This is a genomic window from Sulfitobacter sp. TMED3 (genome assembly GCF_002167505.1).
Taxonomy (GTDB): Bacteria; Pseudomonadota; Alphaproteobacteria; order Rhodobacterales; family Rhodobacteraceae; genus Sulfitobacter; species Sulfitobacter pontiacus.
Genome location: NZ_NHBI01000017.1, coordinates 56,691 through 114,361, shown reverse-complemented (window position 1 = coordinate 114,361; position 57,671 = coordinate 56,691). Strand labels below are relative to the sequence as shown.

Below are 57,671 nucleotides of genomic sequence, written 5' to 3'. Positions count from 1 at the left end.
CCGCCCTTATACGGGGCGGCGCATGGACCGGAACCGGCCGGAATTACTTGGCCGGTTTGGNGCCCTTGGCCGCAAAGGGTGCCTTGATGTCAGACACGCTGCTTGGCATCGGCTTGGCAGGCCGTGCGTCTGCTTTGGCCTTTTTCTTCTTGTTGGCGAGCTTATCACCCATTGTTCTGAACCTTTGTTCAAAGACGAAGGGCGGCGACATGCCGTCCCTATCCGCGATGCTGCGCCCCTTTGCGCGATTGATCTGATCCAAATTCGACGCGGTNGGTCATATTCGACANGNGCTGNGCGAANTTCTGTGCGCTANCGGAAANNGGCCGAAACGCGCTTGTAAATTTTGACACCGCGCGCGGGGAAGCGGCTGTAAATTTTATTGCCGGATGGCCGCGATATAGGCGCAAGCTCTTGCTCTTTCCTGCAGCCGTGGCCTACCAAATGGTATTCGCGTTCACGGGAGGGAGCCGCATATGGGATATCACGACATTTACAAAAGCTGTCAGGACAACCCTGAAGCCTACTGGCTAGAGCAGTCCAAAGCCATCGATTGGGAGGAANNGCCCCGTCAGGCGTTGTTCGACAAGGGCAATGATCTGTACGAATGGTTCGCCGACGCCAAAGTAAATGCGTGCTATAATGCCGTTGACCGCCATGTGGAAAACGGCCGTGCCGATCAGGTGGCGATCATCCATGACAGCCCGATCACCGGCACCCAGACCAAGATCACCTTTGCCGAGCTGCAAACCCGCGTCGCCGCTGTCGCCGGTGCGCTACAGGCCAATGGCGTGGGCAAAGGCGACCGCGTGATCATCTATATGCCGATGGTNCCCGAAGCGCTTGAGGCGATGCTCGCCTGNGCNCGGATCGGGGCGGTACATTCGGTCGTGTTCGGCGGCTTTGCCTCGAACGANCTNGCCGTGCGGATCAACGACTGCACCCCCAAAGCGATCATCGCCGCATCCTGCGGGTTGGAACCNGCACGCGTCGTGGCCTATAAGCCGCTGCTTGACGGGGCCATTGAACAGGCCGACCANAAACCCGATTTCTGCCTGATCCTGCAACGCGAACAGGCCCCCTGCGATCTGACACCGGGGCGCGATCTGGATTGGCACGNGGCGCAAAAAGGCACCACCCCCGCGCCCTGCGTCGCGGTGGAGGGNAACCACCCCGCCTANATTCTTTACACCTCGGGCACGACCGGCGCGCCCAAGGGCGTGGTGCGCCAAACCGCGGGGCATNTGGTGGCGCTGAACTGGACGATGAAGAACATCTACAACGTCGATCCGGGCGATGTCTTCTGGGCNGCCTCCGATGTGGGCTGGGTCGTGGGGCACAGCTATATCTGCTATGGCCCGCTGGTGCATGGCAACACCACCGTCGTGTTCGAAGGCAAGCCCGTGGGCACACCCGATGCGGGCACCTTCTGGCGCGTCATTTCCGAACACAATGTCCGCAGTTTCTTTACCGCCCCCACCGCGATCCGCGCCGTCAAACGCGAAGATCCCAGGGGCGAGGAGATTGGCAAATACGATATTTCCTGCCTGCGCGCGCTGTATCTCGCGGGCGAGCGCGCCGACCCAGACACCGTGATCTGGGCGCAGGAAAAGCTGGGCATACCCGTCTATGACCATTGGTGGCAGACCGAAACCGGCTATACCATCGTCGGCAACCCCGCCGGACTAGAGGCGCTGCCGGTCAAGGTCGGCTCCCCCACGGTGCCGATGCCGGGCTATGACGTGCAAATCCTGAACGAGGCGGGCGAGCCGCAACCCGCTGGTACTTTGGGGTCTATCGCGATCAAACTGCCCCTGCCNCCCGGCACGCTGCCCACCCTGTGGAATGCCGAAGATCGCTTCCGCAAAAGTTACCTCACGACCTATCCCGGATACTACGAAACGGGGGATGCGGGCAGGATCGACGAGGATGGATATCTTTATATCATGGCGCGCACCGATGACGTGATCAACGTCGCNGGTCACCGCTTNTCCACCGGCGCGATGGANGAGGTTCTGGCCGGCCACCCCGATGTGGCTGAATGTGCCGTGATCGGCGTCANCGATCCGCTGAAGGGNCAAGCCCCGATGGGGTTTGTGTGCCTGTCCAAAGGGGTCGANCGCCCCCATGCCGAGATTGCAGCCGAATGTCAGCAACGGGTGCGTGACCAGATCGGGCCAGTGGCAGCCTATAAGATGACGCTGGTGGTGGATCGNTTGCCCAAGACGCGTTCAGGNAAGATCCTGCGGGCGACGATGGTCAAACTGGCNGATGCAGAGCCGTTCAAACTGCCCGCCACGATCGACGATCCGGCCATTCTGGACGAGATAAAGTCGGCGCTGCAAACCATCGGCTACGCCAAGGACAGCTGATAGATCCGGNACCCCAGAANGCGAAAAAGGCGGCTGTAACAGCCGCCTTTTCTATTCAATATCTAGGCCAGTTAGTGTTTGGCCACGAAGCTGTCTACCTGACGCTCCGCCTCGTCTTTGGCAACGCCGTAGCGCGCCTGAATCTTGCCGACCAGCTGATCGCGTTCGCCGGCGGCTTCTGTCAGGTCATCGTCGGTCAGATCACCCCATTCTTCTTTGACCTTACCGGTCATCTGGCTCCAGTTACCTTTGATTGTATCCCAATTCATGTCAGGTCTCCTTTTGCTANAATTCCAAACGATGAAAGCACCTGAANGGCCTCTCATGCGTCTCGGAATATCAACGCGCCAAAGGCACCGCGGTTCCGTCTGAAACGCGGATTAGTTGAACTGCTCGCTGATCAGCCGTTCTTCCAGACCGTGGCCCGGATCGAACAGGATACGGTGCTTGATCAACGGGTCCGAGGTGATCTCGACCGCNACGACATCGCGGTAGGAATTCCCGTCGGCGTCGGCCATCACAGGNCGTTTGGCGGGCTCCAGCACATCAAAGCGCACGGTCACCGTTTTCGGCAGCAANGCCCCGCGCCAGCGCCGTGGCCGAAACGCCGCCATCGCNGTCAGGGCCAGCACATCCGCGCCAATCGGCAGGATCGGGCCGTGCGCGGAGTAATTATAGGCNGTGGACCCGGCAGGCGTCGCCACCAGTGCNCCNTCGCAGACCAGCTCNTCCATCCGCACGCGCCCGTCNACGCTGATCCGCAGCTTGGCGGCCTGCGGNCCNTCGCGCAGCAAGGCGACCTCGTTCAAGGCCAGCGCCTTGGAGGTCTCGCCATTCGCNTGNGTGGCGACCATCACCAGCGGGTTGATCACCGCCTCTTCTGCTGCGCGCAGACGATCCACCAGATCCTCTTCGGCATAGGCGTTCATCAAGAACCCGATGGTGCCGCGGTTCATGCCATAGACCGGNGTCGACAGCTCTTGCGAGTCGTGCAGCGCCTGCAGCATGAACCCGTCCCCCCCGAGGGCGACGATAACCTCTGCCTCCTCNCGCGTGACATTGCCGTATCGTGCGCTCAGCGCCGTCAACGCATCCTGTGCAACATCAGAGCGGCTGGCGATAAAAGCGATCTTCATGGGCGGATGTTTCCAATGAGGGATATTCACAGTCAAAAGAACCACATATCGCGCCGACCTACCAGCTTTGCCGCATATGACGGTGCGACCGGCGCATTACGACCTTCACCCCCGTGCCGGATTAAGCTAGATAGCCCGCAACCCGCACACGTAGTCAAAGGAACCACGCCCATGTCCGGTTTTTTCACCACCCCCCTGTCCGAAGCCGATCCCGAAATCTTCGGGTCCATCACAGACGAGCTGGGTCGCCAGCGTAACGAGATCGAACTGATCGCCTCCGAAAACATCGTGTCTGCGGCTGTCATGGCGGCGCAGGGGTCGGTGATGACCAACAAATACGCCGAAGGCTACCCGGGCCGCCGCTATTATGGCGGGTGTGATTTTGTCGATGTGGCGGAAAACCTGGCGATTGAACGCGCGTGCAAATTGTTCAANTGCGACTTCGCCAACGTGCAGCCGAATTCGGGCAGCCAAGCCAACCAGGGCGTGTTCACCGCGCTGCTGCAACCCGGTGACACCATTCTGGGCATGAGCCTCGACGCGGGCGGCCACCTGACCCACGGGGCCAAGCCGAACCAATCCGGCAAATGGTTCAACGCCATCCAGTATGGCGTGCGCAAACAAGACAACCAACTTGACTATGACCAGGTCGAAGCGCTCGCGAAGGAACACCAGCCCAAGCTGATCATCGCCGGTGGCTCCGCCATCCCGCGCCAGATCGACTTCAAGCGGATGCGCGAGATTGCCGATATGGTCGGTGCCTACCTGCAGGTGGACATGGCCCATTTTGCCGGTCTGGTCGCTGCGGGCGAACACCCCTCCCCCTTCCCCCATGCGCATGTGGCGACAACCACCACACATAAAACCCTGCGCGGTCCGCGCGGCGGCATGATCCTGACCAACGACGAAGCGCTGGCGAAAAAGTTCAACTCGGCCATATTCCCCGGTATTCAGGGTGGCCCGCTGATGCATGTGATCGCGGCCAAGGCCGTGGCCTTTGGTGAAGCGCTCAAGCCCGAGTTCAAGACCTACATCCAACAGGTCATCAAGAACGCCCAAGCACTCAGCGACCAGCTGATCAAAGGCGGGCTCGACACGATCACCCATGGCACCGACACCCACCTGCTGCTGGTCGACCTGCGCCCCAAAGGCGTCAAAGGGAACGACACCGAAAAAGCACTGGGCCGCGCGCATATCACCTGCAACAAGAACGGTGTGCCGTTTGACCCTGAAAAGCCCATGGTCACCTCCGGCATCCGTTTGGGCTCGCCGGCGGCAACAACACGCGGGTTTGGTGAGGATGAATTCCGTCAGATCGCCGACTGGATCATCGAGGTTGTCGACGGGCTGGCCGCCAATGGGGCCGATGGCAACGCCGAGGTCGAAGCCAAGGTCAAAGCCGAAGTCGAAGCGCTCTGCGCCCGCTTCCCGATCTATCCCAACCTCTGAAGCCCCAACCTCTAAAGCAATGCGCCCCGGGCCCTTCCAAATGGATTAAATCCCGGGGGGCCCGCAAGGGCGGGGCAGCGCCCCAAACCACGCCTCGAAACAAAGCCCCGCTTGCAGCTCCGCAGCGGGGCTTTTGCGTCTTCAAAGGTAACAGCTTCGCCCGTCAGACGTAGCCGCGCCACCACAGAAATGTGATGAACGCCACCGCAACACAAATCAGGTTGAACGCCACACTTGCCGCAAGACCAAGCCAGCGGTCCTTGCGCCGTTCGGCCACGTCGATTCCGGCAAGATGCTCCATCACGCGGTCATAGGCGGTCTGCACCGTCGCCCCCTCGAGCCTGCGTGCCATCTTGGGGTTGCGCGCCATAAAAGCCGCCTGCGCAAAGACCTTGCCCTCACGCCGCACCCGCGCGGGCAGACGTCGCCCTGCGCGCGCCAGCGCATGAGAGACATCGCGCCCCTGCACACCCAGCTTTGCCTGCAAGCCGCGCTGCATTTCACGTGCCTTGGTCTCTAGGTCTTTTTGATCCAGCATGTTTCAACCCTAAACGGTCTGGCACATCGGCTGCAATGGCCCTACATCTTGGGCATGTTGAATTACACTGAATATGGCACCAAAGGCGACGCCCCTGCCCTGCTGATCGTGCATGGTCTTTTCGGGTCAGGCCGCAATTGGGGCGTGATCGCCAAACGGATGTCCGACCAGCGCCGCGTGGTGACCGTCGACATGCGCAACCACGGGGACAGCCCGCGCGCGCAGACGCAAAGCTACCCCGAGATGGCCGCCGATCTGGCAGAGGTCATCACCCATCTTGGCGCGCCAATGGACGTCTGCGGGCATTCGATGGGCGGTAAGGCGGCCATGATGCTGGCACTGAACCATCCCGAACTCGTGAACCGTCTGGTGGTCGCCGATATCGCTCCTGTCGCTTATGGCCACAGCCAGCAAGAATTTATCGATGCGATGCGCACGGTCGATCTGGGCACGCTCACCCGCCGCTCCGACGCCTCTGACCAATTGGCGGCTGCGGGGGTCGAGCCCGCATTGCAAAGCTTTTTCACCCAGTCGCTGGATGTGCCCAACAAGACGTGGAAGCTGAACCTTGATGTGCTTGAGGCAGAGATGTCCAAGATCGTCGGCTGGCCCGATGGGGTCGATGGACAATACGAGGGGGAGGTGCTGTTCCTGTCCGGCGGCAACTCCACCTATGTCAAACCCGAAGACCGCCCCGTGATCAAGGCGCTGTTCCCGCAAGCGCGCTTTGCCAAGCTACCGGATACAGGCCATTGGCTTCACGCTGAAAAGCCGCGCGACTTCGAGGCGTCTTTGCGGGCCTTCCTGACGCTCGGGTAAGGCAAAGCGGCACCGCATCGGGCGGTGCTGCGCCCCTGCCACATGGGTGTTGCCTGAAAACACGCCCCATATCCCGACATGCCCCCTTGCACCTCTCCCCCCAAGGCCTATAACGCGGAGAATTTGCAAACATCCGGGGGCCTGAGCCATGCCAAAAAGAACCGATATCCAGTCGATCATGATCATTGGAGCGGGGCCCATTGTCATCGGTCAGGCGTGCGAGTTCGACTACTCCGGCGCGCAGGCCTGTAAGGCCCTGAAAGAGGAAGGCTACCGCGTCATCCTCGTGAACTCCAACCCTGCGACGATCATGACCGATCCGGGGCTGGCGGATGCCACCTACATCGAACCCATCACCCCTGAAATCGTCGCCAAGATCATCGAGAAAGAACGCCCCGACGCGCTGCTGCCAACGATGGGCGGTCAGACCGGGCTGAACACCTCGCTCGCGCTCGAAGAGATGGGCGTGCTCGAGAAATTCAACGTCGAGATGATCGGCGCGAAACGCGAAGCCATTGAAATGGCAGAGGATCGCAAGCTCTTCCGCGAGGCGATGGACCGTTTGGGCATCGAAAACCCCAAGGCGACCATCGTCACCGCGCCCGTTGCCGCCAGCGGTAAGAAAGACCTTGCGGCAGGCGTGCAGCTTGCGCTCGACGCGCTGGAATATGTCGGCCTGCCCGCGATCATCCGCCCTGCCTTCACCATGGGCGGCACCGGCGGCGGCGTGGCTTACAACCGCGACGATTACGAATTCTACTGCCGCTCGGGAATGGACGCGTCGCCGATGGGGCAGATCCTGATTGATGAGAGCCTGCTTGGCTGGAAAGAATACGAGATGGAAGTGGTGCGCGACACCGCTGACAACGCGATCATCGTCTGCTCGATCGAGAACGTCGACCCGATGGGCGTGCACACAGGCGATTCGATCACCGTGGCCCCTGCCCTGACGCTGACCGACAAAGAATACCAGATCATGCGTAACCACTCGATCGCCGTGCTGCGCGAAATCGGCGTGGAAACAGGCGGATCGAACGTGCAGTGGGCCGTGAACCCCGAAGATGGCCGCATGGTCGTGATCGAGATGAACCCCCGTGTATCGCGCTCCTCTGCGTTGGCGTCCAAGGCGACGGGTTTCCCGATTGCCAAGATCGCGGCCAAGCTGGCGGTGGGCTTTACCCTAGACGAGCTGGACAACGACATCACCGGCGTGACCCCTGCGTCCTTCGAGCCGACAATCGATTATGTCGTCACCAAGATCCCGAAATTCGCGTTCGAGAAATTTCCCGGCTCCGAACCCTATCTGACGACCGCGATGAAGTCTGTCGGCGAAGCGATGGCGATTGGCCGCACGATCCACGAGTCGCTGCAAAAAGCGCTGGCGTCGATGGAATCCGGGCTGACAGGCTTTGACGAAATCGACATCCCCGGTCTGGACAGTGACCTGACCGCCGACGCACCACAGAACGAAGCCGCGCTGATTGCCGCGATCAGCAAGCAAACCCCCGACCGGATGCGCACCATTGCTCAGGCGATGCGTCACGGCATGTCCGACGTGGATATCCACGGTGTGACCATGTTCGACCCGTGGTTCCTTGCCCGCATCCGCGAGATCGTCGACGCCGAGGCGCAAGTCCGCAAAGACGGGCTGCCGCTGACCGAAGACGGGATGCGCAAGCTCAAGATGATGGGCTTTACCGACGCGCGCCTTGGCACGCTGACCGGTCGCGACGAAGACAACGTGCGCCGCGCGCGTCTGAACCTTGGCGTCAAGGCCGTGTTCAAACGGATCGACACCTGCGCCGCCGAATTCGAAGCGCAAACGCCCTACATGTATTCTACCTACGAGGCCCCCGCCTTTGACGAGGTTGAATGCGAAGCCCGCCCCAGCGACCGTCAGAAAGTCGTCATTCTGGGCGGCGGCCCGAACCGGATCGGCCAAGGGATCGAGTTCGACTATTGCTGCTGTCACGCCTGCTATGCGCTGACCGACGCGGGCTACGAGACGATCATGGTCAACTGTAACCCCGAAACCGTCTCGACCGACTATGACACCTCGGACCGGTTGTATTTCGAACCCGTCACCTTTGAACACGTGATGGAAATCCTGCGGGTCGAACAGGAAAACGGCACGCTGCACGGCGTCATCGTGCAGTTCGGCGGCCAGACACCGCTGAAGATCGCGCAGGCGCTGCAAGAGGCGGGCATCCCGATCCTTGGCACCACGCCCGACATGATCGACCTTGCCGAAGACCGCGAACGGTTCCAGCAGCTTGTGCAATCGCTGGGCCTGAAGCAGCCACATAACGGTATCGCCCACTCCGACGCCGAAGCGCTTGAGATCGCAGCAGACATCGGCTTTCCGCTGGTGATCCGCCCGTCTTACGTTCTGGGCGGCCGCGCGATGGAGATCGTGCGCGATCAGGCCAGCCTCGAACGCTATATCCGCGACGCGGTGGTCGTATCGGGCAAAAGCCCCGTGCTGCTGGATCACTACCTCTCGGGCGCGGTAGAGCTGGACGTAGACGCGCTGTCAGACGGCACGGATGTCCACGTTGCAGGCATCATGCAGCACATCGAAGAGGCCGGCGTTCATTCGGGCGACAGCGCCTGTTCGTTGCCCCCCTATTCGCTGAGCCGCGACATCATTGCCGAGGTCGAAAAACAGACCAAGGCGCTGGCGCTGGCGTTGAACGTTGTGGGCCTGATGAACATCCAGTTCGCGGTCAAGGACGGCGAGATCTACCTGATCGAAGTCAACCCCCGCGCCTCGCGCACCGTGCCCTTTGTCGCCAAAGCGACGGACAGCGCGATTGCGTCAATCGCTGCGCGGATCATGGCGGGCGAAAAGCTGTCGGCCTTCCCGCAGCGCGCACCCTACCGTGACGATGCCGCCTATGACGACGTGCTGCCTTTGGGTGATCCAATGACACTGGCGGACCCGAACATGCCTTGGTTCTCGGTCAAGGAAGCCGTGCTGCCCTTCGCCCGCTTCCCCGGCGTCGACACGCTGCTTGGGCCGGAAATGCGGTCAACGGGCGAGGTTATGGGCTGGGACCGCGACTTCCCCCGTGCCTTCCTCAAGGCGCAGATGGGCGCGGGCAACCCGCTGCCGCGCAACGGCTGTGTGTTCTTCTCGATCAAGGATATGGACAAGTCGGATGACATGCTGACCGCCGCGCGTATCCTGCTTGAGCAAGGGTTCACCCTGCGCGCCACCCGTGGCACCGCCGCCTGGCTGACAGAGCATGACATCGCCTGCGAGATCGTGAACAAGGTCTACGAGGGTCGCCCGAACATCACCGACATGATGAAGGACGAAGCGATCCAACTGGTGATGAACACCACCGAAGGCGCGCAGGCGGTCGAGGACAGCAAATCCATCCGCTCTATCGCGCTGTATGACAAGATCCCGTATTTCACCACGGCCGCCGGTGCCTATGCCGCAGCGCTGGCCATCAAGGCACAAGCCGAAGACGAGATCGGCGTTAAATCGCTTCAGGGCTAACCTGCCCTTTCTGACCTGCGCCGCGTCTTTGATGCGTGGCGCAGGTCTTTCCCCTTTCCTCCCCCTCTCATTGTCCGTCGCCCTTGCATGCCAGCCCCCGCTGGACTTGACCCCGCAGCCGTTTCTTGGCCTACTCGGACAACGCTGAAAAAGGTTTCCCCATGTACACCCCCGCCATTACTGGTAGCGGCATCTTTACGCCGGAACAGGTCATCACCAACGCCGAGCTGGTCAAGGCGTTCAACGCCTATGCCGATCTGTACAATGCCGAACACGCCGCCGAGATCGACGCCGGAGAGTTGCCCGCCAAGGAACACTCGTCAGAGGAGTTCATCGTCAAGGCGTCGGGAATCGAACAGCGCTATGTCATGGATAAGACGGGCATTCTGGATCCCAAGGTGATGCACCCCCTGCTGCGCCAACGGTCCGACGACGAACCCGGTCTGATGGCCGAGATGGCGCTGGATGCGGCGCAAAAGGCGTTGCAGGCGGCGGGGAAAACCGCGGCTGATGTTGATGCCGTCATCTGCGCGGCGTCGAACCTTGAACGCGCCTATCCGGCGGTGGCGATCGAAATCCAGCAGTTGCTGGATATCAACGGCTTTGCCTTCGATATGAACGTCGCCTGTTCGTCCGCGACCTTCGGCATCCAAGCGGCGGCGGATATGATCCGCTCCGGCTCGATCCGCTCGGCGCTGGTGGTCTGCCCCGAGATATGCTCGGCCCATCTGGAATGGCGTGACCGTGACTGCCACTTTATCTTTGGGGACGTGGCCACCGCCGTGCTGATCGAACGCGCCGAAGACGCAGCCGGTGCCTATTTCGAGATCAAATCGACCCGTTGCGCGACCGAGTTCTCGAACAACATCCGCAACAACAATGGCTTTTTGCGCCGGTCCCGCCCCGATGGCGTAGCAGACCGCCGCGACATGCAGTTCATGCAGAACGGGCGCAAGGTGTTCAAGGAAGTGCTGCCGATGGTTGCCGAACACATCGCGGGCCACATGGCTGACGAAGGCGTTGAGGCCGCTGATCTAAAGCGTCTGTGGCTGCATCAGGCGAATAAATCGATGAATGACTTCATCGGTCGCAAAGTGCTGGGTCGCGCGCCCGAAGCGGGCGAGCAGCCCAATATCCTGCAAGACTACGCCAACACCTCCTCTGCCGGGTCGATCATCGCGTTCTCAAAATACTCCGACGATCTGACCGATGGGGACACCGGGCTGATCTGTTCTTTCGGGGCCGGATATTCCGTGGGGTCTGTGCTGGTGCAGCGCCACGGCTAAGCCCGGCGGCACAGAGCCACCTCAACACCTGTGACATGTGGGGCGCGGTCTGCGACAGACGCGCCCCCGCTGCCCTCCCCCCACCTTGAACGCCAAGGTCGCCTGACGCTAAAGAGGGCCATGGCAAAGCTTTACTTTCATTATTCGACCATGAACGCGGGCAAATCGACCGTGCTTCTGCAGGCGGCTCATAACTATGTCGAACGCGGCATGGTCCCCTATCTGATGACCGCGAAATTCGACCACCGCGCCGGACACGGGCGGATCGCATCGCGTATCGGGATCGGGCACGAGGCCGACACCTTCGAGACGGACGAAGACCTTTTGGCGAAGATCGAAAAGCGTTTGGCTGAAGGCCCTTGCGCCTGCATCTTCATCGACGAGGCGCAGTTTCTCAGCCCTGATCAGGTCTGGCAATTGGCCCGTGCGGTGGATGACCTGCGGGTGCCTATCATGTGCTATGGGTTGCGCGTGGACTTCCGGGGCCTGCTCTTCCCCGGGTCTGCAACGCTGCTCGCCCTTGCCGATGAAATGCGCGAGGTGCGCACGATCTGCCACTGCGGCAAGAAAGCGACGATGGTGGTGCGGCAGGATGCCGAAGGCAAAGCGATCCGCGAAGGGGCGCAGGTGCAGATCGGCGGCAACGAGACCTATATCTCATTATGCCGCCGACATTGGCGCGAGGCTGTGGGTCGTTAAACGAGGTTCGGGGGCGTTTCGCCCGCGACGCCAGCTTTCAAATTCTCAACCGCCATCATCCACATATCCACACGCACCTCCCGGGAGGACGTGCCTAGATGCGGTAATAGCACCACGTTATCCAGATCCCGCAGGGCTTGCGGCACCTCTGGCTCGAACTCATACACATCCAGCCCTGCGCCGCCGATGGTGCCCGCTTGCAGGGCCTCGATCAGGGCGGTTTCCTCGACGATATTGCCGCGCGCGATGTTGATCAGGAAGGCATGGGGCTGCATCGCCGCCAGCACATCCGCGTTGATCAGATGCTGCGTGTCGTCCCCGCCCGGCACGGCGATAACAACCACATCAACAGCGGCAACCAACCGTTTGAGATCACTGATATGTTCCGCCGGATAGGCGACGCTTTTCGCGCTGCGGCTAAAGTATTTCACATCCATCGAAAAGCCGTAGTGACAGCGCCGCGCGACGGCTTGGCCGATCCGACCCATCCCGACGATCCCGACAGTCTTGCCCGTCAGATGCATGCCCAAAAGCTGCGAAGGCTCCCATCCGGACCATTGACCTGACCGCACCAGCCGTTCGCCTTCTCCCGCACGCCGTGCGGCCATTAGCATCAGCGTCATGGCGATATCAGCGGTGGCATCAGTCACGGCACCGGGCGTGTTAGAGACCTGAAGCCCCGCCGCCTTTGCCGCNNCGACATCGATGTGGTTATAGCCNACCCCGAAATTGGCGAGCATCTTGCACCGTGGCATGCCGACCTTGCCNAAGACATCCGCGGTAAAGCGGTCGCCCAAGGTGGCCAGCACCCCGTCATAGTCGCGCAGGGCGTCCTGCATCTCGTCNTCGGACAAGGGCGCGCTGTCCTCGCGATAGGTCACGTCAAAGCCTTCCAGGGCCTCGTGCACTTCGGGGGGCGCAGGGCGGGCGATCAGTAGTTTCGTCAATGCAGACGTCCTCCGTTCGGGGTGGGTTGCGTGGGGCGCATCAGCACNATCGCCCCGTCCTCGTCCGGNACCCCAAGCACCAGAACTTCGGACATGAACGGCCCGATCTGACGCGGCGGGAAGTTGACCACCCCCATCACCTGCGTGCCGATCAGCGTCTCGGGCGTGTAATGCNCCGTCACCTGNGCCGAGGTTTTACGCTCNCCGATATCGGGACCAAAGTCGATCCACATCTTGATCGCGGGCTTGCGCGCCTCGGGGAAGGGTTCNGCACGGGTGACCGTCCCGACCCTGATGTCGACTTTCATGAAGTCGTCAAAGCTGATCTCAGCCATTCGAAAGCTCNCGCGAACGATCGGCGGCCGCCGCCACAGCGCGTTTGAGCAGGACCGGAAAGCCGTCTTGCTCGTTCATCAGCACGTCCAGCGCGGCCTGTGTGGTGCCGTTGGGGCTGGTCACGTTGANGCGCAGCTGGTCCGGNCCTTCGTCNGCGGATTTNGCCAGCGCCCCGGCCCCTGCCACCGTCGCCGTGGCGAGCTTTAGCGCCAGCTCGGGGCTGAGCCCCTGCGCGATCCCGCCCGCGGCCATGGTTTCGATCATGTGGAAAACATANGCCGGACCCGAGCCGCTGACCCCTGTGACCGCGTCGATCTGGGATTCTTCCTCCAACCGGACAACGTCGCCCACGGCCGACAGCAGCTCTTCGGCTTCATCCATACCCTTGGCGTCGACGTGGGCGTTGCCGACGATGGCGGTGATNCCTTGGCTGATGGCGGCGGGTGTGTTGGGCATGGCGCGCACGATCGGCGTCTGTNCCCCCAGCGTTTTCTCAAACGTCGCGATGGTGGTGCCGGCGGCGACGCTGACAAACACCGTCTTGCCGTTGCCCATGGCCNGCAACGTGGGCAGCGCGTCACCCATCATCTGCGGCTTCACCGCCACAAGAACCACAGCGGGCTCCTTGGGCAGATCGACGTTCAACTGCACGCCCTGCTCTTTCAACCANTCAGAGGGTTTCGGATCGATGACATATACCGAAGATGTCGGAAGCCCGCGTGCCAGCCAGCCCGCCAGCATCGCGGATCCCATCTTGCCACAGCCCAGTAGAACCAAACCGTCTTTGGCGATGCGCGTATCTTTCATATCTGTACCCCTAAATTAACATTCGGGGATACACCTATGCGTGGCCGTACGCCTCTGCAATGGCAACCTGAAGGGCTTGTCGGGGCGTCTGGTCGCCCCAAACCGCCAGTTGCACCGCGGGATAATACCGCTCTGCNNTGCTCACNGCGGCGTTGATCATGGTATCAATCTGCTGCGCAGAAGCATCCTGCCCCCNGGCAAGAACCAGCCCATAGCGATAAACCATCAGCTTNTGTTCCGGCCAATAGGTGAAGGCACCGGTCCAGCATTGATCGTTCACATCGTTGAGCAAGTGATAGAGCACCGGCAGTTTTTCCGCGGGCGGATCCATCTCGAAGGTGCAGACAAGGCGCAGGGTTTCGTCAAAGGGCGACCACGCGAGGGTGATGGAATAGGTCCGCCACTGCCCTTCGACGGCCATCGCGATNTGTTCGTCCGANATACGGTCGAAGTCCCAGTCGTGATACGCCGCNAGATTTTCTACGATGTCGATGGGGTGAATGTCTTCTTCAAGATACTGCTCTGTCAGGGCCATGTGGTCACCTCTTTGGATCCGGGTATTCATATGCGCAGGCACATCAATACATGGGTGCATCTACCATAAATCGCCGAAGCTCATTAGCGACCTANACCAAATATGGTGCGCGCAACGCGGCCCTGAGGCAAGTCTTTTTCTGGGGGTAACCACGAAAGATAGGGGATAACCTCAGTATCTTGTGGATAAAAGCAGCATAACCCCCAATCTATAGAGCACTGACCCCGNCAGACAGCATTAGANGCGAAGGNNCCACCCCAAAAACGAACACACCCGCCAAAAGGCGGGTGCGGATCACATCGTTCAACGTAGGTCGCGGATGTGCGCGGCGATCAGCCCTTGCTGTCCATCGCATCAAGCCGCGCCTTCAGCGCTTCATTCTCTTCGCGGGCTTTTTGCGCCATGGCGCGCACCGCGTCGAATTCTTCGCGTGTCACAAAATCACGGTCTGCCAGCCAACGGTCCAGCATTCCCTTCATCGCGGTCTCTGCTTCGGTCTTGGCCCCTTGGGCCACGCCCATGGCATTGGTCATCATCTGCGAGATGTCGTCGAANATCTTGTTGCGCGTTTGCATGGTCATTCTCTCCTGATCGGCTGTTGCTCACTATATGGTGTGCAAAGCGGGTTCTCGCAAGGTTGACTTCCGTTTACGGTCAGGCTCAATCAGCGCATGAATGNAATGCTCCCCTTCCCCGACCTATCGCCCGAGATTTTCTCGTTCACGTTATTTGGCATGACCGTCGCCCTGCGCTGGTATGCGCTGGCCTATATCGTCGGCATCCTCGTTGGCTGGCGCATCGTTGTGCGCGCGGTTGAGCGGCCCCGGCTTTGGGCGGGCAATACCCCCGTCATGACCAAACAGCAGGTCGAGGATCTGCTTTTCTGGGTCATTCTCGGCGTCATTCTGGGCGGGCGTCTGGGATATGTACTGTTCTATCAACCGGGCTATTACCTCAGCAATCCNGCGCAGATCCTGCGGATCTGGGAGGGTGGCATGTCGTTCCACGGCGGCGCGCTTGGGGTGATCTTTGCGGGCATCGCCTATACCAAACGTCACGGCATCAGCACGATCTCTACCGGNGATGTCGTCTGTCTGGGGCTGGCACCCGGCCTGTTTCTGGGGCGTCTGGCGAANTTCATCAATGCAGAGCTTTGGGGCCGCCCNACCGATCTGCCCTGGGGCGTGGCCTTTCCNACGGTGGCCGCACAGGACTGCCCGGACATTGCGACGATCTGTGCACGGCANCCCTCGCAGCTATANGAGGCGCTGCTTGAGGGGCTGATCCTTGGGGCCCTGCTGATCTATCTGGCATGGCGGCGCGGCGGGCTGAAATCGGAGGGGCTGATCGGCGGCGTCTTTCTGGCCGGCTACGGGGCCGCGCGTTTCATCGTCGAATTTGTACGCCAACCTGATGCGCAATTTGTCAGCGCCAACAACCCACTGGGGCTGGCGTGGCATGTAAACGGCTGGGGGCTGACCATGGGCCAACTGCTGAGCCTGCCGATGATTGCCATCGGGGTGTTCCTGATCTTGCGGGCGACGCGCAAGGCATGACCACACTACGCGACATTCTACACAGCCGCATCGCGTCCAACGGGCCGATGCGGATCGATGAATATATGGCCACCTGCCTGCTGCACCCGACGCAGGGCTATTATACCACGCGTGACCCCTTTGGCACCCAAGGCGATTTCACCACTGCCCCCGAGATCAGCCAGATGTTCGGAGAGCTGTTGGGCCTGTGTCTCGCGCAAAGCTGGCTCGCCCAAGACGCGCCCTCGGCCTTCACCTTGGCCGAGCTTGGCCCCGGCCGCGGCACCCTGATGGCCGATATCCTGCGCGCGACCCGCAACGTGCCCGGCTTTATCGAGGCGGCGCAAATTACGCTGGTAGAGGCGTCCCCGACGCTGCGCGATGTGCAGGCCAAGACGCTTGCGGAGCATCAGGTGATCTGGGCCGACGGGACCGACGCGCTGCCCGACCAGCCGCTTTTTCTGGTGGCGAATGAATTTTTCGACGCGCTGCCGATCCGCCAGTTCGTCCGTGGTGAAACATCGTGGCGCGAACGGCAGGTTGGGCTGGCGGACGGCGCGTTGAGCTTTGGGCTGGGGCCCGAACTGCCGCAACCCGCGCTGGCCGACCGGCTGGCCGATACCACGCCCGGCGATCTGGTCGAGGATTGCACCCAGCTTGCGCCGATCCTCCACCCCGTGTCGGAACGGATCGCGACCCACGGCGGTGCCGCGCTGATCGTGGATTATGGCGACTGGCACAGTCTGGGCGATACCTTGCAGGCGCTGCAGGGGCATGAAAAAGCCGATCCGCTGGCCGCCCCCGGCCAAGCCGATTTGACAGCACACGTCGATTTTGAAAAGCTTGCCCTCGCAGCCGCACCGGCCAGCCACACTCGCATCACCCCGCAGGGCGTCTTTCTTGAACGCCTCGGGATCACTCAACGCGCACAGACCCTTGCCAAGGGCATGACCGAGGACGCGCTGAACGCCCATGTCGCCGCACATAGACGCTTGACGCATCCGTCAGAAATGGGAAGTTTGTTTAAAGTGATGGGGATTTATCCTCCGCACCACAGCCCGCCCCCAGGATTGGAACCATGACGCTGGAAATACTCACCTCCGATAGTCTTGGCGACGTGCGCCACGGGTTCTTTACGCGCCGCGGCGGTGCTTCCTCTGGCGTGTTTGCTGGGCTGAATTGCGGGGTTGGCAGCTCGGACCAGCGCGAGGTCGTAGAGATCAATCGTGCCCGTGTCGCCGATGCAATGGACGTGGCCCCGGACCATCTGGTTGGCGTGCACCAAATCCATTCCGCCACCGTCATTAGCGTCGATGCCCCCCTGAACGAGAAACCCCGCGCCGATGCGCTGGTCACCGCGACACCGGGGCTGGCCTTGTCGATCCTGACCGCCGATTGCCAGCCTGTGTTGTTTCACGACGCCGAAGCCGGCGTGATCGGGGCGGCGCATGCCGGTTGGCGCGGCGCGCTTGACGGGGTGCTGACGGCCACGGTCGAGGCGATGGAAGACCTTGGGGCCACGCGCGACAATATCACAGCAGTGATCGGCCCCTGCATCAGCCAGCGCGCCTATGAGGTCGGGCCAGAGTTCATCGANGCCTTNCTNGCAGANGATCCGACATTCGCCCGCTATTTCGCAAATGGNNCCGATGACCGGATGCAGTTCGATCTTGCGGGCTTTGGCCTGAACCGCCTGCGCGCGGCNGGTGTGGGCCATGCGGAATGGACGCGCCACTGCACCTATAGCGATGNGGATCGTTTCTATAGCTACCGTCGCAGCACCCACGCGAAAGAGGCTGACTATGGCCGGCTGATCGCTGCGATTGTGCTGTAGCAGCGTGAATTTAGGCAGCAATGCGACAGGCACCTGCCCANATTTCGCCCCATAGCNGGCCAGCAGNCTGTTTGAATGGCGGCGCATTTTCTACCACAGGTCATAAATTCAAGGGTGTTNCGCGCTTTTGAGCGCGTGCCACAAACCGCGCCGAGGTCTGCTCGAATTATCTGTATTTTTTCGNGAAATGCCCNATCGGTGCCCGAAAGCATTTGCATAGTGATCCTCGACGAAAGGGCATNGCCCATAGACAATAGGATACAGAGCATGAAAACCAACGCACGCTTCATCAAATCGGTTATCGACGCTTCCAACAAGGAAGGCGTGAACCTGCCTTGGTCCCGTGGCACACGCCGCGCCGCNTTTATCGCGAAACGCGCTGCCCTGACGTCNCAGCAAAAAGCCGCCTGAAGAGGGTCGGCTTATGGCCCNGGGGTTCTCGGGCCAGCCGGTGNCCCTGCGCGCGACGGGCGGGTGCNTGTCCGCACAGATGGTTTGAGACCGATCACAAACATTCTATGCGCGCGGGCCTCTCTCGCGCGGATTAATCCGGATCGCAGGTGTTTCAGCGGGGGCTAGGCACGTGGGATCGACCATATAAAGGTCACGTTATGACATTGCATACTGCCCCNGATTTNNNCCCCTCCCCTACACATACGGCGCAATCAGCAGCCTCGCGTTCGGTTCTGCGGGAAGCGCGNGCCCGATCCANCGGACGCACCCGCGCGTATGAGATTGCGGTGCTGCGTCAGGACGGCTCNGTCTTTGTGACCGAAGGCTACGCCCCNGCCACACCGTTGTTCGAAGAACCGTTTTCCGCNTTCGCCCATGGCACGTTGATCCGCACGACCCAAGGGGAAATCCCGGTCGAAGACCTTTGTCCCGGTGACCGGATCGTACAGGCCGACGGGCTGCACACTCCGCTTCTTTGGGTTGGATCNAGCAAGTTCGTCCCTGCGGATATCGGCCATCGCACGCCGCTTGTACGGGTCATGGCGGACAGTCTGGGGCTGGCGCGCCCCTCTGGTTTCCTGACCTTCGGCCCNGCTGCGCGCATCCTGCATACGCCACAAAATCTTCGCGGCGCAGAGCAGACGCGCAAGGTCTTTACCCTGATGCNANATCTGGTGGACGGGGTGAATATAATCGAAATTCAGCCTCCGACGCCGGTNCGGCTGTATCACTTGGGTCTTGCCCGTCATGCCGCGATCAGCGTCAGCGGTCTGGAGATGGAGACATTTCACCCCGGCCCGTCGACAATCGCAGCCCTGCCGCTGCATCAACGTGACGCGTTTTTATCAATGTTTCCGCATATCAGTGGTGCCAAAGATTTTGGCCCNCTGTGNCACCCCCGNGCGTCAGAACGGTCAGACCCGATCTACGCTGCGNAATAGCCCTTAGGGGTCGCTTTTCAGACGGCTTTCCAGCACATCAAANGGCACGCCCGGTTCGTCTTTGGCCGGGCGGATCACAAGGCTGGTTTTGACGCTTTCCACATTGGGCGTCGTCAGCAATTGTCCGGTCAGAAAGCTCTGGAAGCTCGACAGATCGGGGGCGACGCATTTCAGCAGGAAATCCACCTCGCCGTTGAGCATGTGACATTCGCGGACCAGCGGCCAGTTGCGGCACTTCTCTTCAAAGGCGGTGAGGTCGGATTCAGCCTGGCTGGCCAGACCGACCATNGCGAAGACCTGCACCTCGAACCCCAGCTCACGCGCGTTAACATTCGCGTGGTAGCCGCGGATATATCCGCTTTCCTCAAGGGTCCGGACCCGGCGCAGGCACGGCGGTGCAGAGATGCCTACACGTTTGGCCAACTCAACGTTGGTCATGCGCCCGTCCGCCTGCAATTCGGCTAAAATTTTCCGATCAATCGGATCAAGCCGCGTCCCTGCCATAATACCCCCATAGGATTTTCAATTGTTATAGCACCAACATCGTTGGACGCAATAATCTTTCGCCGGTGCGCAATGTTCTGAATTCAAGCAAAAATCAACCGCATTTTCGATGACGGCGATCTTTGCAGGGCGGATATGCAAACTTGGGGTTTAAGGCAACCCGAGGGGCGTCTATATCGGTTGGAACGCAACAAATGATACATTCTGGGGTTCCTTATCATGGCCGAAACTCGCGAAACCAAGCTTTTGATCATCGGCTCCGGCCCTGCCGGATATACTGCCGGCGTCTATGCCAGCCGCGCGATGCTGAACCCGATCCTTGTACAAGGCATCGAACCGGGCGGGCAGTTGACCACTACGACCGAGGTTGAAAACTGGCCCGGCGATAGCGAGGTCCAGGGCCCCGATCTGATGATCCGCATGCAGGACCACGCCAAGGCGATGGGAACCGAGATCATCGGCGACATCATCACCGATCTGGACCTGTCCAGCCGCCCCTTCCACGCCAAGGGCGACAGCGGCACGACCTATGTGGCCGACGCCGTGATCCTTGCAACAGGCGCACGGGCAAAATGGCTGGGGCTTGAGACCGAAGAGAAGTTCAAAGGCTTCGGCGTTTCGGCCTGTGCCACCTGCGACGGCTTCTTCTATCGCAATCAGGAAATCGTGGTCATCGGGGGTGGCAACACCGCCGTGGAAGAAGCGCTGTTCCTGACCAACTTCGCCTCCAAGGTCACCTTGATCCACCGCCGGGACGAGCTGCGCGCCGAGAAGATCCTGATCGACCGGCTGATGAAAAATCCAAAGATCGAACCGCTTTGGTTCCATCAACTGGATGAAGTTTATGGCACCGATGCGCCGCTGGGTGTCGAAGGCGTCAAGGTCAAGCACGTCGAAACCGGCGAGATCACCGATATTCCGTGCAAAGGTGTCTTCGTCGCCATCGGCCACGCGCCCGCGAATGAATTGGTCAAGGATACGCTGGAAACGCATATGGGCGGCTATGTTGTCACCAAGCCGGACAGCACCGAAACCTCTGTCCCCGGTGTATTCGCGGCGGGCGACCTGACCGACCACAAATACCGTCAGGCCGTGACCAGCGCCGGTATGGGCTGCATGGCCGCGCTAGAGGCTGAACGATTCCTTGCAGAAGTTGGCGATGACGAAGGCAAAGACACATCTCTGCCGCTTGGCTATGGAGCCGAGGTAAAAGACGACGCATAACGTTCGCCTAGGATGGCATTTGCTGGGATAAGATTGCCTTTTCCCAGCAAAAAACACGTCGCTGTCCGTAATTCGCCGCAAAGCGGCTACAAAGGTTGCCTAGCCCAATCGGTGCGGTCTATCAGCCCGAATATCCGAATTTGAACCTAAAATATTGCGAGACGCCCATGCAAACGCCCAACCTTGCTCCGATCCCTGAACTCTACGTCTCTTACGACTCGGCGCAGAAGCTGAAGGTGGAAGCTGGCGATCTGGTCAGCCATGACCTGACGCCGCGCCAGATCTGCGATCTAGAGCTGCTGATGAACGGTGGCTTCAACCCTCTTAAGGGTTTCTTGACCGAAAAAGACTATGACGGTGTTGTCGAAAACATGCGTCTGGCGGATGGGTCGCTGTGGCCGATGCCGATCAACCTTGATGTGTCCGAGAAGTTTGCCGAAGGGCTCGAGATCGGGCAGGACATTGCGCTGCGCGATCAGGAAGGCGTGATTTTGGCGGTCATGACCGTCACCGACCGTTGGGTCCCGAACAAGGCCCGCGAGGCAGAGAAAGTCTTTGGCGCGGATGACAGCGCGCATCCGGCGGTGAACTATCTGCACAACACCGCGGGCAACGTCTATCTGGGCGGCCCTGTAACCGGCATCCAGCAGCCCGTTCACTATGATTTCAAGGCGCGACGCGACACGCCGAACGAGCTGCGTGCCTATTTCCGCAAGATGGGCTGGCGCAAGGTTGTGGCCTTCCAGACCCGCAACCCGCTGCACCGCGCGCACCAGGAACTGACCTTCCGCGCCGCGCGTGAAGCGCAGGCGAACCTGTTGATCCACCCCGTTGTCGGCCTGACCAAGCCCGGCGATGTGGACCACTTTACCCGCGTGCGCTGCTACGAGGCCGTGCTGAACAAATACCCCGCCGCCACCACCGCGATGAGCCTGCTGAACCTCGCCATGCGTATGGCCGGCCCCCGCGAGGCGGTGTGGCACGGTCTGATCCGCAAAAACCACGGCTGCACCCATTTCATCGTCGGCCGTGATCACGCCGGCCCCGGCAAGAACTCTGCGGGTGAGGATTTCTATGGCCCCTATGACGCGCAGGATCTGTTCCGCGCCCATGAGGAAGAAATGGGCATCGAAATGGTCGACTTCAAACATATGGTTTGGGTCGCCGAGCGCGCACAATACGAGGCGATTGACGAGATCGAAGACAAGGATGACATCACCATCCTCAACATCTCGGGCACCGAGTTGCGCCGCCGTCTGCAGGAAGGGCTGGAAATTCCCGAATGGTTCTCCTTCCCCGAGGTGGTTGAAGAGCTGCGCCGCACCAAGCCGCCGCGCAACAAGCAGGGCTTTACGGTATTCTTCACCGGNTTCTCCGGCTCGGGGAAATCGACNATNGCCAATGCTTTGATGGTCAAACTGATGGAGATGGGCGGCCGTCCNGTCACGCTGCTGGATGGCGATATCGTCCGCAAGAACCTGTCGTCGGAATTGGGCTTNAGCAAAGAGCANCGCGATCTGAACATCCGCCGCATCGGCTATGTCGCGTCCGAGATCACCAAGAACGGCGGCATCGCCATCTGCGCGCCGATCGCGCCTTACGCCACCACCCGCCGCGCCGTGCGTGAAGACGTGGAAAGCTTTGGTGCCTTCGTCGAGGTCCACGTCGCCACCTCCATCGAGGAATGCGAACGCCGCGACCGCAAGGGTCTGTACAAGTTGGCGCGTGAGGGCAAGATCAAGGAATTCACAGGGATCTCAGACCCCTATGACGTTCCCGAAACCCCCGAACTGCGCGTCGAGACAGAGAATGTCGACGTCGACAACTGCGCCCATCAGGTGCTGCTCAAGCTGGAAAGCATGGGNCTGATNAAGGGGTAACCCTTTCGNCAAGTCGAANACAGAAAGGNCAGCCTTCATAGGCTGGCCTTTTTCNTGCGNGNTGTTGGANGNCGTGCACAAAAAAAGGGCCGCAACACAGCGACCCTTTTNGTTTAATTTTNNATNTTNNGACTTAATGCACCATCACAGGCGCATAGTCATGATCGCGCGCGAGGCTAAAGGCGAGCTTGCGGTCACCGACCAGCGCCAGCTGCTGCCCTTCGGCGTCNTGCACGGCGTATAGCTGTTTTAGCCCTTCCGCCTGCTCGCGCACTTCGAGGGGAAGGTCGGACACGGCNATCATCTTGACGTAGACGGTACGGTCCTGAACATGCGTTTCTTCGTTATGCATTTTATTCCCCTTTTCTGATCTTGATGGTCTGAACGACCTTTTCGGGCTTCGCGCGGGTGAGATCGACGTGTAGCAGGCCGTTTTCNATCAGCGCTTCGCCAACNTCTACACCGTCGGCCAGTACGAAGGATCGTTGNAACTGGCGTGCGGCGATCCCGCGGTGCAAAAAGATTCGGTCTTCTTGCGTGTCGACCTGACGGCCACGGATCACAAGCTGTCTATCCTCAACGGTTATAGAGAGATCTTGTTCCGCAAAACCTGCAACCGCAAGCGTAATGCGGTAGCTATAGTCCGATGTTTGTTCAATGTTGAACGGTGGATAGCCTTCGTTTCCGGCCTTCGCCGTACGTTCCATCACCCGTTCCAACTGCTCGAAACCCAGCATATGCGGGTAGGAAGCCAGCGTTAATTTCGTCATAAGACACGTCCTTTAAGATAAGCGACAGTCAGTCATCCGGCCCCGTATTCGGCGACCTGCATCAAATATGGGGGCCATGGGGGCAGGACGCAAGGGCTATGCCTTTGAATTGCAACCGCCTATATTCGCAGGCCTAGATATAGCAAGAATCAGCCAAACCTATGAATCCTCCCTCCGACCTGTCGATGAAGAATGACGATGTCCTGCGTGTCGAGCTTGAGGTGTTTCGCCGCGAGCATCGCGATCTGGACGATGCCATTCAGGCGCTGGTCGACAAGGGGACNGGCGATCAGCTGACGCTGCAGCGGCTGAAAAAACGCAAGCTGCGCCTGAAAGACCTGATTGCCCAGATCGAAGACCGGCTGACCCCCGATATTACCGCCTGACAGCGCCCGCCAGCGGATTGCCACGCGGGCGATCATGGCTATAGTGCGCGCTTCTTATACGCTCTAGCAAAGGCCCCTTTTCATGGAAAATCCACCTGTCGGCATCATCATGGGCTCGCAGTCCGATTGGGCCACGATGCGCGANGCAGCGACGCTGCTGGATGAACTTGGTATCGCTTATGAGGCCAAGATCGTATCGGCACACCGCACTCCCGACCGGTTGTGGAGCTATGGGAAAACCGCCGCCGACCGNGGCCTGCAGGTGATCATCGCCGGTGCGGGNGGTGCTGCGCATTTGCCCGGCATGATGGCGTCCAAGACCCGCGTGCCGGTGATCGGCGTNCCGGTGCAGACCAAGGCGCTGTCGGGTGTGGATTCGCTTTATTCTATNGTGCAGATGCCCCGNGGCTTTCCGGTCGCGACGATGGCGATCGGTGCNGCAGGTGCCGCGAATGCCGCGTTGATGGCGGCGGGCATTCTGGCCCTCCAAGACCCTNCCCTTGCCACCCGTCTTGACGCTTGGCGCGANGCGCTNAGCGCGTCTATCCCAGAGGAGCCTTCGGATGACTGAAGCANTGAAGACAGGGGCCACCATCGGGATTTTGGGCGGCGGGCAATTGGGGCGCATGCTGNCCGTTGCCGCCGCACGTCTGGGGTTTCGNACGCATATCTTTGAACCCGGTGCCAACCCGCCTGCAGGTGATGTCGCCCATGCGCTGACCACCGCTGGCTATGATGACGTCGACGCGCTGACCGCCTTTGCCAAGTCGGTTGATATTGTCACCTTCGAGTTTGAAAACATCCCGACAGATGCGCTGGATGTGATCGAAAACATCACCCCCATCCGTCCCAACCGCGAGGCGCTGCGCACCAGTCAGGACCGTCTGGTGGAGAAACAGTTCCTCGAAGGTTTGGGCCTGACTGTCGCGCCCTTTGCCGATATCGCCAATGCCTCCGATCTGGAGGCCGCGATGACGACCATCGGCGCGCCGTCGATCCTGAAAACCCGTCGCTTCGGCTATGACGGAAAGGGCCAGTCGCGTCTGCGCAGCGCAGATGATGCGGCGGGTGCCTTGGCGGATATGGCTGGCAATCCTGCGGTGCTGGAAGGCTTTGTGAACTTCACCGCCGAGGTGTCCGTGATCGCCGCGCGCAGCCCCTCGGGCGAGGTTGCCTGTTTCGATCCCGGTGAGAATGTGCACCGCGATGGCATCCTGCACACCACTACCGTCCCTGCCCGGCTAAGCGCCGCACAGCGCATGGATGCGGTACTGCTGGCCGCCAAGATTTTGAATGCACTGGATTATGTCGGCGTGCTGGGGGTCGAGCTTTTTGTCACGCCGCAAGGGTTCATCGTGAACGAGATCGCGCCACGGGTGCACAACTCTGGCCATTGGACGCAGAACGGCTGTGCGGTGGACCAGTTCGAACAGCACATCCGTGCCGTGGCGGGATGGCCCTTGGGCGACGGCAGCCGCTATGCAGATGTGGTGATGGAGAACTTGATCGGCGACGATATGGACCGCGTGCCCGAGCTGGCGAAACAGCGCGACACAGCGCTGCATCTGTACGGCAAGGCCGACGTCAAACCGGGCCGTAAGATGGGCCATGTGAACATCGTCAAACGGCCCAGCTAGGGCGCTATCCGCGCGGGCCTAGCCTAGGAACCGCGCGGCAATATCACCGGACATATAGCTGACGCGCCCGCCCGACATCGTCAGGGCCACACGGCGCGTCTGCGCGTCGAGCACCAGTAGATCAGCCCGCTTTCCGGTGGCGATCACGCCCCGATCCGACAGCCCCAGCACCGCCGCGGGCCCTGCCGACACCAAGTGCCACGCCTGCGCCAAGGGCAATACGCCACGATCCGCCAGCATGAAGGCCGCGCGTCGTGGCGACGGGTAATGGTAGTCAGAGGCAAGCGCCCCGCCGATTCCCATCGAAATCAGGTCAAGCGCGGAAACATTGCCGTTGTGCGACCCGCCGCGCACCACATTGGGCGACCCCAGCACCACATGATCCCCCGCCGCCGCTGCGGCTTCGGCTGCCTCCTGCGTCTCGGGGAACTCGGCGACGCGCACGCCACGCTTGCGCCATAGGGCGCGCCCTTCGGCGGTGGTGTCATCATGGCTGCCCATCTGGATGCCCCGCGCCGCCAGCACCTTGCACAGCCAGTCCAGCGCGCCGGGGACATCCGCGCTTTGGGCGTGCAGGTCTTGCATCATCCGCAGATGGTCGTCCGGGTTGCGCCCTGCCTTCAGCGCTTGCCCTACCATGCGTTTGGGCACCTGCCCCTTCGCCAGCCGGTCGTGCGGCAGATGGTCGTTGAACACGACATAGGACAGCCCCCAGTCCTGCATGCGCTGCGGCAGATCGGCGTAGAGGTCCAGCAGATGCGTCTCGAGCCGGAGCTGTCCGCGCAGGTCCGTAACCAACGTATCCGACACCTGCTGGATCGCGCCAAAGACCTGTTCGGCAAATTCATAGCCGCGCAAGCCGCCTTCCCAGCTGATGAACTGCGCCAGCACGGCGGTGGTGATGCCATTGGCGGCCAGCTCTGCCTCGGCGGCGACCAGCCCCTCTTGCATGGTTTTCATCGCACCGCGGCGGGGGGCGAGGTGCCGTTCGAACCCGTCCCCATGCACATCGACGATCCCCGGCACGATCATGTACCCGTCAAGATCAACGCGCGTGGCTTGCGCCACATCGGTAATCAGCCCCTGCGCAACCGCCAGCGGGCGGGGCTCAAGCGCATCCGCGCCCAGGACGTGCGCCCCCGTAAATTCAACGTTCAGCATCGTTAGCCTTTTGTCCCGGCAAGCAGGCCCCATCGGGGCAGCCGATTGAATCCAGCACCGCGTCCACAAACCCCAGCGACCGGTCGAATTTCCCTGTGTCCAGATAGGTCATCGTCTGCGCAATCACCGTCGGGTTCATCATCATGAACGTATGTGTCACCGGCAGCATCAGGAAATCGCGCATCCCGTCGACCCGCGCGGATTGGACGGACACTTTGCCATCATCGCGCCCCGGCAGCAGCGACGAGAAATAGGGGTTCAGCGATTGCGTCCCCGCGATCACGCCCAGATCAAAGGTAACCGGAGGCAACCGCAGCGGGAGGGAGTTTTCACCCGTCCCCATCTGCGCCCCTGCGGGACCGTTCATCCAGTCAAAGGCGGCAAGATCACCCAGCGTGTCCACGACCTCGCTGCCGTGATTGGGCGGGGCCAGCATGACGACGCGGCCGATACGCGCATCGCCTGTTTCGGCAACCCATTGCCGCAGAAGGATACCGCCCATGGAATGGGTCACAAAATCAACTTTTTGCGTCCCGCAGGCCGCGACTGCGTCGGGCAAGGTGCGGCGGGTCAGCTCTTCGACGGGGGCGGTGGTTGACGGGTAGCCGGGGCGCACCACGGTGTAGCCCTCGGTCTCGAGCGCGGCCTCCATCACGGCAAAGGAGGTCTCGGTCCGGGCGAGCCCGTGCAACAGCACCACGCANCGCCCCTNTCCGGCNNTGGAAAGNGNCGCTTGCGCCTGTGCNANNCCCGACAGCACGCCAAGCGAGAAANTGATTGTGACCAGTGTTTTCATAGCTAGGGTCAAATAGACTGAAAACGCCGCATGTGAAATGCTTTGACGCATGCGCNGCGAGATTGAGGGTAAGATGGCGGAAAATAGCCCGCGTTTGGCGGTTCGTGCCGTGTTGGTCCATGANGGCCGCTTGCTGCTGGTCAACGCCTATCCCGATGGCAAAAGCGACCTGATGTGCGCGCCCGGTGGCGGGGTAGAACGCGGCAGCGCCCTGCCCGACAATCTGNTCCGNGAGGTGTTTGAGGAAACCGGCCTGNAGATCGCCGTGGGGGTGCCCTGCNTGGTGAATGAATTCCACGACCCCGAGGGGGATTTCCATCAGGTGGATATCTACTTTCGCTGCACGGTGACCGGCTCTGCCGATGTGGACCCCGCGTGGCAGGACGCCGAAAGGATCGTGACCGACCGCCGCTGGGTCACCCCCGACGAGATGCGCGGNCTGCGGGTCAAGCCGGACAGTCTGGCGCAGGTCGCCTTTGGCAACGACCCGATCAGCTACGACCCGATCAGCTACGACCCGCTGGAGCCGATCGTGCGCTGACCGCCAGCCCGATCCCGCCAAGCACCAGCGCNGTGGCAATGANCACCTTTGCGCCCAAAGGCTCTGCCAGCAAAAGCGCACCGGCAAGAATCGCGATGACCGGCACTGACAGTTGCACCACCGCCGCCGTCGCCTGCGCCAGCCTTGGCAGCACCGCATACCACAGCGCGTATCCGAGGCCCGANGTGACGGCCCCGCAGACCACGCCAAGCGCAATGCCCGTGGGGGTGTAGAATGTCGGCTGCACCAGCAGCAGGATAGCGACCAAGGGCGTNCAGATCACAAAGTTCCCCGCGCTGCCTGCCAGCGGGTCNGACGCACCACGGCCAATGATCGTATAGGCGGCCCAGCCGAGCCCTGCGGCGATCATCAATACGGCTCCCAATGGGTCAACCGCCACGCCTTGCGACGGCCAGAGCACCAGCACCAATCCGGCAAAGGCCACCCCCGCCCCNAACAGCTTGCGCGGTGTCGGTGTCACGCCGAACAGCGCACCATGGGCGAACATGGCGATCTGNACCACACCGAACAGGATCAGCGCGCCCAACCCTGCGTCCAGCGTNAGATAGGCGAGCGAGAAACCGATGATATAGATNGCCAGCGTGACCGCCCCCAGCCCCTGTTGACGTCGCAGCAAGGGCACCCGCCCGCCGCGCAGCACGACCAGCAGCGCCAAGAGCACCGCCCCTGACAACACCCGCACAACGGCAAATCCGGTGGGGTCAATATGCCCGCCNGCAATGGCAAAGCGGGTCAGGACAGAGTTGGCCGCGAAGGCGACCATCACAAGGGCGGTGAGCAAGAANATACGCATGGCGACTGCTTAGGCTACCGACGCGCGACGTACCACGAAAAAGGGGCGCATNTGGTGATGCGCCCCTTCATTCTGTCAGCACAAGGGCGTGATCGCCCCCGCGGCGTGATTTACATCATGCCGCCCATGCCGCCCATGCCNCCCATGTCGGGCATGCCGCCGGCTGCGCCGCCGTCTTTCGACGGTTTGTCGGCAACCATGGCTTCGGTTGTGATCAGCAGACCAGCAACGGATGCCGCGTCTTGCAGCGCTGTACGCACAACTTTGGCAGGGTCGATAACACCGAATTTGAACATGTCGCCATATTCTTCGGTCTGAGCGTTGAAGCCGAACTTCAGGTCGTCGCTTTCGCGGATTTTGCCGGCCACTACGGAACCGTCAACACCAGCGTTNTCAGCGATCTGACGCAGAGGCGCTTCGAGCGCNTTGCGGACGATGCCGATACCAACGTTCTGGTCNGCGTTGTCGCCTGTCAGCCCTTCGAGCTTTTTGCCCGCTTGNACCAGTGCAACACCACCACCAACAACGATACCTTCTTGAACAGCGGCACGTGTCGCGTTCANGGCATCATCAACGCGGTCTTTGCGCTCTTTAACTTCAACTTCGGACATGCCGCCAACGCGGATCACGGCAACACCGCCTGCCAGTTTGGCAACGCGTTCTTGCAGCTTCTCTTTGTCGTAGTCGGATGTGGTTTCTTCGATCTGGTTACGGATCTGAGCAACACGTGCTTCNATCTCNGCCTTCTCGCCAGCGCCGTCAACGATTGTTGTTTCGTCTTTGGTGATGGTGACTTTCTTGGCCGAACCCAGCATGTCCATTGTAACGGACTCGAGCTTCATGCCCAGATCTTCGGAGATCACTTGACCGCCTGTCAGGATCGCAAGGTCTTGCAGCATGGCTTTGCGGCGATCGCCGAAACCAGGTGCTTTGACCGCTGCGATTTTCAGGCCGCCGCGCAGTTTGTTGACAACCAGAGTTGCCAGCGCTTCGCCTTCAACATCTTCGGAGATGATCAGCAGTGGTTTTTGCGACTGGATCACTTGCTCAAGCAGGGGAACCATTGGCTGCAGCGAGGACAGTTTTTTCTCGTGCAGCAGGATAATCGCGTCTTCCAGCTCGACAGTCATCTTGTCGGAGTTGGTGACGAAGTAAGGGGACAGGTAACCGCGGTCGAACTGCATGCCTTCAACAACATCGGTCTCTGTTTCCAGGCCTTTGTTCTCTTCGACGGTGATCACACCTTCGTTGCCGACTTTCTGCATCGCGTCCGCGATCTGACGGCCGATTTCTTTCTCGCCGTTTGCAGAGATGGTGCCGACTTGGGCAACTTCGTCGCTGTCGTTGACAGGGCGCGCTGCTGCTTTGATCGCTTCGACGACAGTGGTGGTCGCCATGTCGATGCCGCGCTTCAGGTCCATCGGGTTCATGCCAGCGGCAACCGATTTCATGCCTTCTTTAACGATGGCTTGGGCCAGAACGGTTGCGGTTGTTGTACCGTCACCCGCTTCGTCGTTGGTCCGGGAAGCAACTTCCTTGACCATCTGTGCGCCCATGTTTTCGAACTTGTCTTCCAGTTCGATTTCTTTCGCTACGGATACACCGTCTTTGGTGATGCGAGGCGCGCCAAAGGATTTGTCCAGCACAACGTTACGGCCTTTGGGGCCCAGTGTGACTTTNACGGCATCGGCAAGGATGTTCACACCCTTAAGCATCTTGTTACGGGCGTCGGTCCCGAATTTTACGTCCTTAGCAGACATAGTGTCTCTCCTAAAATCTTGGGTTGATGTCAGCGTATCTTGGGTGAGGCGCTAGGCCCCGGTCTGCCTGAGCTCAGGACAGGATCCCCATGATGTCGCTTTCTTTCATCATCAGCAGTTCTTCGCCGTCCAGGGTGACTTCTGTGCCGGACCATTTGCCGAACAGAACCTTGTCGCCGGCTTTTACAGCCATTGCGATCAGCTCACCGCTGTCCTTGCGCGCGCCTTCGCCACAAGAAACAACTTCACCCTCGGAGGGTTTTTCTTTTGCGGAATCAGGGATGATCAAGCCACCCTTGGTTTTTTCTTCGCTTTCGGTGCGGCGCACCAGCACACGGTCATGCAGCGGTTTAAATGCCATCTTTCAGCTCCTTAAGGCTCAAAGTTATTCTCCCAAGCCGCCCCTCCGGTCGAGGGGTGCAGCCATTAGCACTCAGCCCTTGCGAGTGCTAACGAGGGATAGCTAAGGATGTGCACGGCCCTAGTCAACCACGGTAATTTGAAAAATTTTAGCCAACTTGCCCCGTNGCCCGNGCANGCTAGTCCGACCCGANCACCCGCCCCGCGGCGGAAACGGCTTCGGCACCTGTCGGGGTCAGGCCGTATATGCCTGTNTCGATCTTTTCAAACCATCCGTAGTGATTGTCGCGCATCATGGCGGTTGCCCGCTGAACCTGGGTTTCGCGCGCGACATGGGCACCTTTGCTGGCCCCTGCCTCGAATAGGTACATCGCGAGCTTCAGCGCATCCTGCCGATAGGCGGTGACCAGCCCTGCCCGCGTCTGCCCGCCGTCATTCGGGTCNCCCTGACGCCGTGCGAATTCACGCAGCAGCCGTGCCTGCCGCTTGGCGNTTTTGCGCGGCGCATAAGGGCCCGGATCGCAATGCACCTCGACCAGACCATCCTNCAGCCGCACGGTGATCAACCCCAACCCCAAACGCCGCGCCAGNGCNGTGTTGTCCTTGACCGCCTTGGCAAAACGTTTGCCCGGCTGACGGGCGACCGCCAGATAGACATCATCGCTGACCGACAGACGCGCGATACATTGATGAAACAGCGCGAGGCTAAAGCCCAGCTTCAGCTCTACCACCACCGGCGGCTCTGCCCCGCGAACGGCCACGACATCGGCAGCCCCCACCTCTGACTTCACGACATAGCCCTGATCCTCGAGAAAGGATTTGATCGGCGGGTAAAGGTCGGTTTCGCGCGGGTTTGTCATGGGTGCAGTGCTACCAGCTTTGCCCCGCTGCTGAGAACCCCAAAGCCGCGGCTATCAGGCAGGTGGTGACAACTGCGCCAACCAACCATATAAGGCGCGCAAATCAACACTCTCCCACTGCAGGACATTCCTATGACAACGCTTGTTTTTGGCCATAAATCCCCCGACACAGACAGCACCGGCAGCCCGATCATCTGGGCATGGTACCTGAATGAAATCAAAGGCGTCGACGCCGCNCCCGCNCTGCTGGGCGAGCCCAACACCGAAGCGCTGTTCATGCTGGACCACTGGAAGCTGGACAAGCCGCAGATCATCGACGACGTGCAAGCCGACCAGCCCGTTGTGATCGTTGACACCAACAANCCTGCCGANCTGCCCGCCAGCATCAATGACGCGGACATCACCGCCATCATCGACCACCACCGTCTGGTGGGCGGGCTTGAAACCAAAGGCCCCGTCAACATCGTGATGGAGACGCTCGCCTGCACCGCGACGATCATGTACAANATGATCGGTGATGACATNGCGCAGATGCCCACCAATATCAAAGGCGCGATGCTGACCTGCATCCTGTCCGACACGCTGGAATTCCGCAGCCCGACCACAACGCAAGAAGACACCGCCATCGCCCACGCGCTGGCCAAGGATCTGGGTGTCGACATCGCNGAATANGCGGCGCAGATGTTTGCGGCGAAATCCGACGTCTCGTCCTTNTCCGANGCAGAGCTGCTGCGCATGGATTCGAAAGANTACGAAGTCGACGGCAAGAAATTCCGCGTCTCCGTTCTGGAAACCACATCGCCCGCAGCCGTGCTGAACCGCAAAGACGCGCTGATGGCTGCAATGCCCGGCGTTGCCACAGAAGACGGGGCCGATCAGGTNTTGCTNTTCGTNGTCGACATCCTGAACGAAGAAGCCACCATGCTGATCCCCAACGACTTTACCAAGTCNGTGGCAGAGAAAAGCTTTGGCGCGACCGTCACCGGTGACAGCGTTGTCCTGCCCGGTGTGATGAGCCGTAAAAAGCAGATCATCCCGAACATCAAAGTCTAAACGGACCTANCNGGCCCCNTNCTTGGCGGGGGCACAAACGCAAAANCCCCCCTGAGATCAGGGGGGCTTTTNTCATTTCANCGCCGCGCCGAAGCGCGANGGGCTTATACCTTCAAAGGGGTATCGCCGCGCTCCCATGCCAGCGGCTTGAACACGTCGTCGACGGGNGTCTGCGCGACGTGGTTCACGTAGTTNGACATGGTTTTCTGCGCCATCCCAAGGATCACATCCANCACCGCNCGGTGGCCATAGCCCGCGTCNAAGAACGCTTTCATCTGATCGTCAGACACGTTGCCNCGCTGGCGNAACATCTGGACGGTAAAGGTGCGCAGNGCTTCCAGCTTGGGTGTCGGCAGCGCGGTTTCGTTGCGCAGCGCGTCAGAGATTTCGTCCGATACCTTCATCATCTTGGCGATACCTGTGTGCGCGGGGACGCAGTAGTGGCATTCGTTCTCGACGTTGATCGCCTGCCAGACAACAGTCAGCTCTTCCGCATCAAAATCGGTTTCGGTGAACAGCTTGTGCAGCACCTGATAGCCTTCGTAAGCCTGTGGGCTTTCGGCCAGAACCTTGTGCAAACCGGGCAGACGGCCAAAGGCTTTTTGCGACTGCTCAAGCAGCGGCTTGGAGGCTTCGGGTGCGGTATCAAGATCGTGAGAGGGGAAGGACATGGAAAAGCTCCTGTAAATGTTTCGCTAAAGTACATTTAGGGTTTATTGAGCGATCACTCAAGTATATAATTGAGCAATCATTCAAGAAAAGGTGATCCCATGCCCCGCAAACCCAGCTATGACCGTGAAGATCTGATCGAACGCGCCCGCGATCTGTTCTGGCAACGGGGGTGGGCGGGCACGTCGCTGAAGGACCTGGAAGCGAGCCTCAAGATGAAGCCGGGCAGCTTCTATGCAGCGTTCGGGTCAAAGGATGCGCTGTTCGAACTTGCGCTTGATCGCTACGCCGCCGACGGGTCAGAGCGGATGAAGACGCTTGCCCGTAACGAAGGCCCCCTGCCCGCGCTGCAAAAATTCCCCCGCATGGTGATTTCGAATGACACCGCACCGGCCAAAGCCTGCATGCTGTCGAAAACCCTGCTTGAACTACAAGCCCACCGTCACCCGCTGGCGCAAAAGGCAAACGCCCATCTGCTGAAGATGGAGCAGATGTTCGCAGAGCTGTTTGCCCAAGCCCAAGCCGCCGGTGACATCAGCGCTGATCACGATCCGCGCAGTCTGGCGCGGCGCTACCAGTCCGATGTGCTGGGGCTGCGCGTCTCGGCGGAACGTGAGGGGGTGGATGCCGCCGCCATCGCGGGCGAAATCGCGGACGGTTTGGCGCGGCTCTGACGCGCATCACGGCGCGGACCTGTTGCGCTGCCCAGTTGCCCCGCGGGGGGATGTGTGCTTTCTGCGGTGCAAAGCTCTTGCAGATTGGAAAGCGGCCCATGACCCAGATTATCAATAACCTTTTCGAAATCTCTGACCGCTATGACGCCTTGTTCGTCGACCTTTGGGGCTGCGTCCACGACGGGGTCAAGGCGCTGCCGGATGCGGTCACCGCGCTGCAAGCCTATCGCAACGGCGGCGGCAAGGTGGTGCTCGTCACAAACTCCCCCCGCCCCCGCGACGGCGTGATCAAACAACTGGCGCATTTCGGCGTACCGGATGATGCGTGGGACGATATCGCCACCTCGGGCGATTCTGCGCGCACGGCGATGTATCGCGGCATGGTGGGCACGCAGGTCTGGCACCTTGGCCCGCCCACGGACAAGCACTTCTTTGATCCCAGCGACGTGCTTGATGATCCCGTTGATATCCAGCGGGTTGATCTGGAAGACGCCGAGGGCATCGTTTGCACCGGCCCNTTCGATCCNTCCGAAGACCCCTCCGTGCTGCGCCCGCAACTTCTTTATGCCAAGCAAAAGGGGCTNAAGCTGCTTTGCGCGAACCCCGATATCGTGGTGGACCGTGGCGATGTGCGCGAATGGTGCGCCGGTGCTGTCGCGGCGCTTTATACCGAGATGGGCGGGGAAAGCCTGTATTTCGGCAAGCCGCANCCGCCGATTTATGANCTGGCCCGCCGCAAGCTCTACGCNTTGGACAAGGACATCACCGACAATGGCATTCTCGCCATCGGCGACGGCATCCATACCGATGTCAAAGGGGCCATGGGCGAGGATATCNATTCGCTTTTCATCTCTGGCGGTCTGGCCGCGCGGGAAACCGAAACGCAGACCCAGCCCGATCCCGAGGCGCTAANCCGTTATNTGGAAAAGGAAACATCGGCTCCGACCTACACAATTGGACACCTACGCTGACCTACTTTTTCCTTGCGTTTCTGCGCTTGCAAAGTAATTAAGTTTCACACTGGATAAAACTGGCGTCACTTTATTACTGAAAGGGCTGGCATGTTGGATAATCTGCCCCGTGGAACGATCTGTATTGAAGATATCGAAATCGGCATGACGCGCTATCTGCGCAAGGTCATCACCGACGAAGACATCGAGATGTTCGCGCAAGTGTCCACTGATCGNAATCCGGTACATCTGGACGACGCCTANGCGCAGGACACGATCTTTGANGGNCGGATCGCCCACGGCATGCTGACTGCGGGCCTGATCTCTGCCGTGATCGGAGAGCAGNTGCCGGGGCATGGCACCGTCTACATGGCGCAGTCGCTCAAGTTTCTGGCCCCCGTGCGCCCCGGCGATCTGGTCTATGCCGAGGTGAAGGTCACCAATATCGAATTCGACAAGCGCCGTGTGAAACTGGATTGCCACTGTGCGATTGAGGGCAAAAANGTCCTGATTGGCGAAGCAACCGTTCTGGCCCCGTCGCGCAAGTTCGACTGACGATAGCCCTCCCGCCAGCGCCCGNCCCACAACGCTGCGGTTTTTCGGNACCGTGACCCGCCCCGCTGCTTGTCAGCACCGGCAGAGGGGGCTACCACCAAGCGCATGGAAATCATTCGCGACTATCAATTTGTATCCGCTTCCGATCAGGGGGCGACCGCCGCTATTGGCAATTTCGACGGGGTGCATCTGGGGCATCGGTCGGTCATCGACATGGCNCGNGCCGCCCTGCCCGACGCGCCCTTGGGCGTGGTCACATTCGAGCCACACCCCCGCGAATATTTCGCCCCCGACGCCCCGCCCTTCCGCCTGATGGGCGCAGAGGCGCGCGCGCACCAGTTGCAAAAGATCGGCGTCGACAAGCTGTATGAGCTGGGGTTCGATGCCGCTCTGTCCGGCCTCAGCCCCCGCGCCTTTGCGCAGGAGGTGATCGTTGATGGTCTGGGCCTGCGCCATGTGGTCGTGGGTGCGGACTTCCGCTTTGGCAAGGCGCGCGCGGGCACCGCTGAACAGCTGCAGGCCTTCGGTGCCGAGATGGGGTTCGGCGTGACCATCGCGCCGCTGATGGCGAAGGGCCCCGATACCGTGTCTTCGACNGCGATCCGCAACGCGCTGACAGAGGCACGCCCCCGCGANGCCGCCGCGATGCTGGGCCATTGGCACCGNGTTGAAGGCCCGATCCTGCACGGTGAAAAGCGCGGGCGCGAACTGGGCTACCCGACGGCGAATATGTCGATCGACGGGCTGCANCCGCCNGCCTTTGGTGTCTATGCNGTGCTTGTCGATGTGCTTGAAGGGCCGCAGGCAGGGCGCTACCACGGCGTTGCCAGCCTTGGCGTGCGCCCNATGTTCGGCGAGAACAAGGCCAACCTCGAGACATTCATCTTCGACTTCAAAGGCGATCTCTACGGCAAGCATGTCTCGGTCGCGCTGGTCGACCACCTGCGCGGCGAGGAAAAATTCGACAATCTTGACGCCTTGATCACCCAGATGGATGCCGACAGCGCGCAGGCCCGCAGCATTCTGGCCGCGCTATGACCGANCCGATTGCCGCCAAAGGTCTTGCCAAACGGTTCTGGGAAAAGAAGCCGCTNACCAAGATGTCGCAAGACGAATGGGAAGCGCTGTGTGACGGNTGCGGAAAATGCTGNCTGAACAAGCTTGAAGACGAAGANACCGAAGAAGTCGCCCTGACCCGCGTGGCCTGCCGCCTGCTGGATGATGCGNCCTGCCGGTGNAGCCACTACGAGAACCGGCACCAATTCGTGCCCGACTGCATCGTTCTGAAGCCCGAAAATCTGGATACNCACGCCTATTGGATGCCGCTNACCTGCGCCTATCGGCTGCTGTGGCAGGGCAAGCCGCTGTACGACTGGCACCCGCTGATCAGCGGTGACCCTGATAGCGTGCANCGCGCGGGAATCTCGGTGCAGNATAACACCGTCTCGGAATTCGACACCCCGTTCGAGGAATGGGAAGACCACATCATCGAGGAGCCAACCTGATGTTTTTTGCCTCTGACAACGCGGGCCCTGTTCACCCCCAGATCATGAACCGTCTGGCTCAGGCAAACACCGGACACGCGATGCCCTATGGCAATGATCCCATCATGGACGAAGTCCGCGACGCGATCCGCACCGCGTTCGAGGCACCCGAGGCCGCGGTCTATCTGGTCGCAACCGGCACCGCTGCCAATGCGCTCGCGCTGGCGTGCTACACCCAGCCGTGGCAGACGATCTTTTGCTCCGTCACCTCGCATATCCACGAAGACGAATGTAACGCGCCCGAGTTCTATGCCGGTGCCGCAAAGCTGACCGTGGTTGAAACCGACGACAAGATGACGCCAGAGGCGCTGACAAAGGCGATCGAGAAACACCCCGAGGGCAATGTACATGGCGCGCAGCGCGGGCCNGTGTCGATCACGCAGGTGACCGAACGGGGCTCGGTCCACTCGCNGGAAGAGCTGAACGCCCTCACCGCTGTTGCCAAAAGCTATGACCTGCCNGTGCATNTGGACGGGGCGCGCTTTGCCAATGCGCTGGTTGCCCTGGGCTGCACCCCGGCAGAGATGACGTGGANAGCGGGCGTCGATGTCGTCAGCTTTGGCGGCACCAAGAACGGTTGCATGGGTGTCGAGGCGGTGNTNTTCTTCGACCCCGCCAAGGCTTGGGAGTTCGAGCTGCGGCGCAAACGCGGGGCGCATCTGTTTTCCAANCACCGGTTCCTGTCTGCGCAGATGGCGGNCTATATGCAGGATGATTTGTGGAAGACGNCCGCCGCCNNGGCCAATGACAACGCNCGCCATCTGGCNGANGGTTTGCGCNCCGCAGGGGCAACGNTGCTGCATAAACCCGACGCCAATATGATCTTTGCCAAATGGCCCCGCCGCATCCACCAGAAGCTGCATGATGCGGGGGCGAAATACTATGTCATGGATGGCCCGTTAGAGGGCGACGACCCGAATGAGCCNTTATCNGCGCGGCTGGTCTGTGACTGGTCGATCGGCACAGAGGCGATCGACCAGTTCCTATCGTATTTCTGACGGCTATACNGTTTCGAGAAAGNTGCGGATTTCAGCGGCNACGGCCTGCGGGTGCGTGATCGGNGCCATGTGCCCCGCCCCNTCNATCGCCTTGCGTGTCNCATTNGGCAAACGGCGGGCGATGGACGTGCTGATCGCATCTACCATATCCGCCGATGTGCCCCCNTCCATCAACAGNACCGGCATCGCGGCGCGGGCNAACTTGCCCGGNTCTAGCAGCCCGGCATTNTCGTCNCGCAANAACGGCTGGCTNGCGGGCACATAATGGATNCGGTCAGCCATATACTGGCGCAGCTTTTCCGGCGTCTGTTCCCATCCGCTGCCATCGCCCCAGCCNGTGTTGAAGATGCGCGCGGCCTCCATCCGGTCGCCCGCGTCAAAAGCCGCATCGAACCCGNCGGAGTTGCGATCCGCGGCCGCCACCCGTGCCGGATCGTCAGCNAGNGCCGCCGCNAAATAGACCGGTTCNATCATCGTCAGGCTNCNCACCAGTTCGGGGTTCTCGATGGCAATCCGCAAGCCGATNGTCGCGCCAAAAGAATGGCCGATAATATCAATCGGTTCGGTCACCAGNTCCCGCACCAGATCGGTCGCCCGGGCATGGAGATCCCCCTGCCCGTCCCAATCGGCGGATTTCCCGTGGGAGGGCAGATCGGGNCANAGCAGCGTCAGCTCATCCGCTAACGCCTCGCCCACGCCGCGCCACGCGCCGGAATGGGCAAGCGTGCAGTGAACAGCCAGNGCNTGCCGCGGACCATGCCCGAATTGCCGTGTATATAAACCTGAACTCACAGTTTACCTGCCATCACNAGGTCAAGNTCTTCAAGCCGGTCCTGACCCCAGAACTTGTGGGCGTCGTCCAGAATATAGAATGGCGCGCCAAAGACGCCCTTTTCGACCGCCTCTTCCAGATTGCGCGCGTAGGTATCAGCCCCCTGCAGCAAGCCTTTATCGGCCAGCGCGGGGTCAAAGCCCGCTTTTTCAAGACAGTCGCGCACGACCGCATCTTCGGCAATATCGCGTTCCTCGGCCCAGACGGCNNTCATGATCAGCTGGCACAGCTTGCCTACGTCGCCGCCTTCGTTCTGCGCTGCGATAATGGCGTACGAAGACGGCGCGCCGTTGGTGGGCCAATGCGCGGGTTTGAGGTTGAACGGCATNCCCAGNTTCTTGGCCTGACGCGGCAGTTCAATCGCGCGATACTCTTGCCGCGACGGATGTCGATCTTTTGGAGGNTGCCCNCCCGTGCGCCCGAAAGCGGTAATCAGATCGAAAGGTTTATAGNTGATCGTCGCCCCGTGTTTGGCGGCGATTTCCTCAAGCCGGTTTCCCGCCAGATAGGCATATGGTGAAAGTGTCGCAAAAAAATAGTCGATATGGGGCATTTGGGGTCTCCGATCAGGGCTGTGCAGCTTTGCCAGACCGTAAGGCCATGCTAAGCGGTGTCAACGTCACGATTCTGTCACATGTTCTGCATCCAGGGACCCTTTGCACATGGCTCAAACCACCGAACCCAAACTGATCTCAGGTAACGCGAACATGCCGTTGGCCAAAGCCATCGCACGGCGGATGTCGCTGCATCGGGGGGTCAACGTAGGGCTGGTCGACGCACGGGTCGAACGGTTCAATGACGGCGAAATCTTTGTGGANGTTTACGAAAACGTCCGCGGCGAGGATATGTTCATCATCCAGCCAACGTCGAACCCNGCCAATGACAACCTGATGGAANTGCTGGTCATGGCCGACGCGCTGCGCCGGTCCTCTGCGGCGCGTGTCACGGCTGTTCTGCCCTATTTCGGCTATGCCCGTCAGGACCGCCGCACCAAGGCACGCACGCCGATCACCGCCAAGATGGTCGCGAANATGATGGTCGGCAGCGGNATTGAGCGTATCCTGACGATGGACCTGCACGCCGCACAGATCCANGGTTTCTTCGATATCCCNGTCGACAACCTCTATGCCTCCCCCGTTTTNGCGCTGGACATNNAGAACGAATTCAAGGGCCGCATGGACGAGCTGATGGTCATCTCTCCGGATGTNGGCGGCGTGGCCCGCGCACGCGAACTGGCGAAGCGCATCAACTCCCCCCTCGCCATCGTGGACAAGCGCCGCGAAAAGCCCGGCGAGATNGCAGAGATGACCGTGATCGGCGATGTGACCGACAAAGTCTGCCTGATCGTGGACGACATTTGTGACACCGCCGGCACCCTGTGCAAAGCGGCCGAAGTGCTGATGGAGAACGGCGCGAAGGAAGTCCACTCCTACATCAGCCACGGCGTTATGTCCGGCCCTGCGGTCGAACGCGTTAGCAATTCGGTGATGAAATCGCTGGTCATCACGGACAGCATCGCGCCGACGCCCGCCGTCAAGCAAGCTACAAACATCCGGATCGTGCCTACAGCGCCGATCTTTGCGCAGGCGATCCTGAACATCTGGAACGGCACTTCGGTCTCGTCCCTGTTCGACGCCGATACGCTAGAGCCGATCTACGACGGCATGTACAAACCCGGCTAAGCGCCCCTGAAACAACGGCTGGGGGCGCTGCTTAAAGCTCCCAGTCGTCTTGCTGCGGCAACGGCCCGATGGCCATCCAAGACGCCCTGACGCGCGCGATACGCGTATCGCCCCAGGTGCGGAACACCAGTTCAAAACCTTCCGTCGTCACATTCTCTGATCGCAGATCCGCGCGCATGACCGTGGCGTTATCCACGTCCCACAGCGCAAGCGAGGCGTGTACCGTGGGGATATCGCGGTATGGCGTGGAAAAGGTGATATGGTTGCGCCGCTCGCGCTGGCCCTNNCCCGTCCACATCTCGCCACCATCCTGAAAATCGGAGAACAACACCGTCTCTCCGCTATCGATACCAACGCTGNTTGCGTTCATTCTTTTCATGGTGATGGCCTGCCCCAACTCGTCCTACCGCTACAATCTGACAACCATAAGTTAAGGTTAACAAATAGAAAAGGCCCCGCGGATGCAGGGCCTTTCCATCAAAACGGGCAAGGAAACGTCAGAGGCTGGGTTGCTTGCTCGACAAGCCGATTTCGTCCCCCATGGCGACCATGTCGGACAGCAGCTTGGCTGCGTCGTCTACGGGGCCAGGTTCATTCACGAAACCCTCTTTTGCCGTTGTGTACATGGCTTTGGCTTCGGCGATCATTTCGTCCAGATGCTCTTGGGTCATATCACCCTTGGACACCGCGCGTTCGGCCAGAACCGATACGCCTTCGGATGAAATCTCGGCAAAGCCGCCGGTTACCACATACTCAGCAGTGCCTTCCGGGCCTTCAACACGCAGCACACCGGGGCGCAGCGTGGTGATGGTGGGGGCATGATCAGACATGGCTGTCATGTCCCCGTCCGCACCCGGAATCTGAACGGCCGTCACCTGCATCGAGGCCAGCCGCCGCTCGGGCGAAACGAGGTCGAATTGCATTGTGTCTGCCATTTTCAGCGCTCCTTAAGCGGCGTCTGCCGCCATTTTTTCAGCTTTCGCTTTCACTTCTTCGATGCCGCCAACCATGTAGAAGGCACCTTCGGGCAGGTGATCGTATTCACCGGCAACAACCGCCTTGAAGGAGGTGATTGTCTCTTCCAGTGGAACCTGCTTACCGTCGGAGCCGGTGAACACTTTCGCAACGTCGAAAGGCTGGCTCAGGAAGCGTTCGATCTTACGCGCACGGGCAACGGTCAGTTTGTCGTCTTCCGACAGTTCGTCCATGCCGAGAATCGCGATGATGTCCTGCAGCGACTTGTAGCGTTGCAGGATACCCTGAACGTCACGTGCCACGTTGTAATGCTCTTCGCCAACGATGGATGGGTCCATCAGACGCGATGTGGAGCCGAGCGGATCAACAGCAGGGTAGATACCCTTTTCAGAGATCGAACGGTCCAGAACGGTTGTCGCGTCAAGGTGCGCAAAGGATGTCGCAGGCGCGGGGTCGGTAAGGTCATCCGCAGGAACGTAAACGGCCTGAACCGATGTAATCGAACCGGATTTGGTCGATGTAATACGTTCTTGCATCGCACCCATGTCGGTCGCCAGTGTTGGCTGGTAGCCCACGGCCGAAGGAATACGACCCAGCAGAGCCGAAACCTCGGAACCGGCTTGGGTAAAGCGGAAGATGTTGTCGACGAAGAACAGAACGTCGGTACCGGATTGGTCGCGGAACTGTTCGGCCAGTGTCAGACCGGTCAGAGCAACGCGCATACGCGCTCCGGGAGGCTCGTTCATTTGGCCGTACACCAGCGCAACCTGCGATTTTTCCAGATCATCAGGGTTGATAACGTTGGATTCGATCATCTCGTGGTACAGGTCGTTCCCTTCACGGGTACGTTCACCAACGCCCGCGAAAACCGAATAACCGGAGTGCACTTTGGCGATGTTGTTGATCAGTTCCATGATCAGAACGGTTTTACCAACACCGGCACCACCGAACAGACCAATTTTACCACCCTTGGCGTAAGGTGCCAAAAGGTCGATTACCTTGATGCCTGTTTCCAGCACTTCGGATGTGGTCGACTGTTCCGCGAATTCGGGCGCATCCGCGTGGATCGAGCGACGCTCGGCCGATTGGATGTCGCCTTTTTCGTCGATGGCTTCGCCAACAACGTTCATGATGCGGCCCAATGTGGCGTTGCCCACTGGGATCGAGATTGGCGCATCTGTGTCTTCGACGCGCTGGCCGCGAACCAGACCTTCGGTCGCGTCCATCGCGATGGTACGCACGGTGTTTTCGCCAAGGTGCTGAGCCACTTCGAGGATCAGTTTCTTGCCGTGGTTTTCAGTTACAACAGCGTTGAGGATCTCTGGCAGGTGATCCTCGAACTGCACATCGACGACGGCGCCGATGACTTGTGTGATTTTGCCGACTGCATTTGCCATGTCGTTTCTCCGATTTGTCCTACAGCGCTTCCGCGCCGGAAATGATTTCGATCAGCTCGTTGGTGATGACGGCCTGACGCGAACGGTTATACTCGATNGTCAGATCTTCGATCATGTCACCGGCGTTCCGTGTNGCGTTGTCCATTGCCGACATCCGGGCACCCTGTTCAGAGGCCGCGTTTTCCAGCAGAGCCGAGAAGATCGCCGTTGCAACGCCGCGCGGCAGCAGGTCGGCCAGGATGGCCTCTTCGCTGGGCTCGTAGTCGAACAGTGTCGTCGCCTCGTCCGCGCCTTCGGTCTCTTCGAAGGTCGCCGGGATGATCTGCTGTGCCGTCGGGATCTGGCTGACGACGTTCACGAACTTCGAATANAAGATCGTGGCGATGTCATATTCACCCGCGTCAAAACGGCCAAGTACGTCCTTGGCGATCCCCTGCGCATCGGCATAGCCAAGGCGCTTGACNTCGCTGAGGTCAACGTGACCGACCAAAAGGTCGCCAAAGTCACGACGGATGCTGTCGCGGCCTTTCTTGCCAACGGTCAAAATCTTGACCTCCTTACCCTTGGCGATAAGGCCACGGGCATGGGCTTTGGCAAGCTTGGCGATGTTGGCGTTAAAGCCACCGCACAGGCCACGTTCNGCGGTCATGACAACCAACAGGTGNACCTGATCCGACCCCGTGCCGCTCAGCAGCTTGGGGGCGGTGTCAGACCCACCTACCGATGCAGCCAACCGCGACATCACAGCGTTAAAACGCTCTGTGTAGGGGCGGGACTGCTCGGCAGCTTCCTGCGCGCGGCGAAGCTTCGCCGCGGCAACCATTTGCATGGCTTTCGTGATCTTGCGGGTCGATTTGACCGACGCGATCCGGTTTTTTAGGTCCTTGAGGTTTGGCATGTGCCCTCCCTCCCTTAAGCGAAGTCAGCGGCGAAAGAATCGATGGCAGCTTTGATCTTGTCTTCCAGCTCACCCTTCACCTTGCGGTCGTTGTTGGTGATGTCAGCCATCAGGTCGGCGTGCTTGCTGCGCAGGTGCGCCAGCAGGCCCGCTTCAAAGCGGCCGACTTCTTTGACGTCGATCTTGTCGAGGTAGCCGTTTGTACCCGCATAGATCACGCAGACGATTTCCGCGTTGGTCAGGGGGGAGTACTGAGGCTGCTTCATCAGNTCTGTCAGGCGCGCACCACGGTTCAGCAGCTGCTGAGTGGAGGCATCAAGGTCGGAACCGAACTGAGCAAAGGCCGCCATTTCGCGGTACTGAGCCAAGGACAGTTTAACCGGACCAGCAACAGAAGACATCGCTTTGGTCTGAGCCGAGGACCCAACGCGCGAAACCGACAGACCGGTGTTCACAGCAGGACGGATACCTTGGTAGAACAATTCGGTTTCCAGGAAGATCTGACCGTCGGTGATCGAGATCACGTTGGTTGGAATAAACGCGGAAACGTCACCACCTTGGGTTTCGATGATCGGCAGAGCTGTCAAAGAGCCGTTGCCTGCGTCATCGCCCAGCTTCGCCGAACGCTCGAGCAGACGGGAGTGGAGATAGAAAACGTCACCTGGGTAAGCTTCACGCCCGGGCGGACGACGCAGCAGNAGGGACATCTGGCGGTAGGACACGGCTTGCTTGGAAAGGTCATCATAGATGATCAGCGCGTGACGGCCGTTGTCGCGGAAGAATTCCGCCATAGCTGTTGCGGAGTATGGTGCGAGGTACTGCATNGGNGCAGGCTCGGACGCGGTGGCGGCAACAACGATGGAATAGTCAATCGCGCCTGTTTCNTCGAGCTTTTTAACCAGCTGGGCAACAGTCGAACGTTTTTGGCCGATCGCAACGTACACGCAGTACATTTTCTTGCTCTCGTCGTCGCCTGCGGCGTCGTTGATCTGCTGTTGGTTCAGGATCGCGTCCAGAGCAACGGCAGTTTTACCGGTCTGACGGTCACCAATGATCAGCTCACGCTGGCCACGGCCAACGGGGATCATCGCGTCAACGGATTTCAGGCCAGTCGCCATTGGCTCGTGNACCGATTTCCGTGGGATAATGCCGGGGGCTTTAACGTCCGCGAGGCCACGCTCGGTGGATTCGATGGGGCCTTTGCCGTCGATNGGGTTACCCAGNCCGTCAACNACACGACCCAGCAGNCCGTTGCCGATTGGCACGTCCACGATGGAGTTGGTGCGCTTGACGGTGTCGCCTTCTTTGATGTCGCGGTCGGAACCGAAGATAACAACACCGACGTTGTCTGTCTCGAGGTTCAGGGCCATGCCCATGATGCCGCCGGGGAATTCGACCATCTCGCCAGCCTGGACGTTGTCCAGACCATACACGCGAGCGATACCATCACCAACGGACAGAACGCGGCCAACTTCGGCAACTTCTGCTTCTTGACCAAAGTTCTTGATCTGGTCCTTCAGGATCGCAGAAATCTCTGCAGCTTGGATACCCATTTATCCGACCTCTTTCATTACATTCTGGAGGGAATTGAGCTTTGCGCGGATCGACGTGTCGATCATCTTAGAGCCCACTTTTACGATAAGACCGCCAATGAGGGAGTCATCAACGGTCGCATTCAACGTTACTTTTTTGCCTGTNGTCGCGGCGAGCGACTTGGACAGCTTTTCGGACTGCGCTTTGGTCAGCGCCTTGGCCGAAATCACATCAGCAGTCACTTCGCCTTTTTCNACGGCGATGATGTCACGCAGGTTCTGNACCAGCTGCGGCAGGACGAACAGACGGCGCTTGTTGGCCATCAGTTCCAGCGTGCTGGCGAGCGTCTGGGACAGGTCCATCTTTTTGGCGATGGCACTGATCGACGCGGCTTGCTGTTCGCGCGTGTAGATCGGCGAATTGATCAGATCGCGGAAATCTTCGCTTTCGGCCAATGCGGCTTGCAGCGCATCAAGATCTTTCTCGATCTGGGGAAGGGCTTTGGCCTCTTGGGCCAGCTCGTACACGGCGGTCGCATAGCGTTGTGCGATACCTGTAGAGATTGATGCTGTTTCGGACACGTCCATCCTCTCATACGTCAGGGCCGGATAAGCGAATACATCGCGTCACCGGGGTGTTGGCGCGACTTGAAATTACCCAAGACGTCTAAATCAGGGCGGATGTAGCAGACGGACCCGCATCCCGCAACACAGTATAGTGAGGTTGCCACAGGAAAGCGCCCCTTATTCTTAGCGCAATGCACCCCTGCGACGCTTTGACCTGATCAACCTGCCTAAAAATCAATAGACATCCGGCAATTTNGNGTGTGGCAGCGATTCTTGCCGCCGTGGNGCGGGGGTCACATAGGCTGNGGCAGGNCCGCCTAAACTGCCGAAGGCGTCACCGCGCCGACCCCTTCCANAACGCGGATCGACCGGCGCGCTGGCGTGCGTGCAACCTTGCCCTTGGGCGGGTACACCAGCTTGGTCACCTCGNCCATNAACGCCCCGCCCGCCATGATCGTCGGCATGTGCCGCCCGACCTTTTCAAACAGCGGCCCCGCGCGCCGGAACGTCCGTCTGGTCGAGGGCAGCAGATACAGCGCACCCAACTGGCGCTCTGGCAGGAACTGGTGTTTGCGCAGTTGCGTTTCGAGCTGCCCCAGCGAATAGGGCCGCCCGTATCCGAAGGGCGTGATATCGCTACGCGCCCAGAACCCTGCACGGTTGGGCACGATGAACAGCGCCCTGCCCCCCGGCCCCAACACGCGCCAGCATTCCTCTAGCAGGTCGCCCTGTCGGTCAGACGTTTCAAGCCCGTGCATCAGAACCAGCCGGTCGACATGTCCGGTTTCGATCGGCCAGAGCGTTTCTTCGGTCAGCACAGAGGTATTGGGCATGCCCGCGGGCCAAGGCATGACCCCCTGCGGCCCCGGCATCAGCGTCATCACCCGCCGCGCATCCGCCAGATAGGGGCGCAGCAAGGGGGCCGCGAAACCAAAGCCCACAACGGTCTGGCCCTTGGCCTCGGGCCAAAGCTCAAGCATGCGGGTACGCAAGGAATGCTGCGCCGCGCGGCCAAGGGCACTGCGATAGTAAAAGTTGCGCAGGTCTTGGACATCAAGGTGCATGGGCAAAGGGCCTTGTTGGGTGGATCGCCCCGACCCTAGACCAAAGCCACGCGCCGCAAAAGAGCGGACTGCGCGAAACCCGTTTGCAGCACCGCCCTGCCCGCGCTAGCGTGGTGATCCGCACCCCGAAACCCCGACCGGAGCCGCTGCCATGTCCTTTGATCTTGTGACCATCCCCTGCCTGTCCGACAACTACGCCTTCCTGCTGCGCGACCAGACCAGCGGCAAGGTCGCCTTGATCGACGTGCCCGAGGCCGCGCCGATCGCTGCCAAGCTGGACGAGCTGGGCTGGACCCTCACGGAGATCTGGCTGACCCATCACCACCCCGACCACATTCAGGGCGTGCCCGCGCTGATTGCCGACCACCCTGCCCGCGTGATCGGTGCCAAGGCTGATGCCGAACGCCTGCCCCCGCTGGACGCGGCCTATGACGACGGGCAATCCTTCACCTTCGGCGCGCATACGGTCGATGTGATCGATGTGTCGGGCCATACCGTCGGGCATATTGCCTTTCACGTCCCCGCGGCCAAATGCGTCTTTACCGCCGACAGCCTGATGGCGCTTGGTTGTGGTCGTTTGTTCGAAGGCACGCCCGCGCAGATGTGGGACAGCCTGCAAAAGCTGATGCGCCTGCCCGCCGATACCACCGTATGTTCGGGTCACGAATACACGCAGTCGAACGCAAAATTCGCCCTGACGGTTGATCCGGAAAACGCGGCACTTATATCTCGTGCAAGAGAGATCGATCAGGCCCGTGCTGATGGCGAGCCGACAGTTCCCTCGACGCTTTCAACGGAACTTGAAACCAACCCCTTTCTGCGCCCGTCCGATCCGGGCATCCGTGCGCAACTGGGGATGGTCAACGCCACCGACACCGATGTGTTTGCCGAAATTCGCGCGCGCAAAGACCGTTTCTGACCGCCGCAATCATGGTCTAAAATCGACGTTCACGATAAATGTGACAGCGATATTGCAGAAAAACCTTGAAGCTGCGCCGTGATCAACCAAACTCTAATACTATGAGGCCATGCTCGGTTGCGGCGCGTCCTGTTTCTGACGCCCCCTCCGACACAGATCGAAAAGGAGCACGCCTGTGCCTTCATTCTCGTCTACCCTAGAACAAGCCATTCACGCGGCGCTGGCCCTTGCCAATGCGCGCAAACATGAATTCGCTACGCTTGAACATCTTCTTTTGGCCCTGATCGACGAACCCGACGCCGTGCAGGTGATGAAAGCCTGTTCCGTCGATATGACCGAACTGCGCGAAACGCTGGTCGAATTTGTCGATGAAGACCTGAACAATCTGGTCACCGATGTTGACGGCTCCGAAGCGGTGCCAACGGCAGCGTTCCAGCGGGTGATCCAGCGCGCGGCGATCCATGTGCAATCCTCTGGCCGGACCGAAGTGACCGGCGCGAACGTGCTGGTCGCGATTTTTGCGGAACGCGAAAGTAACGCCGCCTACTTCCTGCAAGAACAGGATATGACGCGCTATGATGCGGTCAATTACATCGCGCATGGCGTCGCCAAGGATCCGGCTTTCGGTGAACCACGCCCCGTGTCCGGTGCGCCGGATCACGAGGAAGAAGCCCAAGGTGTCACCGATGGCGACAAGAAAGAATCCGCGCTGGCGAAATACACCGTTGATCTGAACGCGAAATCCCGCGAAGGCGACGTTGATCCGCTGATCGGCCGGTCGGACGAGGTGGAACGCTGCATTCAGGTGCTGTGCCGCCGCCGCAAGAACAANCCGCTGCTGGTGGGTGACCCCGGCGTCGGGAAAACCGCCATCGCCGAAGGGCTGGCGCGCAAGATCGTTGCNGGTGAAACGCCCGAGGTCTTGGCCGAAACCACGATCTATTCGCTCGACATGGGCGCNTTGNTGGCNGGCACCCGCTACCGCGGTGATTTCGAAGAACGNCTGAAAGCCGTCGTGACCGAGCTGGAAGAACATGACAACGCCGTCCTGTTCATCGACGAGATCCACACCGTTATCGGTGCCGGTGCCACATCCGGCGGCGCGATGGATGCCTCCAACCTGCTGAAACCCGCGCTTGCGGGCGGCAAGCTGCGCACNATGGGGTCGACCACCTACAAGGAATTCCGCCAGCATTTCGAAAANGACCGTGCCCTTGCGCGTCGTTTCCAAAAGATCGATGTGAACGAGCCTTCGGTCGAGGATGCGGTGAAAATCCTGCGNGGCATCAAACCCTATTTNGAGGATCACCACTCGGTCAAATATACCTCTGACGCGATCCGGACCTCGGTTGAACTGGCGCACCGCTATATCAACGACCGCAAACTGCCTGACTCCGCCATCGATGTGATCGACGAAGCGGGCGCGGCGCAGCATCTGCTGGCGGCCTCNAAACGGCGCAAGACCATCGGCACCAAAGANGTCGAAGCCGTGGTNGCCAAGATCGCGCGCATCCCGCCCAAGAACGTGTCCAAGGATGATGTGATTGTGCTCAAGGATCTTGAGGCATCGCTGAAACGCGTCGTCTTCGGTCAGGACAAGGCGATCGAAGCCCTGTCGTCCGCGATCAAACTGGCCCGTGCCGGCCTGCGCGAGCCCGAAAAACCCATCGGCAACTACCTGTTCGCAGGGCCGACAGGTGTAGGTAAGACCGAGGTGGCGAAACAGCTGGCCGACACGCTTGGTGTGGAACTGCTGCGTTTCGACATGTCTGANTACATGGANAAACACGCCGTTTCCCGCCTGATCGGTGCCCCTCCCGGCTATGTCGGGTTTGATCAGGGCGGCATGTTGACCGATGGCGTTGACCAGCACCCGCACTGCGTTCTGCTGCTCGACGAGATGGAGAAAGCCCACCCGGACGTCTACAACATCCTGTTGCAGGTGATGGATCACGGCAAGCTGACGGACCATAACGGCCGGACAGTGGATTTCCGCAATGTCGTGCTGATCATGACGTCGAACGCAGGCGCGTCCGAGCAGGCGAAAGAAGCGATCGGCTTTGGCCGTGACCGTCGCACCGGCGAGGATACCGCCGCGATCGAACGGACCTTCACGCCCGAATTCCGCAACCGTCTGGACGCGGTGATCAGCTTTGCGCCGCTTCCGAAAGACGTGATCTTGCGGGTGGTCGAGAAGTTCGTGCTGCAGCTTGAAGCTCAGCTGATGGACCGCAACGTGACGATTGAACTGTCCACCAAAGCCGCCGAATGGCTGGGCGACAAAGGCTATGATGCACGGATGGGTGCGCGCCCCCTTGGACGCGTCATCCAAGAGCACATCAAAAAGCCCCTCGCCGAAGAGCTGCTGTTCGGCAAGCTGGCGAAAGGTGGTGTGGTCAAGGTCAACGTCAAGAAGGGCGAGCTGGACCTGACGATCCTCGGGTCGGAAAACCCCAAGCTGACAGGCAACAAGCCACCGTTGCTGACAGCTGAATGATACCACGCAGCGCCGTATTTGCGCTTGCCCTGCCCTTTGCCAGCCCCGTGCTGGCAGAGGGTTTTCTTATCTCCCCTCCCCTTGATTGCGACCTTGGCACAGACTGCTTCATCCAGCAGTATGTCGATAGCGACCCGTCGTCTGATGCGATGGATTTCACCTGTGCCGCGCTAAGCTATGACGGGCACAAAGGCACGGATTTCGCACTGCCCAGCCGGGCCCGTATCGCCGACAACATCCCCGTCCTTGCCAGCGCCGCAGGCCGTGTCACCGGTATGCGCGACGGTATGGCTGACAGCGGCTACACCAGCGAAAACGCCGCCGATATCGACGGTAAGGAATGTGGCAACGGCGTCGTGCTTGACCACGGGAACGGTTGGGAAACCCAGTACTGCCACCTCAAACAAGGCTCCGTCAGCGTTACCAAGGGGCAAGAGGTCGCTTCGGGCGACACCATCGGCTTTGTCGGGCAGTCGGGAAAGGCCGCCTTCCCCCATGTGCATCTGTCGGTGCGCAAAGACGGGGCCGTCGTTGATCCCTTCGATCCCGATGGGACCACCAGCTGCGACGCGCCCGGTGATAGCAATCTTTGGGCCGAACGGCCCGACTACCGCGCCGGTGGGCTGATCAGCATTGGTTTTGCCGATGCGGTCCCCGCCTATGACGCCATCAAACAAGGCGAGGCAGCGGCGGCGTCCCTGCCCGTGGATGCGGATGCGCTGGTTGTCTGGGGCTACATGTTTGGCACGCGGGCGCATGACATCGTGAACCTGTCCATCACCGGCCCTGACGGCATGGTGATCGCGGATGATGTGACGCTGACCAAAACCCAGGCCCAAGCCTTTCGCGCCATCGGCAAACGTGGCCGCGTGGACTGGCCCGCGGGCACCTATACCGGCACGGTGACGATGATCCGCGGCCTGCAGATCATCAGCCAACGCAGCACGGAAATCGAGGTCAAATAACGCTACCTCTCGGTCAGCTTAAGCTCGATCCGGCGGTTTTGCGCGCGGGCGGCTTCGGTGTTGCCACTGGCAACGGGCTGATATTGGCCAAAGCCGTTCGCGGCCAGCCGTTCCGGTGCAATCCCGAGGAAGTTGATCATATATTTGACCACCGACAGGGCGCGCGCCTGACTAAGCTCCCAGTTATCCGCAAATTCGCCCAACCCCGACAGCGGCTGGTTGTCGGTATGCCCGTCTACGCGAATGACCCAGTCGATTTCAGGCGGGATATCGGCCGCGATGTTGCGCAGGATACCGGCGACCTTGGCGATCTCTCCGCGACCATCGGCGGACAGCGTGGCGGCCCCCGGGGGGAACAACACCTCGGAAGAGAAGACGAAACGGTCCCCCTCGATGCGCACACCCTCCTGATTGCCCAAAAGCGCGCGCAAGCGGCCAAAGAACTCGGACCGGTATTGTTCAAGGTTCTTCGTCTCGGCCTCAAGCCGCGCACGTTCAGCCGCTTCAAGCTCGGCACGGCGGCGTTCTTCGGCGGCGACCCGTGCGAGGGCGGTGTTCAGGTCTGACCCCAGCGATTGCAACTGCACCTCTTTCGCGGCATCGCGTGCGACGGCATCATCCAGCAGGGATTGCAGCTCCCCCAACTGGCCGCGCAGGGCGGCAACCTGCTGGTTCAATAGTTCTGTCTGGCGTTGTGCCGCAGCAGTCGCCGCTTCTTCCTGCGCCAGCTCGGACCGGGCAGCATCCAGCAAAGCGGCCTGTTTCTCTGCATCCGACAGCTCTGCCTCGGCGCGGTTCTCAGCGGCAAGCTTTGCCGCAAGCGCATCCGCCAGTTTGGCGCGCAGCTCTGCCCGATCGGCCTGTGTTGCCTCAAGAGTTTCGGTTTCCGCCAGCGCAGCGGCAAGTTCTGCATCCAGCGTTTCCTTGGCAGCGCGGGCGGCGGCCAGCAGGGTCAGCGTATCCTCGGCCTCTTGGCGCTGCGTCTCTAGCGCCAGCGTCATTGCGGTCAGCTCTGCATCGGCATTTTCCAGCTTTTCGCGCAAGCGTTCGNCGGCGGCNNCTTCGNCCAGACGNGCNGCTTCGGCCTCNGACAGCGCGGCGGCNTTCTGCGCGGCGGCGGTTTCCAATGCGGCCTGCGCATCCTCATTTTGCGCCCGCAGATCATCCACCAGCGCTGTCAGCGCATCACGGCGGGCGGCGGCAAGGCGGGCGGCTTCGGCCTGGGCGTCCGTTTCTGACCGCGCCTGCGCCAAGGCAAGGTTCAACGCCTCTTGCGCGCTCAGCAGTTCTTCTTGTCGCGTCTCAAGCGCCTCTCCACGGGCGACCGCCGCATCCCGTTGGGACAACAGGCTTGCCACCTGCGCCTCGAAACCGGTGATCTTGGCCTCTGCCGCGTCAAGCTGTGCGGCCTGCGCAGCGCGTGTCGCGGTCAAGGAGGCGATCATCGCCGCCTGCTCTGCCGCCTGATCGCGCGCAGCGGTGAGGGATGTGTTCAGCGTCCCCAGTTCTGCCTCGAGCTCGGCCGTGGTTTGCCGTTCCATCCCAAGCGCTTGCGCCAGCGCCGCGACTTCCCCCGACAGTGAATTCAGCTCGTTCTCTTGGCCGTTGATCCGCTGGGTCTGAACGGCTTGCAGCACCATAAAGATGGTCAGCACGAACATCAGCACCAGCAAAAGACCCGTCATCGCATCCACGAATCCCGGCCAGATCGAGCCCTGAAACCGTGCCCCAGTACGTCGGGAAAGCGCCATGATCAGCTGCCCTCGGTGTCGGTGCGGTCAGGGGTGCGCAAGCGGCGCGGCTCAGCGCCACGCGGAGCCGACAGCGCCTTGGCCAGCAAGGATATATCCTTGCGCAACTCGGCCATAGTCTCCTGCCGTCCGGCCGAAATCTCTTCGAGAATACGCAGCATCTGCACGTCGATCGACCGCAGGCGCATCCGGCTTTCCGCATCCGCGCGTTCGTGTTCACCCTGCCCTTCAAGCACGGCCACCATACGCTCCTGCCCCTTGGCGATCCGATCAAGGCTTTCGGCCGGCGTATCGGTCTGTGCGGCCCGCGCCGACAGTTCCTCCATCGTGGCGGCCAGCGCACCGATCTTGCTGTTCAACGCGGTCTGGCTTTCCGCCGATTGTCCGATCAGCTGACGCAGGCTGTCCATCTGTTCGGCCATGTGATCCAGCACACCTGCCACCGCGTTTTGATCCGATGCGCCGTCCTCGCCCGAGGAAAAACCGACGCGGGTGATCGAGCTGAGCCAATCTTCAAGCTCTTGATAAAAGCGGTTCTGCCCGTGACCGGCAAAGAGTTCAAGCAAGCCAACCACCAGCGACCCCGCCAGCCCCAAAAGGGACGACCCGAACGCCACCCCCATACCGCCAAGCTGCGATTCCAGCCCCGTCATCAGCCGCGCGAACATATCGGTGCTGCCGTCCCCTTCTTGCGGGGCGAGGCTGCGGATGGTTTCAACCACCGCCGGTACAGTCGTCGCCAAGCCGTAGAACGTGCCCAGAAGCCCGAGGAAGATCAGCATGTTGACGATATAACGCGTGATCTCGCGCGCTTCGTCGATGCGGGTGGCGACGGAATCCAGGATAGAGCGGGTGGAGGTCGCGTTCACCTGCATGCGCGCGCCGCGTGTGCGCAGCAGCGATGCCAGCGGTGCCAGCAGCTGCGGGGCGACGGCATCGGCATTGGGCGCGTCAGAGGCGAAATTCTCGATCCAGCGGACAGAGCCGATCAGCTGCACCACCTGATAAAAGCAGGCGATCACACCGATGAAGAAGACGACAATGATGACCCCGTTCAAATAGGGGTTCGCCGCAAAAATAGGCAAAACGCTTGGCAGCGCCAGAAAAGCCCCGATGCAGGTCAGCCCGAGGGCGATCAGCATCAGCGTGATCTGCCGCACCGGCTGGGAAAACTGTGGTTTGGATTCGCGATCTGACTGCGCCATGCCTCGTGGCTCCTGACACTTTTGTGCTTCTGTTGCCGCAGCCTACACTTAATCCCGACGGTTATGCCACGGGTTTATGCGCATAAAGTCTTTACGCGGTCGTGCAGCCACGCCAGCGACGGATCATGCAGCCCGATCTGCGTCAGATGCGCTGCGGTGTTGAACAGATATTCGGTATTCGGCCCCATGCCGCCAACCGCGCCCGAGATGATCTGCGCCTGCTCTTCTAGCGGCAAGCCGCCGCAGTATTGGTCATGTTCCGCGTCAATCACATAGACCAAGGCCGCCACGGTGCGCCCGTCCTCTAGCTGCACATCCAGGGTTTTCTCTACATAAGCCGACGAGACAAGCTCGCGTTCGCGCAAATATGCCAGCGTCGCCTCTTCGGTGCCCGGTGCCACGCGCAGCGCCATGCCATCGCAGGCCGTGCCGGTATCCGCATCCAGCGCCAGCACAAGCCCCGGACGTTCGACCGAGCCACGGTGGTGGATGGAGCGCATGCAGAAAGACCGCGCATACCCGGGCAACCGCCCGATCACGCTTTCCGCGACGTCAAACCCCGGTTTCCACAATAAGCTGCCGTAACCGAACACCCACATTGCCATGTCTCTGGTCCTTTATCATTGGCTTGTTTAAAGCTGCGCTATCGCAGGCGTTAATAAGGTGTTGGGTAAAATGGGCAAGGTCGTGTTGGTTATTGTCGTTCTGGCGGCGGTTTGGTGCGGATGGTGGGTCGCTGCCTCGTCCGGATTGCAGCGGGGCATCGCGAAACTGATCGAAACGCGCCGCGCAGCCGGGTGGCAGGCAGACGTGGGCGAAATGAAAAAGCAGGGCTTCCCCACGCGGTTGCAAACCCGTCTGACCGATGTGACCCTGACCCCGCCGGCCCAAAGTGCCGGGCGCGGGATCGCCAGTGCCGTCGCGGCAAAGCGCATCGACATCTCTACCCCCGCATACTGGCCCGGATATGTCACCGTTGCCTCGCCCTATATCGAACTTGGCCTGTCCGGCCCCAACTTGCGCGCCATGTTGTCGGCCGAGGACGTGACCACCGATCTGCGCCTACGCCCCAGTGTTTCCGGCCAGCTGGACCGGTTGACGCTGGACGGCGGTGCCTGGGTGCTTGACCTGCCCGTCACCGGCCCTGTCGAGGGGCGCGGCCTGAACGCCAGCGCTGTGCAACAGACCGTCGGCCAGCCGATCTATGATCTGGCGCTGGACGCGCAAAACGTCACCCCCAGTGCTGCACTGCGCGGTCTGTTCGGCCTGCCCGACAATTGGGCAGAGGCGTTTGACACCGTCACCGCCAAAGCGACCATCACCTTTGACCGGCTGTGGGACCGTAAGGCCCTTGGCCGGACCCGCCCCCAGCCCCGCGTGATCGACCTGCGTCATGCCGAGCTTGCCTGGGGCGACATTGCCCTGTCCCTGAGCGGCACAATTGCAGTCGCCGAAGATGGTCTGGCGACAGGGACATTGTCGGTCGCGGCACAAGACTGGCCGACGATGCTGACCATGGCCGAGAGCGCGGGGTACATCCCCCCCAACTTCCGCCCCCAAGCGGAACAAATGCTGAAGGGGTTGGCGCAAATGTCGGGAAACACCGATGCGCTGGATCTGGACATCACCGTGAAGGACGGAAAAATGTCTATGGGGTTCATCCCCTTGGGCCGAGCACCCAAGATTATCTTGCGCTGAATTGCGTTAAATCAACGACAGTAGGTCCCCTTGCGATACCGCGCGGTGTCGAAATGAAAGTGATCCAGATGGAAGCGGTTCGCTTTCGGGCCAAGCACGGTGCCAAACGGCCCGCAGGCCCCCTTGTGCACCCGACGCATGGCCTTACGGCTGGCGGGGGCATTCCAGCCCTTCAACACACTGACCTCAGCGCCGCTGTGCATCTGGAAACCCGAGATATCGATCGCCCGCCCGCGCCCGTGTTCTGATATCTTGCCACCCGGCTGGTTGTTGCGCGTCCGGCAGGCGTAATGCGCGGCGACACGCAGCCCGCGCAGGCCACCCTGACCGGCAAAAGCGGGCTTTGCCGATTGATCAATCCATGTTTTCAATGCTTTGGCAGTCTTGCAGTCCATCACCGCCGCTTGGCTCAACCGCACGCCCGACACCGACTGGATCTGCACCGCATCGCTGACACCACATCCCTTGAGCTTGGGTTGCACCCGTCCGATCGCCTTGCCCTGAATGGAAATATCCCCGCATACCGCGCCCTTGGCCAGCAGGCGGCGTTTGGCCTTGGCCGCTTGTTCTACCTTACGGCTGCGCAGGCTGGGCCGTAACGAGGAGGCGATCCCGCCCGTGGCCGCTATCGCGCGTTTGGCCCCCGCATTGCGCGGCGGCGTGGCAATCGACCCTTGGGGTGTCAGCGCAGCACCCCCGGCCGCGGCCGGCGGGCGCAAAGAGGTATCGGGTCCGGCCAGTGCGGCACCGGAAAGCAGCGCGTATATCAGCGCCGCCCGGATCATTTATTGCCGGGTTGGCGACCAAAGTTCGGCGCATCCGTGTCCTGCCCCGCTTCGATAATCCCGCGACGGATCGCCCGGGTACGGGTGAAGTAATCATGCAGATGATCGCCATCCCCCATACGGATCGCGCGCTGCAATGCGAAAAGCTCTTCCGTAAAGCGGCCCAGAATCTCGAGCGTGGCCTCCTTGTTGGTCAGAAACACATCGCGCCACATGGTCGGATCGCTTGCCGCGATGCGGGTAAAGTCGCGAAAACCCGCAGCGGAATATTTGATCACTTCGCTATCGGTCACGCGGCGCAGGTCGTCGGCCACGCCCACCATCGTATATGCGATCAAGTGCGGCGCATGGCTGGTCACCGCAAGCACCAGATCGTGATGCTCCGCATCCATTTCCTCGACATTGGCACCCATACCATCCCAGAGGTTCCGCAACCGCGAGATCGCATTGGCGTTGGTGTCGGGCACAGGCACCAGCAGGCACCAGCGGTTGTCAAAAAGCTCTGCAAAGCCGCTGCGTGGGCCGGAGTGTTCGGTCCCCGCCAAAGGGTGTGCCGGGATGAAATGCACCCCG

Annotated in this window: 60 protein-coding genes (1 of these 60 only partly in view); 28 read left to right on the top strand and 32 right to left on the bottom strand. The window is 60.6% G+C overall.

The window, feature by feature from the left end; translation table 11 throughout:
* Positions 1-476 precede the first annotated feature (476 nt).
* Positions 477-2,372 carry an AMP-binding protein gene (locus CBB63_RS05415; protein ID WP_286698425.1) on the top strand — a complete coding sequence of 632 codons (1,896 nt, stop codon included), beginning with the start codon at positions 477-479 and terminating at the stop codon, positions 2,370-2,372.
* Positions 2,373-2,443: 71 nt separating this feature from the next.
* On the opposite strand, the gene CBB63_RS05410 is transcribed toward CBB63_RS05415, so the two are convergent.
* The gene (locus tag CBB63_RS05410; RefSeq protein ID WP_005849485.1) at positions 2,444-2,641 is read right to left on the bottom strand and encodes a CsbD family protein; all 198 of its coding nucleotides are present in this window, start codon (positions 2,639-2,641) and stop codon (positions 2,444-2,446) included.
* Positions 2,642-2,752: 111 nt separating this feature from the next.
* Positions 2,753-3,508 carry an NAD kinase gene (locus CBB63_RS05405; protein WP_286698424.1) on the bottom strand — a complete coding sequence of 252 codons (756 nt, stop codon included), beginning with the start codon at positions 3,506-3,508 and terminating at the stop codon, positions 2,753-2,755.
* Between the two features lie 171 nt (positions 3,509-3,679).
* Between CBB63_RS05405 and glyA the strand changes: the two genes are divergently transcribed.
* A complete protein-coding gene (gene glyA / locus CBB63_RS05400) occupies positions 3,680-4,957 on the top strand; it encodes a serine hydroxymethyltransferase (protein ID WP_286698423.1) in 1,278 nt (425 codons plus the stop codon).
* Between the two features lie 163 nt (positions 4,958-5,120).
* On the opposite strand, the gene CBB63_RS05395 is transcribed toward glyA, so the two are convergent.
* Positions 5,121-5,495: a hypothetical protein gene (locus CBB63_RS05395; protein ID WP_064217117.1), complete on the bottom strand. Its 375-nt coding sequence runs from the start codon at positions 5,493-5,495 to the stop codon at positions 5,121-5,123.
* 54 nt (positions 5,496-5,549) lie between these two features.
* On the opposite strand from CBB63_RS05395, the gene CBB63_RS05390 reads away from it, so the two are divergent.
* The 4 genes from CBB63_RS05390 to CBB63_RS05375 all read left to right on the top strand — a co-directional run bounded on the left by CBB63_RS05390 (position 5,550) and on the right by CBB63_RS05375 (position 11,807).
* On the top strand, positions 5,550-6,314 hold the full coding sequence (locus CBB63_RS05390; protein WP_286698422.1) for an alpha/beta fold hydrolase: 765 nt from the start codon (positions 5,550-5,552) through the stop codon (positions 6,312-6,314).
* Positions 6,315-6,462: 148 nt separating this feature from the next.
* Positions 6,463-9,822, top strand: coding sequence for a carbamoyl-phosphate synthase large subunit (carB, locus tag CBB63_RS05385; protein WP_286698421.1), 3,360 nt, complete (start codon positions 6,463-6,465; stop codon positions 9,820-9,822).
* A 161-nt stretch (positions 9,823-9,983) separates the two neighbouring features.
* On the top strand, positions 9,984-11,108 hold the full coding sequence (locus CBB63_RS05380) for a beta-ketoacyl-ACP synthase III (protein WP_037966144.1): 1,125 nt from the start codon (positions 9,984-9,986) through the stop codon (positions 11,106-11,108).
* A gap of 120 nt (positions 11,109-11,228) precedes the next feature.
* Positions 11,229-11,807: a thymidine kinase gene (locus tag CBB63_RS05375; protein WP_005849498.1), complete on the top strand. Its 579-nt coding sequence runs from the start codon at positions 11,229-11,231 to the stop codon at positions 11,805-11,807.
* On the opposite strand, the gene CBB63_RS05370 is transcribed toward CBB63_RS05375, so the two are convergent.
* The 5 genes from CBB63_RS05370 to CBB63_RS05350 all read right to left on the bottom strand — a co-directional run bounded on the left by CBB63_RS05370 (position 11,804) and on the right by CBB63_RS05350 (position 15,007).
* Entirely contained in the window at positions 11,804-12,754 is a 951-nt protein-coding gene (locus CBB63_RS05370) for a 2-hydroxyacid dehydrogenase (protein WP_286698420.1), read from the bottom strand. The genes CBB63_RS05375 and CBB63_RS05370 overlap by 4 nt on opposite strands.
* Complete coding sequence (locus CBB63_RS05365; protein WP_286698419.1) at positions 12,751-13,089, bottom strand: tRNA-binding protein; 339 nt, start codon at positions 13,087-13,089, stop codon at positions 12,751-12,753. Before CBB63_RS05365 ends, CBB63_RS05370 begins: the two co-directional genes overlap by 4 nt.
* Positions 13,082-13,897: a pyrroline-5-carboxylate reductase gene (gene proC, locus CBB63_RS05360; RefSeq protein ID WP_286698418.1), complete on the bottom strand. Its 816-nt coding sequence runs from the start codon at positions 13,895-13,897 to the stop codon at positions 13,082-13,084. The genes CBB63_RS05365 and proC overlap by 8 nt, the downstream gene beginning before the upstream one ends.
* 34 nt (positions 13,898-13,931) lie before the next feature.
* The gene (locus CBB63_RS05355) at positions 13,932-14,432 is read right to left on the bottom strand and encodes a type III secretion system chaperone family protein (RefSeq protein ID WP_286698417.1); all 501 of its coding nucleotides are present in this window, start codon (positions 14,430-14,432) and stop codon (positions 13,932-13,934) included.
* 332 nt (positions 14,433-14,764) lie between these two features.
* Positions 14,765-15,007, bottom strand: a complete 243-nt coding sequence (locus CBB63_RS05350; protein WP_286698416.1) for an accessory factor UbiK family protein — start codon at positions 15,005-15,007, stop codon at positions 14,765-14,767.
* 96 nt (positions 15,008-15,103) lie between these two features.
* Between CBB63_RS05350 and lgt the strand changes: the two genes are divergently transcribed.
* The 4 genes from lgt to CBB63_RS05325 all read left to right on the top strand — a co-directional run bounded on the left by lgt (position 15,104) and on the right by CBB63_RS05325 (position 19,195).
* Positions 15,104-15,988 carry a prolipoprotein diacylglyceryl transferase gene (lgt, locus tag CBB63_RS05345; protein WP_286698415.1) on the top strand — a complete coding sequence of 295 codons (885 nt, stop codon included), beginning with the start codon at positions 15,104-15,106 and terminating at the stop codon, positions 15,986-15,988.
* Positions 15,985-17,049, top strand: coding sequence for a class I SAM-dependent methyltransferase (locus CBB63_RS05340; RefSeq protein WP_286698414.1), 1,065 nt, complete (start codon positions 15,985-15,987; stop codon positions 17,047-17,049). Before lgt ends, CBB63_RS05340 begins: the two co-directional genes overlap by 4 nt.
* Positions 17,046-17,801, top strand: coding sequence for a peptidoglycan editing factor PgeF (gene pgeF, locus CBB63_RS05335; RefSeq protein WP_286698413.1), 756 nt, complete (start codon positions 17,046-17,048; stop codon positions 17,799-17,801). The genes CBB63_RS05340 and pgeF overlap by 4 nt, the downstream gene beginning before the upstream one ends.
* A 611-nt stretch (positions 17,802-18,412) precedes the next feature.
* A complete protein-coding gene (locus tag CBB63_RS05325) occupies positions 18,413-19,195 on the top strand; it encodes a Hint domain-containing protein (RefSeq protein WP_502695862.1) in 783 nt (260 codons plus the stop codon).
* Between the two features lie 3 nt (positions 19,196-19,198).
* Here the strand turns inward: CBB63_RS05325 and CBB63_RS05320 are convergent, their stop codons facing one another.
* Positions 19,199-19,699 carry an Lrp/AsnC family transcriptional regulator gene (locus tag CBB63_RS05320; RefSeq protein WP_009825183.1) on the bottom strand — a complete coding sequence of 167 codons (501 nt, stop codon included), beginning with the start codon at positions 19,697-19,699 and terminating at the stop codon, positions 19,199-19,201.
* A gap of 219 nt (positions 19,700-19,918) precedes the next feature.
* Here CBB63_RS05320 and trxB point away from each other — a divergent pair, with 219 nt between their 5' ends.
* The gene (trxB, locus tag CBB63_RS05315; protein ID WP_005849520.1) at positions 19,919-20,923 is read left to right on the top strand and encodes a thioredoxin-disulfide reductase; all 1,005 of its coding nucleotides are present in this window, start codon (positions 19,919-19,921) and stop codon (positions 20,921-20,923) included.
* 167 nt (positions 20,924-21,090) lie between these two features.
* The gene (locus CBB63_RS05310) at positions 21,091-22,803 is read left to right on the top strand and encodes a bifunctional sulfate adenylyltransferase/adenylylsulfate kinase (RefSeq protein ID WP_286698411.1); all 1,713 of its coding nucleotides are present in this window, start codon (positions 21,091-21,093) and stop codon (positions 22,801-22,803) included.
* A 133-nt stretch (positions 22,804-22,936) separates the two neighbouring features.
* On the opposite strand, the gene CBB63_RS05305 is transcribed toward CBB63_RS05310, so the two are convergent.
* The gene (locus CBB63_RS05305) at positions 22,937-23,155 is read right to left on the bottom strand and encodes a DUF1150 family protein (RefSeq protein ID WP_286698410.1); all 219 of its coding nucleotides are present in this window, start codon (positions 23,153-23,155) and stop codon (positions 22,937-22,939) included.
* Between the two features lies 1 nt (position 23,156).
* Positions 23,157-23,573, bottom strand: coding sequence for an Hsp20 family protein (locus tag CBB63_RS05300; protein WP_286698409.1), 417 nt, complete (start codon positions 23,571-23,573; stop codon positions 23,157-23,159).
* A gap of 161 nt (positions 23,574-23,734) precedes the next feature.
* Here CBB63_RS05300 and CBB63_RS05295 point away from each other — a divergent pair, with 161 nt between their 5' ends.
* The 3 genes from CBB63_RS05295 (at position 23,735) to CBB63_RS05285 (ending at position 25,596) form a co-directional block, all read left to right on the top strand.
* Entirely contained in the window at positions 23,735-23,959 is a 225-nt protein-coding gene (locus CBB63_RS05295; RefSeq protein ID WP_005849528.1) for a YdcH family protein, read from the top strand.
* An 82-nt stretch (positions 23,960-24,041) separates the two neighbouring features.
* Complete coding sequence (purE, locus tag CBB63_RS05290; RefSeq protein WP_286698408.1) at positions 24,042-24,530, top strand: 5-(carboxyamino)imidazole ribonucleotide mutase; 489 nt, start codon at positions 24,042-24,044, stop codon at positions 24,528-24,530.
* Entirely contained in the window at positions 24,523-25,596 is a 1,074-nt protein-coding gene (locus tag CBB63_RS05285; protein WP_286698407.1) for a 5-(carboxyamino)imidazole ribonucleotide synthase, read from the top strand. The genes purE and CBB63_RS05285 overlap by 8 nt, the downstream gene beginning before the upstream one ends.
* 18 nt (positions 25,597-25,614) lie before the next feature.
* Here the strand turns inward: CBB63_RS05285 and CBB63_RS05280 are convergent, their stop codons facing one another.
* Both CBB63_RS05280 and CBB63_RS05275 read right to left on the bottom strand, forming a co-directional pair.
* Entirely contained in the window at positions 25,615-26,757 is a 1,143-nt protein-coding gene (locus tag CBB63_RS05280) for an alpha-D-ribose 1-methylphosphonate 5-triphosphate diphosphatase (RefSeq protein ID WP_286698406.1), read from the bottom strand.
* Positions 26,744-27,553, bottom strand: coding sequence for an esterase/lipase family protein (locus tag CBB63_RS05275; RefSeq protein ID WP_286698405.1), 810 nt, complete (start codon positions 27,551-27,553; stop codon positions 26,744-26,746). The genes CBB63_RS05280 and CBB63_RS05275 overlap by 14 nt, the downstream gene beginning before the upstream one ends.
* 49 nt (positions 27,554-27,602) lie before the next feature.
* Here CBB63_RS05275 and CBB63_RS05270 point away from each other — a divergent pair, with 49 nt between their 5' ends.
* Positions 27,603-28,094: an NUDIX domain-containing protein gene (locus CBB63_RS05270; RefSeq protein WP_286698404.1), complete on the top strand. Its 492-nt coding sequence runs from the start codon at positions 27,603-27,605 to the stop codon at positions 28,092-28,094.
* Here CBB63_RS05270 and CBB63_RS05265 read toward each other — a convergent pair.
* The 4 genes from CBB63_RS05265 to CBB63_RS05250 form a co-directional block, all read right to left on the bottom strand.
* Positions 28,060-28,908 (bottom strand): DMT family transporter, encoded by an 849-nt coding sequence (locus CBB63_RS05265; protein WP_286698403.1) that lies wholly within the window; start codon positions 28,906-28,908, stop codon positions 28,060-28,062. The two genes, CBB63_RS05270 and CBB63_RS05265, sit on opposite strands and share 35 nt — an antisense overlap.
* A 110-nt stretch (positions 28,909-29,018) precedes the next feature.
* A complete protein-coding gene (gene groL, locus CBB63_RS05260) occupies positions 29,019-30,668 on the bottom strand; it encodes a chaperonin GroEL (RefSeq protein ID WP_286698402.1) in 1,650 nt (549 codons plus the stop codon).
* A gap of 73 nt (positions 30,669-30,741) precedes the next feature.
* Complete coding sequence (locus CBB63_RS05255; RefSeq protein ID WP_005849542.1) at positions 30,742-31,029, bottom strand: co-chaperone GroES; 288 nt, start codon at positions 31,027-31,029, stop codon at positions 30,742-30,744.
* Positions 31,030-31,207: 178 nt separating this feature from the next.
* Positions 31,208-31,888, bottom strand: coding sequence for a DUF2161 domain-containing phosphodiesterase (locus CBB63_RS05250; protein WP_286698401.1), 681 nt, complete (start codon positions 31,886-31,888; stop codon positions 31,208-31,210).
* 132 nt (positions 31,889-32,020) lie between these two features.
* Here CBB63_RS05250 and CBB63_RS05245 point away from each other — a divergent pair, with 132 nt between their 5' ends.
* Positions 32,021-32,941, top strand: a complete 921-nt coding sequence (locus CBB63_RS05245) for a manganese-dependent inorganic pyrophosphatase (protein WP_286698400.1) — start codon at positions 32,021-32,023, stop codon at positions 32,939-32,941.
* 104 nt (positions 32,942-33,045) lie between these two features.
* Here CBB63_RS05245 and CBB63_RS05240 read toward each other — a convergent pair whose 3' ends face one another.
* Entirely contained in the window at positions 33,046-33,612 is a 567-nt protein-coding gene (locus tag CBB63_RS05240) for a carboxymuconolactone decarboxylase family protein (RefSeq protein WP_286698399.1), read from the bottom strand.
* A gap of 99 nt (positions 33,613-33,711) precedes the next feature.
* Between CBB63_RS05240 and CBB63_RS05235 the strand changes: the two genes are divergently transcribed.
* From CBB63_RS05235 to CBB63_RS05210, 6 genes are all read left to right on the top strand, one after another.
* Positions 33,712-34,284, top strand: a complete 573-nt coding sequence (locus tag CBB63_RS05235) for a TetR/AcrR family transcriptional regulator (protein WP_286698398.1) — start codon at positions 33,712-33,714, stop codon at positions 34,282-34,284.
* Between the two features lie 98 nt (positions 34,285-34,382).
* Positions 34,383-35,255 carry a TIGR01459 family HAD-type hydrolase gene (locus CBB63_RS05230; RefSeq protein WP_286698397.1) on the top strand — a complete coding sequence of 291 codons (873 nt, stop codon included), beginning with the start codon at positions 34,383-34,385 and terminating at the stop codon, positions 35,253-35,255.
* A gap of 90 nt (positions 35,256-35,345) precedes the next feature.
* Positions 35,346-35,789: a MaoC family dehydratase gene (locus CBB63_RS05225; RefSeq protein ID WP_286698396.1), complete on the top strand. Its 444-nt coding sequence runs from the start codon at positions 35,346-35,348 to the stop codon at positions 35,787-35,789.
* Between the two features lie 105 nt (positions 35,790-35,894).
* Positions 35,895-36,827 carry a bifunctional riboflavin kinase/FAD synthetase gene (locus CBB63_RS05220; protein ID WP_286698395.1) on the top strand — a complete coding sequence of 311 codons (933 nt, stop codon included), beginning with the start codon at positions 35,895-35,897 and terminating at the stop codon, positions 36,825-36,827.
* Positions 36,824-37,294 carry a YcgN family cysteine cluster protein gene (locus CBB63_RS05215; protein ID WP_286698394.1) on the top strand — a complete coding sequence of 157 codons (471 nt, stop codon included), beginning with the start codon at positions 36,824-36,826 and terminating at the stop codon, positions 37,292-37,294. Before CBB63_RS05220 ends, CBB63_RS05215 begins: the two co-directional genes overlap by 4 nt.
* Positions 37,294-38,331, top strand: coding sequence for a threonine aldolase family protein (locus tag CBB63_RS05210; protein ID WP_286698393.1), 1,038 nt, complete (start codon positions 37,294-37,296; stop codon positions 38,329-38,331). Before CBB63_RS05215 ends, CBB63_RS05210 begins: the two co-directional genes overlap by 1 nt.
* Positions 38,332-38,334: 3 nt before the next feature.
* Here CBB63_RS05210 and CBB63_RS05205 read toward each other — a convergent pair whose 3' ends face one another.
* Entirely contained in the window at positions 38,335-39,123 is a 789-nt protein-coding gene (locus CBB63_RS05205) for an alpha/beta fold hydrolase (protein ID WP_286698392.1), read from the bottom strand.
* Positions 39,120-39,716, bottom strand: coding sequence for a 2-hydroxychromene-2-carboxylate isomerase (locus CBB63_RS05200; RefSeq protein ID WP_286698391.1), 597 nt, complete (start codon positions 39,714-39,716; stop codon positions 39,120-39,122). Before CBB63_RS05200 ends, CBB63_RS05205 begins: the two co-directional genes overlap by 4 nt.
* A 109-nt stretch (positions 39,717-39,825) precedes the next feature.
* Between CBB63_RS05200 and CBB63_RS05195 the strand changes: the two genes are divergently transcribed.
* Positions 39,826-40,845, top strand: a complete 1,020-nt coding sequence (locus tag CBB63_RS05195; RefSeq protein WP_286698390.1) for a ribose-phosphate pyrophosphokinase — start codon at positions 39,826-39,828, stop codon at positions 40,843-40,845.
* 31 nt (positions 40,846-40,876) lie between these two features.
* Here the strand turns inward: CBB63_RS05195 and CBB63_RS05190 are convergent, their stop codons facing one another.
* The 7 genes from CBB63_RS05190 to CBB63_RS05160 all read right to left on the bottom strand — a co-directional run bounded on the left by CBB63_RS05190 (position 40,877) and on the right by CBB63_RS05160 (position 47,278).
* Positions 40,877-41,215, bottom strand: coding sequence for an H-type lectin domain-containing protein (locus tag CBB63_RS05190; RefSeq protein WP_286698461.1), 339 nt, complete (start codon positions 41,213-41,215; stop codon positions 40,877-40,879).
* 127 nt (positions 41,216-41,342) lie between these two features.
* Complete coding sequence (locus CBB63_RS05185) at positions 41,343-41,780, bottom strand: F0F1 ATP synthase subunit epsilon (RefSeq protein ID WP_286698389.1); 438 nt, start codon at positions 41,778-41,780, stop codon at positions 41,343-41,345.
* A 12-nt stretch (positions 41,781-41,792) separates the two neighbouring features.
* Positions 41,793-43,217, bottom strand: a complete 1,425-nt coding sequence (atpD, locus tag CBB63_RS05180; RefSeq protein ID WP_009825206.1) for a F0F1 ATP synthase subunit beta — start codon at positions 43,215-43,217, stop codon at positions 41,793-41,795.
* Between the two features lie 19 nt (positions 43,218-43,236).
* Positions 43,237-44,115: a F0F1 ATP synthase subunit gamma gene (locus CBB63_RS05175; RefSeq protein WP_286698388.1), complete on the bottom strand. Its 879-nt coding sequence runs from the start codon at positions 44,113-44,115 to the stop codon at positions 43,237-43,239.
* Between the two features lie 14 nt (positions 44,116-44,129).
* Positions 44,130-45,668 (bottom strand): F0F1 ATP synthase subunit alpha, encoded by a 1,539-nt coding sequence (gene atpA, locus CBB63_RS05170; RefSeq protein ID WP_286698387.1) that lies wholly within the window; start codon positions 45,666-45,668, stop codon positions 44,130-44,132.
* Entirely contained in the window at positions 45,669-46,229 is a 561-nt protein-coding gene (locus CBB63_RS05165) for a F0F1 ATP synthase subunit delta (RefSeq protein WP_174226613.1), read from the bottom strand.
* 302 nt (positions 46,230-46,531) lie between these two features.
* Entirely contained in the window at positions 46,532-47,278 is a 747-nt protein-coding gene (locus tag CBB63_RS05160; RefSeq protein ID WP_286698386.1) for a methyltransferase domain-containing protein, read from the bottom strand.
* Between the two features lie 151 nt (positions 47,279-47,429).
* Between CBB63_RS05160 and gloB the strand changes: the two genes are divergently transcribed.
* The 3 genes from gloB (at position 47,430) to CBB63_RS05145 (ending at position 51,659) form a co-directional block, all read left to right on the top strand.
* A complete protein-coding gene (gene gloB, locus CBB63_RS05155) occupies positions 47,430-48,197 on the top strand; it encodes a hydroxyacylglutathione hydrolase (RefSeq protein WP_037944769.1) in 768 nt (255 codons plus the stop codon).
* A gap of 175 nt (positions 48,198-48,372) precedes the next feature.
* Positions 48,373-50,694, top strand: a complete 2,322-nt coding sequence (clpA, locus tag CBB63_RS05150) for an ATP-dependent Clp protease ATP-binding subunit ClpA (protein ID WP_286698385.1) — start codon at positions 48,373-48,375, stop codon at positions 50,692-50,694.
* Entirely contained in the window at positions 50,691-51,659 is a 969-nt protein-coding gene (locus CBB63_RS05145; RefSeq protein ID WP_286698384.1) for a M23 family metallopeptidase, read from the top strand. Before clpA ends, CBB63_RS05145 begins: the two co-directional genes overlap by 4 nt.
* A 2-nt stretch (positions 51,660-51,661) precedes the next feature.
* Here CBB63_RS05145 and CBB63_RS05140 read toward each other — a convergent pair whose 3' ends face one another.
* The 3 genes from CBB63_RS05140 to CBB63_RS05130 all read right to left on the bottom strand — a co-directional run bounded on the left by CBB63_RS05140 (position 51,662) and on the right by CBB63_RS05130 (position 55,220).
* The gene (locus CBB63_RS05140) at positions 51,662-53,410 is read right to left on the bottom strand and encodes a peptidoglycan -binding protein (RefSeq protein ID WP_286698383.1); all 1,749 of its coding nucleotides are present in this window, start codon (positions 53,408-53,410) and stop codon (positions 51,662-51,664) included.
* Positions 53,411-53,412: 2 nt separating this feature from the next.
* Positions 53,413-54,615 carry a hypothetical protein gene (locus CBB63_RS05135; protein WP_005849585.1) on the bottom strand — a complete coding sequence of 401 codons (1,203 nt, stop codon included), beginning with the start codon at positions 54,613-54,615 and terminating at the stop codon, positions 53,413-53,415.
* A 74-nt stretch (positions 54,616-54,689) separates the two neighbouring features.
* On the bottom strand, positions 54,690-55,220 hold the full coding sequence (locus tag CBB63_RS05130) for a gamma-glutamylcyclotransferase (protein ID WP_005849587.1): 531 nt from the start codon (positions 55,218-55,220) through the stop codon (positions 54,690-54,692).
* A 58-nt stretch (positions 55,221-55,278) separates the two neighbouring features.
* On the opposite strand from CBB63_RS05130, the gene CBB63_RS05125 reads away from it, so the two are divergent.
* On the top strand, positions 55,279-56,313 hold the full coding sequence (locus CBB63_RS05125) for a DUF2125 domain-containing protein (RefSeq protein WP_286698382.1): 1,035 nt from the start codon (positions 55,279-55,281) through the stop codon (positions 56,311-56,313).
* Positions 56,314-56,324: 11 nt separating this feature from the next.
* On the opposite strand, the gene CBB63_RS05120 is transcribed toward CBB63_RS05125, so the two are convergent.
* Together CBB63_RS05120 and CBB63_RS05115 are read right to left on the bottom strand one after the other, a co-directional pair.
* Positions 56,325-57,098 (bottom strand): extensin-like domain-containing protein, encoded by a 774-nt coding sequence (locus tag CBB63_RS05120; RefSeq protein ID WP_286698381.1) that lies wholly within the window; start codon positions 57,096-57,098, stop codon positions 56,325-56,327.
* Positions 57,095-57,671, bottom strand: partial view of a prephenate/arogenate dehydrogenase family protein gene (locus CBB63_RS05115; RefSeq protein WP_005849593.1) — the 3' portion only. 344 nt of this gene lie beyond the right edge of the window; only the last 577 of its 921 coding nucleotides appear in the window; the start codon falls outside the window, past its right edge; the stop codon is at positions 57,095-57,097. Before CBB63_RS05115 ends, CBB63_RS05120 begins: the two co-directional genes overlap by 4 nt.

Coding starts and splice junctions, on each gene's coding strand:
- CBB63_RS05410 (WP_005849485.1), bottom strand. CDS start 2,641: ATGAATTGGGATACAATCAAAGGTAACTGGAGCCAGATGACCGGTAAG.
- CBB63_RS05395 (WP_064217117.1), bottom strand. CDS start 5,495: ATGCTGGATCAAAAAGACCTAGAGACCAAGGCACGTGAAATGCAGCGC.
- CBB63_RS05390 (WP_286698422.1), top strand. CDS start 5,550: ATGTTGAATTACACTGAATATGGCACCAAAGGCGACGCCCCTGCCCTG.
- carB (WP_286698421.1), top strand. CDS start 6,463: ATGCCAAAAAGAACCGATATCCAGTCGATCATGATCATTGGAGCGGGG.
- CBB63_RS05380 (WP_037966144.1), top strand. CDS start 9,984: ATGTACACCCCCGCCATTACTGGTAGCGGCATCTTTACGCCGGAACAG.
- CBB63_RS05375 (WP_005849498.1), top strand. CDS start 11,229: ATGGCAAAGCTTTACTTTCATTATTCGACCATGAACGCGGGCAAATCG.
- CBB63_RS05340 (WP_286698414.1), top strand. CDS start 15,985: ATGACCACACTACGCGACATTCTACACAGCCGCATCGCGTCCAACGGG.
- trxB (WP_005849520.1), top strand. CDS start 19,919: ATGGCCGAAACTCGCGAAACCAAGCTTTTGATCATCGGCTCCGGCCCT.
- CBB63_RS05280 (WP_286698406.1), bottom strand. CDS start 26,757: ATGCTGAACGTTGAATTTACGGGGGCGCACGTCCTGGGCGCGGATGCG.
- CBB63_RS05255 (WP_005849542.1), bottom strand. CDS start 31,029: ATGGCATTTAAACCGCTGCATGACCGTGTGCTGGTGCGCCGCACCGAA.
- CBB63_RS05235 (WP_286698398.1), top strand. CDS start 33,712: ATGCCCCGCAAACCCAGCTATGACCGTGAAGATCTGATCGAACGCGCC.
- CBB63_RS05185 (WP_286698389.1), bottom strand. CDS start 41,780: ATGGCAGACACAATGCAATTCGACCTCGTTTCGCCCGAGCGGCGGCTG.
- atpD (WP_009825206.1), bottom strand. CDS start 43,217: ATGGCAAATGCAGTCGGCAAAATCACACAAGTCATCGGCGCCGTCGTC.
- gloB (WP_037944769.1), top strand. CDS start 47,430: ATGTCCTTTGATCTTGTGACCATCCCCTGCCTGTCCGACAACTACGCC.
- CBB63_RS05145 (WP_286698384.1), top strand. CDS start 50,691: ATGATACCACGCAGCGCCGTATTTGCGCTTGCCCTGCCCTTTGCCAGC.
- CBB63_RS05135 (WP_005849585.1), bottom strand. CDS start 54,615: ATGGCGCAGTCAGATCGCGAATCCAAACCACAGTTTTCCCAGCCGGTG.
- CBB63_RS05130 (WP_005849587.1), bottom strand. CDS start 55,220: ATGGCAATGTGGGTGTTCGGTTACGGCAGCTTATTGTGGAAACCGGGG.
- CBB63_RS05120 (WP_286698381.1), bottom strand. CDS start 57,098: ATGATCCGGGCGGCGCTGATATACGCGCTGCTTTCCGGTGCCGCACTG.